A 56722-nucleotide genomic window follows, 5' to 3' on the forward strand; every position below is an offset into this window, starting at 1 on the left:
TCGACCGCGTACTCGTCCAGCTCGGAGAGCAGACCGTCCACGTCGTCCCGGTCGACGGTCAGGTCATCGGCGAAGTGCCGGTCGCCAGTGGCGTCGGGCACGTACTTCACAGTGACAACGATCCTCAAGCTCACGCCGGCTCTCCTACTGCAATCGTCATTTCTCGGCTGCCTGCTTGCAGACAGCCTAGGCGCCACAAGCGGCCGATCCCGGTCGGGGCGGCCCGCGCTCCGACCGAAATATTACTCGTCAGTACACCCAGTTCGTGCCCGCTAAGCAAGCGCTTTGAACTGTGACCTTTGCAACGCAGCGTAATCGGAACTCGACACCCTCGCAGCGGGAGGGCGCGCCGACCGCAGCAGATGGTCGATCAGTCGCGAAGCCCGTTGAACCGCCCCTGGTGATAGAGCAGCGGGCGGCCCGGGCCGGCGGGATCGCCGTGGACGACCTCGGCCAGCACGATGCGGTGGTTCCCGGCGGGCACCCGTCCGATCACCCGGCAGACCAGCCAGGCGAGGACGTCGTCGAGCACGGGGACACCTTCGGGACCCTCGCGCCAGGCGGTGGGCGCGCCGAAGCGGTCGGCTCCGCTGCGGGCGAAGGTGGCGGCCAAGTCCTGCTGGTGCTCGCCGAGTATGTGGACACCGACATGGTCGCTCTCGGCCACGGCCGGCCAGCTGGAGGAGCCGGTACCGATGCTGAAGGAGAGCAGCGGGGGCTCTGCGGAGACCGAGGTGAGGGAGGTGGCGGTGAAGCCGACCGGGCCGCCGTCGCCGTGGGCGGTGATCACGGCGACTCCTGCCGCGTGCCGCCGGAAGACGGAACGGAGCAGGTCGGGGGAGGCGAGCTGAGGGGTGGCGAGGTCGGGCGTGGCCGTCATGGAGTTGTGGTCCTTCTGCGGGAGGTGACGAGCGGGTTCCGTGGCTGCTCAACAGCCCGGACAGCGCGCGCTCGCGGTGTAGGCGAGGTCGACGTGCATCCGCCCGAAGAGAAGGAGTTCCGAAGGCATACGGTCAGGCTGACGATACGTGGTGCGCACAGTCAAGTACGTCCCGGCATGTGGGAGATGCCTCACCGTCGGCGCGAGGGGTGTCAAACCGCCTTCCCCAGCGCGGCGATCACGTCTGCCTTGCGGGGCTGTCCGGTGGCGCGCCGCACCACCCGCCCGGCGGCGTCGAGGACCAGCACGGTCGGGGTCTTGAGGATGCCGAGTGCGCGGACGAGGTCCAGGTTGTCCTCGGCGTCGATCTCGACGTGGGTGACGCCGGGCACGATGCCGGCCACCTCGCCGAGGATCCGCCGGGTCGCCCGGCAGGGGGCGCAGAAGGCGCTGGAGAACTGGACGAGCGTGGCCCGTTCGCCGAGTTCCCCGCCCAGCTCGGCAGCGCCCAGCCGCTCTTCGTCATCGCGTCCGCGCACCCGTACTCTCCCGCTCTCCCGCTCCGCCACCACCCGGCCATCAGCTGCTCCAGCGTTCACAAGACCGCAGGGATTCCCGCCTCCATGATGTGCGGGGCTCACGCAAGGGCCCGAAACGGGGCTGACGCAAGGGCCCATACGGGGCTGACGTGACGAGGATCTCCCCCTACTCGGGCACGAGGACTGGCTACGCGTCCGTTCTTCGGGCACGATCTGCGACAAGCCGTAAACCTACGGCTGCGTAACTTTCCGCCGGGATTCCCTTCCCTGGCAGAGAAGGAAGGGTCCACCCCGTCCATGGCAGAGCTTGTCTACCGTCCCGTCGTCGGTCTCGCCCAGACGTTGTTCAAGGTGTGGGACCTCAAGATCGACTGCAAGGGTTCGGAGAACATCCCGCGCTCGGGCGGCGCCGTGCTGGTGAGCAATCACATCAGCTACCTGGACTTCGTCTTCGACGGTCTGGCGGCACTCCCGCAGAAGCGCCTCGTCCGCTTCATGGCGAAGGAATCCGTCTTCCGGCACCGGATCTCCGGTCCGCTGATGCGCGGGATGAAGCACATCCCGGTGGACCGCAAGCAGGGCGAGGCGGCGTACGCGCACGCTCTGGACTCGCTCCGGTCGGGCGAGGTCGTCGGGGTCTTCCCGGAGGCCACGATCTCGCAGTCGTTCACGCTGAAGAGCTTCAAGTCGGGTGCCGCGCGCCTGGCCCAGGAGGCGGGCGTGCCGCTGATCCCGATGGCGGTGTGGGGCACGCAGCGGCTGTGGACCAAGGGTCACCCGCGCAACTTCAAGCGCAGCCACATCCCGATCACCATCCGGGTGGGTGAGGCGATCGAGGCCTCCCGTGACAAGTACGCGGGCGCGATCACGCGGCAGCTGCGCGAGCGTGTGCAGGAGCTGCTGGAGGCCGCGCAGCGCGCCTACCCGGTGCGCCCCAAGGACGCGGACGACACCTGGTGGATGCCGGCCCACCTCGGCGGCACGGCCCCGACCCCGGAGCAGGTCCGCGAGGCCGAGGCCCGCTGAGCCGTCAGCTGCCGCGCATCAGGGGGTGCGCGCCGGGTCGGGCGCGTGGACGGTGATACGCGCTCCCGGGCTGAACTTCTCCAGCAGCTCGGCGAGTTCGGCCGCAGCGGTCTCCACCTCGGCGACGGGCATCGGCGCCAGACTCTCCAGCAGGAAGATCGCGGAGACGGACTCCTCGGTGAGCCGGGTGCGCGGTCCCTGGCGCCAGTTCCAGCGGCGGCACGTCACCCCGGCCTCGTCGCACCACACGATCTCTCCGGCGTCGGGGTGTTCGGCGACCTCCGCGCCTCCGGCGACGGTCAGGAAGTCCTCGTCGCCGGTGGCCCGCACCAGGCGCATGCCGCCCTGGACCCGGTCGAGGTCCTCGCCGCCGACAGGGATCAGATGGGCGACACTGATGGCGTTGTAGAGGTCGACGAGCAGATTGATCCGGGGCAGTCCCGCCTCCGTCAGGGCCCTCTTGGCGAGGGCCTCCGCGGAGTTGCGCGTGCGTGAGGGCTTGGAGCCGAACGCCGTGTAGACGTCGCGCCAGGCGGCCATGTGCAGGTCCTCGTGCGGCGCGCGGCCGTCGAGACGTACGGCCAGACGACGGGCCGCGTCGTCGAGGAGCGCCGAACTGCCGTCGGTGCTGGGTCCGTTGACGAGTCCGTATGCCTCGATGGCGACGTGGGTGAAGCCGGGCGCGAGGGCGCGGACTTCGTCGGAAACGGTCAGCGTGAGGGTCATGGTCCGCCTTGCTTCAGAGTGCGGTGGGGAGCGTCTTCCACAGGTACGGCCGGTCGGGTGCGGCCTTCAGGGCACCGACGACGGCCGGGTGTGGTTCAGCATACAGGACCGGGTAGTCCATCTCACTGGACTTCGGGTCGGGGATGAAGGCCAGCCGCTCACCGTCGAGCGAGAACTGCGCGTCGACGCCCGGCTTGTTGCCGCGCGGGTCCTGCCGGTGCCAGGCTCCGTTGAAGCGAACGGCGACCAGTCCGTGCACCACGTCGAATTTCTGGTAGCAGAGCGCGGTCGGAATGTCCTCGGCCCGCAGCAGCGCGGCCAGGGCGTGGGCCTTGGCGTAGCAGATGCCGGTGCCCTGCTCCAGGACGTCGGAGGCCCGCCAGGTGACGCGCAGGTCGCCGGAGTCCTGTGAGTGCGGGATGGCGTCCCGCACGAACTCGAACGCCAGCCGCGCATAGGCATACGAGTCCTCCGCGGCCTGGGCGAGCCTGGCGGCGGTCTGCCTCACAAGCGGATGATGGTGGTCGATGACCTCGTCGGCGGCCAGATATGCGGACAGGTCGGCGGTTTCCTGGATCAGCTCCATGCCCGCAGAGCATAGAAACGCGATCACCCGAAGGTCAATGACTTTTCAGGTGACCGCATATCTATGCAAGACCGGGCCGGCTGCTCAGCGAGCCATCTCCTCCTTGACGGCCGCGACGAACGCGTCCACGTCGTCCTCGGTCGTGTCGAAGGCGCACATCCAGCGCACGACGCCGGCCGCCTCGTCCCAGAAGTAGAAGCGGAACTTCTTCTGCAGCCGCTCGCTCACGTCGTGCGGGAGCCTGGCGAACACGCCGTTGGCCTGCACCGGGTAGAGGATCTCGACGCCGTGCACGGCCCGGACGCCCTGCGCCAGCCGCTGGGCCATCTCGTTGGCGTGGCGGGCGTTGCGCAGCCAGAGGTCCTTGGCGAGCAGCGCCTCCAGCTGCACCGACACGAAGCGCATCTTGGAGGCGAGCTGCATGGACAGCTTGCGCAGGTGCTTCATGTGGCTGACGGCGTCCTGGTTGATGACGACGACGGCCTCGCCGAACAGCGCTCCGTTCTTCGTCCCGCCCAGGGAGAGGATGTCGACGCCGACCGCGTTGGTGAACGTACGCATCGGCACGTTCAGGGAGGCGGCCGCGTTGGCTATGCGGGAGCCGTCGAGATGCACCTTCATGCCGTGCTCATGGGCGTGGTCGCAGATGGCGCGGATCTCGTCGGAGGTGTAGAGGGTGCCGAGCTCCGTGCTCTGGGTGATCGAGACGACCTGCGGCATCGCGCGGTGCTCGTCCTCCCAGCCCCAGGCCTGCCGGTCGATCAGCTCGGGAGTGAGCTTGCCGTCGGGCGTGGGCACGGTCAGCAGCTTCAGGCCGCCCATGCGCTCGGGGGCGCCGCCCTCGTCGACGTTGATGTGTGCGCTCTCGGCGCAGATCACCGCGCCCCAGCGGTCGGTGACCGCCTGGAGCGCGACGACATTGGCGCCGGTGCCGTTGAAGACCGGGAACGCCTCGGCCGTGGCCCCGAAGTGGCTGCGCACGATCCGCTGGAGGTTCTCGGTGTAGTCGTCCTCGCCGTACGCGACCTGGTGCCCGCCGTTGGCCAGGGCCAGGGCGGCGAGCACCTCCGGGTGGGCCCCGGCGTAGTTGTCACTGGCAAAACCGCGGACTTCCGGGTCGTGGTGGCGACGCGCGTCGGTCTTCGGAGGGTTCACGGCTTCTCGGTCAGCCACAGACGTTGTCCGTTCACTTCTGCGGCGGGCTTCGCCCAGACGCCGGCGATTTCCTCGGCGAGGTCCTTGACGTCCGTGAAGCCCGCGAACTTCGCATGGGGGCGCTCGGCGCGCATGGCGTCGTGCACCAGTGCCTTCACGACCAGGATCGTAGCCGCGGACGTCGGCCCGTCGGCGCCCCCGGAGATCCCCGCCTTGCGGAAGTAGTCGGCCAGGGCCAGGGTCCATGCCTCGGCGGCGGCCTTGGCGGCGGCGTAGGCGGCGTTGCCCGCAGTGGGGTTGCTCGCGCCGGCCGCGCTGATCAGGACGTACCGGCCCTGCTCGCTGCGCTGGAGCGCCTCGGAGAAGGCAAGGGAGGTGTGCTGCACGGTACGGATGAGCAGCAGCTCCAGGAAGTCCCAGTCGTCCAGGCTCGTCTTCACGAACGTCTCGCTGCCGCGCCAGCCGCCGACGAGGTGGACCAGGCCGTCGACGCGGCCGAAGTCCTTCTCGATGTGCGTGGCCCAGTCCCGGGTGGAGTCCAGGTCCAGCAGGTCGACCGGCTCGCCGGTGACGGTGGCGCCGCCCGAGGCGTAGCGGGCCGCGTCCACGGCCTCCGCGAGCCGTTCGGGATCGTTGTCGGCGGCGACGACGGTCGCGCCCGCCTCGGCGAGCCGCACGAGCGCCGCGCGCCCGGCGGGTCCGCCCGCACCGGCGACCGCGATCACCGCACCGCTGAGAACCCCATTCCCCGCCATGTTCCTCGCCTCCTGAGCAGTGTTCCTGGCGATGCGGTCGCTCACGCGGCGACCCGCTCGGCGCTCTCCGCGGTGATGCCCCTGGTGGAGGCGATCACGTTCTTCAGCTTCTTGGAGAGGGCCTCATAGAACATGCTCAGGGGAAACTCGTCCGGAAGCACGTCATCGACGAGCTTTCGCGGCGGCTGGGACAGATCGAGGGCGTCCGGGCCCTTGGCCCAGCGGGAACCGGGGTGCGGGGCGAGGAAGGCGGAAACCAGCTCGTAGCCGGCGAACCAGTGGACGAGCTTGGGCCGGTCGATGCCGTCGCGGTAGAGCTTCTCGATCTCGGCGCACAGCTGGTTGGTGACCTGCGGGGCGCGCTGCCAGTCGATGTGCAGCTTGTTGTCGGTCCAGCGGACGACGTCGTGCTTGTGCAGGTAGGCGAAGAGCAGCTGGCCGCCGAGGCCGTCGTAGTTGCGGACGCGATCGCCGGTGACCGGGAAGCGGAACATACGGTCGAACAGCACCGCGTACTGCACGTCACGGGCCTGCGGGACGCCGTCGGCCTCCAGCTTCACGGCCTCCTTGAAGGCGGTGAGGTCGCAGCGCAGCTCTTCGAGGCCGTACATCCAGAACGGCTGGCGCTGCTTGATCATGAACGGATCGAAGGGCAGGTCGCCATGGCTGTGGGTGCGGTCGTGGACCATGTCCCACAGCACGAACGCCTCCTCGCAGCGCTTCTGGTCGTGCACCATCGCGGCGATGTCCTCGGGCAGCTCCATGCCCAGGATGTCGACGGCGGCGTCGGTGACGCGACGGAAGCGGGCGGCCTCACGGTCGCAGAAGATGCCACCCCAGGTGAAACGTTCCGGCGCCTCACGCACGGCAATGGTCTCGGGGAAGAGAACGGCGGAGTTGGTGTCGTAGCCCGCCGTGAAGTCCTCGAACGTGATCCCGCAGAACAGCGGGTTGTCGTAGCGCGTGCGCTCCAGTTCGGCCAGCCACTCGGGCCAGACCATGCGCAGCACGACCGCCTCGAGGTTGCGGTCGGGGTTGCCGTTCTGCGTGTACATCGGGAAGACGACCAGGTGCTGCAGGCCGTCCTCGCGGTGGGCGGCGGGCTGGAAGGCCAGGAGCGAGTCCAGGAAGTCGGGCACCTCGAAGCCGCCCTCGGCCCAGCGGCGCAGATCCTTGACGAGGGCCTCGTGGTAGTCGCTGTCGTGCGGGAGCAGCGGGGACAGCTCCTCGACGGCGTCGACGACCCGCTGGACTGCGAGCTCGGCGTCCGCGCGGTCGGGGGAGCCCTCGGCCTCGAAGTCGATCGACCCGTCCTTGGCCTGCCATGGGCGGATCTGCTCCACGGCATCCTTGAGCACGGGCCACGCAGGGTGCGTCACCACCCTGTTCGCGGGAGGTATCTGCCCCTCCGAGCCCAGCTGCACAAGAATTTCCGTCATTTCCCATCCTCCACGGAAGAACCTAGCGTCAGCAGACCGTATACGTACGGCCTTCCTCCCAGCAAGTGAAGCCTCGGGAAATTATCCTGCGTAACCTTGCCGTCACCGCACTTTTTTCTGCCCGAGACTCCGGGCGGCGCCTACCCCTGCCACGCGTGATCACACACCCCGGCAGGCGGCACCGGGGCGGTCAATCCGCGTGGGACTCGCCCACGCCAGGGTGACCGCGGGCCGTGGTCGCGCCGTGCCCGCCGCGGCCGTCACCCATTCGGCCGTGTACGCGCGGGTCCATCGCGCGGCGCGGCCATTAGGCTGCGGCTCTGCCCGCACGGCCGTCCGCCCCGGCCGTGCGCGCGGCCGAGCCGCCGTCGACGGAAGCGAGTTGAACCTTGAACTTCCTTACCATCGGTCACCGCGGAGTCATGGGCGTCGAGCCCGAGAACACCCTCCGTTCCTTCGTCGCCGCCCAGCAGGCCGGCCTCGACGTCATCGAACTCGATCTGCACCTGAGCAAGGACGGCGCCCTCGTCGTCATGCACGACACCGACGTGGACCGTACGACCGACGGCACCGGGCCGATCGCCGAGAAGACCCTCGCCGAGCTGCGCGCCCTGGACGCGGGCCACGGCGAGCGGATCCCGGTGTTCGAGGAGGTCCTGGACGCCGTGAAGACACCGCTCCAGGCCGAGATCAAGGACGTGGCGGCGGCCCGGGCGCTGGCCGAGGTCATGCACCGGCGGGACCTGGTCGCCCGGGTGGAGGTGTCCTCGTTCCACGACGAGGCGATCGCCGAGATCGCCCGTCTGGTGCCCGGCGTACGGACCGCGCTGATCGGCAGCCGCTACGGCGCGGACATCGTGGACCGTGCCGTCGAGGCCGGCGCCGCCACCGTCTGTCTCAACATCCGCCGCCTCACCCTGGAGATCGTGGAGCACGCCCGGAAGGCGGACCTGAGGATCATCGGCTGGGTGGTGAACACCCAGGACCACCTGCGTCTCGCACGGGCTCTCGGGCTGGACGGCGCGACCACCGACTACCCCGAGATCAAACGCACCGGCCGCTTCACGGCGTGACGATCAGGCGAGCTCCTTGACCAGCAGCTCGAACTGCAGGTCGTCGCGCTGCGGGATACCGAAGCGCTCATCGCCGTACGGGAACGGGGTCATCCGGCCCGTACGGCGGTAGCCGCGCCGCTCGTACCAGGCGATGAGGTCGTCGCGCACGGAGATCACGGTCATGTGCATCTGCGTGGCGCCCCAGATCTCGCGGACCGTGCGCTCCGCCTCCGCCATGACGACCTTGCCGAGGCCGGCGCCCTGGAGCGCGGGGCTGACCGCGAACATTCCGAAGTAGGCGTGGGCGCCGCGGTGTTCGAGCTGGCAGCAGGCGACGATCCGCCCGTCGCGTTCCACGGTCAGCAACCGGCTGTCGGGCGACTTGATGACGGCCAGCACGCCCTCCGGGTCGGTCCGCTGTCCCTCGAGGAGGTCCGCCTCGGTGGTCCACCCGGCCCGGCTGGCGTCCCCGCGGTACGCCGACTCGATCAGCGCGACGAGGGTGTCCGCGTCGGCATCGGTGGCCTCACGGAAGGTCAGTCCGGTGACGGCGGTGTCCATGGGGCGGTACTCCGTTCGGCGGCGACGCTGGGCACCGACGAGGGTAACCCCGCCGGCCCCGAGCCTTTAGGCTCCGGGTGCATGGTGCACGTACTGAGCGGGCGTGTTCTGCTCCGCCCCACCGACCCCGAGCGTTCCCGTGCCTTCTACGGCGAGCAGTTGGGCCTCGCCGTGTACCGAGAATTCGGTACGGGGCCGCAGCGCGGGACCGTCTACTTCCTCGGCGGCGGCTTCCTGGAGCTCTCCGGACGGTCCGAGGTGCCGCCGTCCCCGGCCCTGCGGCTGTGGCTCCAGGTCGAGGACGTCGGCGCGGCGCACGAGGAGCTGCGGTCCGGAGGCGTCGAGATCGTGCGGCCCCCGGTGAAGGAGCCGTGGGGGCTGATCGAGATGTGGATCGCGGATCCGGACGGAACGCAGATCGTCCTGGTGGAGGTACCCGCGGACCACCCGATCCGGTACCGCCCGGGAATCTGAGGGTCAGCCGGGCGTGCCACCGGATGGCAGCGGTGGTGGCCCGCGGCTAGCGTCGGGAAGGTACTTCCGCGTCGGCAGGGAGGCCGGGACGGCATGAAACTCGACAAGCCGGTGGCCGGTGGGCCCTGCTGGGCCGAGGTCGGGGCGCCTGATCTGGAGGAAGCCGAGCGGTTCTACGGCGAGATCTTCGGGTGGCGCACGGAGACCGACCCCCGGGAGGAGATGGGCGGGTACACCATCGCGTACCTGGGGGACCTCCCGGTCGCCGCCCTCGTCCCGCTGGGCGAGGGCGGACAGCCCGTCCTCTGGTACGTCACATTCGCCGTGTCCGACGCCGACGCCACCGTGGAGAAGGTGAAGTCGGAGGGCGGCTCGGTGGTGCTCGAACCCGGGGAGGTCCCCGGCATGGGCCGGTTCGCCTCCGTCACCGATTCGCAGGGCGCCGGCTTCCATCTGTGGCAGGAGCGGGGCTTCGCGGGCGCGGGCCTGCTCAACGCCCCCGGTTCGCTGGGCTGGGTGGAGCTGCTGACGCGCTCCCCGGAGCGGGCCGAGAGTTTCTACACGACCGTGTTCGGCTGGAGCGTCACCTCCTCGGAGCACTACACACAGTGGGGCATCGAGGGCGCCGACTTCGGCGGCATGGTGACGATGGGCGAACACTTCCCGCACGAGGTGCCGCCGCACTGGCTGCCGTACTTCGCGGCGCAGGACGTGGACGCGACCTCCGCCGCGGCGGTCGAGGCGGGCGGCAGTGTCCTGATGGAGCCGACCTCGGTCCCCGAGGGACCGCGGATCGCGCTGCTCCGGGATCCGCAGGGCGCGCTGTTCGGCGTGTACCGGGCGGGCGACCAGAGGTGATCCGCCGACCGTCCGGGCCTGCTGTCAGGCCGGCGGTGTCACCGTGACCTGGTCGATGACGGAGGCGTAGGCCGAGCGTCGTGGGTGGCCGCGGCACCCAGAACACGGGACCCGTGACCTGCTGTGCTCCGTCCAATGCTCCCCGTGTACACCCTTGCGCTCGCGTGCGCGCCGCGCGGCCCGGGCATTTCTTGACCGACCGTCGAACCGAGCGGCGAGCGGGGGGTGGGCGTGCACGGACCGGCTTCGCCCGGATGGCTGCTGGTGGCGCTCTGCGCGGCCACCGGCGCCTACTGTCTGCTGCGGATGCGCAGCAGTGTCGAGGAGCAGCGCCGTGCCGCGGGCGGCGAGGCACTCATGGGCTTCGGCATGGCCGCGATGGCCGTGCCCGCGACCGTGTTCACACCGCCCCACTGGGCCTGGCCCGGCTATATGGCCGTCTTCGGCTCGGCCGGGGTGCACTCCCTGTGGTCGGCCCGGGCGGGCCCGCATCACCTGCACCATCTCGTCGGCGCCTCGGCGATGGTCTACATGGCGGTGGTGATGGCCTCCTCCCCCGGCGGGCACAGCGGTCACGGCGGCACCGGCGTTCCGCTGCTGACCGGCGTGCTGCTCCTGTACTTCGTGGGGTACGTGCTGCTGTCGGGCGTCCGCCTGGTGCCCGTCGCGGCCAGGAGCGGTGCCCTCGGCTGGGGCGACCGTCCGGAGCTGGCGCGGGTCTGCCGGCTGTCCATGGCGATCGGAATGGTCACCATGCTGCTGACGCTCTGACCGGCGATCCGGCGCCCCGCACCGTACGCGATCGTTGCCTGCGTCACTTTCGCCGCGACGGGCCGTGCCCCGGGCGGCGCGGCGCTCTTAGGCTGCTCTCATGATGGTCCTCGCGGCACTGTTGCTGCTCGGCGCCCTGACCGCCGTCGTCGCTCCCCGGCTGCTCGCCCGGGCCGGCTGGCCGGACCGCGAGCCCGTGCTCGCCCTGTGGGTGTGGCAGTGCGTGGTGGCGGCCGTCCTGCTGTGCTGTGTGCTGTCGATGACGCTCAGCGCGGCGGCCTCGTGGCAGGCGGTGGCCGGGCATGTGTTCGCACCGGCGCCGCAGGCCGTCCTGGAGGCCTATGCGATCGGCCGGACGGCGAGCCCCTGGGCTGCGGCGACCGCGGTGACCCTCGCCTGCGGCGGAGTGTGGACCGGGGCGATGCTGGTCCGCGAGGTCGTACGGACCCGTGCCCGGCGTCGGCTGCGGCGGGCGGAACTCCTCGTGCGTGCCCCGCAGTTGCCCGGCGAGGAGTCCGGGAGCAGGCTCGTCGTCCTGGAGGGAGCGCGGCCCGACGCCTGGTGGCTGCCGGGTACGGCGCCCCGGCTGGTGATCACCACGGCCGCGCTGCGCCGTCTGAAGGGCCGGCAGCTGGACGCCCTTGTCGCCCACGAGGAGGGGCACGCCCAGGCCCGGCACGACTGGCTGCTGCACTGCTCGGCCGCGCTGGCGGTCGGATTCCCGCAGGTTCCGGTGTTCGCCGCGTTCCGCGCCGAGATGCACCGTCTGGTCGAACTCGCCGCCGACGACATGGCCTCCCGCCGCTTCGGCCGGCTGACGACGGCGCTCGCACTCGTGGAGGTCAACGAGGACCGGGGGGTGTTCGGCCCCGGCGCGGACCCGCTCGCCGATGTGCCGCAGCGGGTGCACCGGCTGCTCACTCCCCCGGACCGGTTCACGGCGGCCCGCCGGCTGGGGCTGACGGCGGCGGCCGCGATGGTGCCGGTGGTGCCGGTGATGGTGGCGTTCATACCGGGGCTGCGGGCACTCGGGTAGTCGGGGATTGGCATCCCACCCCACCGCTCGGCGAGGATCGCAGCATGCACACCCCGTCCGTCGACTCCCCGGCCCGCCCTCGGGAACACCGCGCCGCCACCCGCTGCGCGGGCCTCCTGGCCGTGTGCTCCGTGCTGCTGCTCTCCCTGGTCGTCGTCCGGTGGCACCCCCTGATCACCGTGGACGGCGACATCTCCGGCACCACCCACCGCTGGGCGGTCGACGAGCCCGGCACCACACACGTGTTCCGCATCCTGACGGACTGGGTCTGGGACCCATGGACGATGCGCGCCCTGTGCGCGGTGGTCGTGGTGTGGCTGGTGTGGCGGCGTGCGGCATGGCGGACGGCCTTGTGGCTGGCGGCCACGTGTGCGCTGGGCACACTGCTGCAACAGTCCCTGAAGGCCGTGGTCGACCGCCCCCGCCCCGTCTGGACCGACCCCGTCGACTCCGCCCAGTACGCGGCCTACCCCTCGGGCCACGCGCTGACCGCGACGGTCGTGTGCGGCCTCCTCCTGTGGCTGCTGCACCGGCACGGCGCCGGTCGCGCCGTGTGGCGTACCGCCCTGGCCGTGTCGGCGCTCTCCGTCGTCGGTGTCGGTCTGACCCGGGTGTGGCTGGGCGTCCACTGGCCCTCGGACGTGATCGGCGGCTGGCTTCTCGGAGCGCTGCTGGTGGCCCTGGCGGTGGCGGCGCACCACGTCCTGCTCCGCAGCAATGGGTTGCCGGACTGACGGGGGCCGGCGCGGCGAGGCCCAGCAGCACTACCGGTACGGACCGGTGCACCGCCGATACAGTCCGGTGGCTGCACGACGCGCTGTATGACCGCCATATGACGCCGGCCGCGTGGAGCCCGTATCCCGACGCCGCCGACGTGCTGCGCGCGCTGCACGAGCGCGGGATCGGGGTGGGTGTGGTGAGCAACATCGGCTGGGATCTGCGGCCCGTGTTCCGCGCACATGGCCTCGACCCATACGTCGGCACCTATGTCCTGTCGTACGAACTCGGCGTCCAGAAGCCTGACCCACGGCTGTTCGCGACCGCCTGCGAGGCGCTCGGCGCCGACCCGGGGCAGACGCTGATGGTGGGCGACGACCGGCGGGCCGACGGGGGTGCGGCGGCGCTGGGGTGCGGGGTGCACTTCGTGGACCATCTGCCCGCGTCCCGGCGGCCGGACCAGCTGAGGCCGGTGCTGGACCTGGTGGCGGACGGCAGGATGAAGAAGTAGCCCCGGCCACCCATCGGGTGGGGCGCCGGCCGCCCTGGACGATCCCCCGCGCCGCCCAGGGCAGACGGCAGCCCTGACCAGGCCCTCCTCGGGCCCGGCCAGATGCGTTGAGTATAGTTGGCTGGCAGCCAGTCAACGCAGGAGTTACAGCATGTCCCCGCGCAGCGCCCAGGTCAATGAAGAGCTGCGAAGGCGTTCCCGGGAGCGGCTCCTGCAGGCGGCGCTCGAGCTGGTCGGCGAGCACGGGTACGAGGCGACGACGCTCGGCGACATCGCGGACAGATCTGGCTCGGCACGGGGCCTGGTGTCGTACTACTTCCCCGGCAAGCGCCAGCTCGTTCAGTCCTCCGTGCACCGGCTGATGCACCGCACGCTGGAGGAGGCGCTGGAGCGCGAGCCGCGCACCGAGGACGGCCGCGAGCGGCTGGCGCGGGCCATCGACGCGATCCTGGGCCTGGCCCGGGACCGGCCGGTGCTGATGCGCCAGCACATGGCCGGGCTGCTGGACACCGAGGGCTTTGTGCAGTGCCCCGAGCAGAAACGGCTGTCCGAGCTGCTGCGGGACACCGTCGCCCGCTACGGCTCGAGGGACGTCGACGCCGACTACCCGATGCTGCGCGCGCTGCTCATGGGCGCGGTCTTCGCGGCCCTGGTGCCGGGGGTTCCGATGCCGCTGCCGGTGCTGCGGGCCGAGCTGTTCGCACGCTACGGGCTCGACCGGGAGCTCGGGGTCCCGCCGGACGCCGAGGCGTCCGGCGGGACGTGTGACTCGGATCTGTCACGGTTCTTCGCGACCGGCCGGCAGTCTGCCGGCCGGTCGGAGGAGAAGGCGGCCGGTCAGTAGTCGAAGAAGTAGTCCGGCTGCGTCTGGACGTTGAGCTCCCGCAGGCGGACCCATCTGGCCGGATCCGTGCGCCGGTCGCTCAGCTTCAGGACGTCGAAGCCCTTGGCGATGTCGTTCGAGTAGATGTGGCCGTTGTAGTAGTACGCCGACCAGGGACCGGCCGTTGTCAGCCGCTCGGTGTTCACCGGGCCGCGCTCGAAGTAGGCGATCTCCTTCGGGTGGGAGGAGTCGGTGAAGTCCCAGACGGAGACGCCACCCTGGTACCAGGCCTGGACCATGATGTCCCTGCCCGGGACCGGGATCAGCGAGCCGTTGTGGGCCACACAGACCTCGGTGTCCGCCTGGTGACGGGGGATCTTGAAGTAGCTGCGGAAGACGAGCTTGCGCTTGTCGCCCTTGCCGACGATGTCGTAGACGCCGTCGGCGCCGCGGTCGGGGCCGATCTCCGCGTTGCAGGTGGCCGCGCCGCCGCCGCCCAGTTCGTCGGTGAAGACGACCTTGTTCGCCTTCTGGTTGAAGGTCGCCGAGTGCCAGAACGCGAAGTTGACGTTGTCCTGGACCTGGTCGATGACCTTCGGGTGCTCGGGGTCCCTGATGGAGAAGAGGATGCCGTCACCCATGCAGGCGCCCGCCGCCAGGTCCCTGGAGGGCAGGACGGTGATGTCGTGGCAGCCGGTGGTCTTGGAGACGCCGGGGTTTGTGGGCGCACCGGGGTTGCCGCCGCCGTCGGGTCCTTCGCCGGGGAAGAGCACCGGGAAGCCCACGACCGCGGCCTGCTCGGGAGCCTTGCGCGGCACCTTGATGACGGAGATGCCGTCGTGCGGCGGCTGGCAGTCGGGGTAGGCGGCGTTCGGCGAGTACGAGGAGACGTAGATGTAGACGTTCCCGCGCTCGGGCACCAGCGAGTGGGTGTGCGAGCCGCAGGCGGTCTCGACGGCGGCGACGTACTTCGGGTTCGCCTTGTCGCTGATGTCGAAGACCTTCATGCCCTCCCACGAGGACTTCTCGGTCACCGGCTGTGTGGTGCTGTTGCAACTGCTGTCGCTGCGCGAGGAGTCGGTGGACAGGAACAGCAGGTCGCCGGAGACGGAGATGTCGTTCTGCGAGCCGGGGCACAGGACCTGGGCCACGGTCTTCGGCGCCCTCGGGTTGCTGATGTCGAAGATGCGGAAGCCGTCGTAGTTGCCGGAGAAGGCGTACTTGCCCTGGAAGGCCAGGTCCGAGTTGGTGCCGGGCAGGGCGTCCTTGGGGACGTTGACGAGGTGTTCGATGTTGGCGGAGTGGACGATCTCGTCCTGGCCGGGGATCTCGCCGTCGGCGATGGCTGTCCTGACCTCGGCCCGGGTCCGCTCGTCCACCTTCTGGCCCGCGATCGGCGCGTCCCCGGGGTCGGGGGTCGCGGCGGCCGGTCCGGCCGTCAGGAGCGCGGCCAGGAGTCCCGCTGCCGTCGCGGCAACTCCCAGTCGTCTGCGCCGCATTCGGGGGTTGTGTAACAGGATCACTGTTTCCTCCCTTGTTCCGTTCGCGTGGGAACGGTTCACGCACCCCCGAAGTATCGTCTTCATCATGCACATATCAACAGAGGGCAACGAAGATGTCGCGAGTGGTCCTGATCAGTCACGTGTGCACACGCTCTTACGCGGGGCGCCTCTTGCCGCGACCGCGCTGGCCGCACTGGCCGGGTTCGGCCTCGCCGGCTGCGACTCCGGATCCGATGCGCATCCGCCCGCGGCGAGCGGTCCGTCGGTGCTCGTGCCCGGCAAGCCGGGCGAGGCGAACCAGACCCTGTCCGCCGCGGACGCCGCGAAGCAGCGCGTCGACGACGACACCCCCAACTCCGCGGACGTCACCTACGCGCGGATGATGATCCAGCACCATGCCCAGGCCCTGGCGCTCACCGAACTCGCCCCGGACCGCGCCGAGTCGGCCAAGGTCAAGCGGCTCGCCGAACGGATCGCCGCCGCCCAGGGACCGGAGATCGCCGCCATGCGGAGCTGGCTGAAGTCCTACGGCGAGGACGAGAACGGCGGCGGACACGCGCACGGCACGATGCCCGGCATGGCGACCGAGGCCCAGCTCAAGAAGTTGCGCGGGGCGCAGGGCACCGCGTTCGACCAGCTCTTCCTCACCCTGATGATCGCCCATCACGAGGGCGCGATCACCATGGCCTCGGACGTGAAGGCGGGAGGCAACAACATCCGCATCGAGGAGATGGCCGACGACGTGATCGCCCAGCAGACCAGCGAGATCACGCGGATGCGCACGATGCGGTAGCGGATTCCGGCCCGCCCCGTCCTGTGCATGCCACGCCCTGTCAGCGAGGCACCCGCGGTGCGATGCTGGAGGCGTGAGCGATCTCCTCTGATCCCGTGGATAAGGAGTTCCGCCGTGCTGCGTGTCGCCGTCGTAGGCTCCGGGCCGAGCGGGTGCTACACCGCCCAGAGCCTCGTGCAGCTGAACCCCGAGGTGGGCGTCGACGTCCTGGACCGGCTGCCGTGCCCGTACGGTCTGGTGCGGTACGGCGTGGCGCCGGACCACGAGAAGATCAAGTCGCTGCAGGGAAACCTGCGGACCGTGCTGGAACACGAACGGGTGCGGTTCCTCGGTGGCGTGCAGGTCGGGGCCGGCGGGGTGCCGGCCGCACGGCTGCGCGAGCTGTACCACGCCGTCGTGTACTGCGTGGGCGCCGCGACCGACCGGCACCTCGGGATTCCCGGCGAGGAACTGCCGGGCAGCTGGTCGGCGACCGAGTTCGTGTCCTGGTACAGCGCCCATCCGGACGCCACCGCCGACGGCTTCGTGCTCGGCGCCCGGTCGGCCGTGGTCATCGGCGTCGGGAACGTGGCGGTGGACGTGACACGGATGCTGGCGCGCGGCACGGCGGAGCTGAGCCCCACCGACATGCCGCAGGCGGCCCTGACCGCGCTGTCGGCGAGCCGGGTGACCGACATCCAGATGGTGGGCCGGCGCGGCCCCTCCCAGGCCCGGTTCACCACCAAGGAACTGCGCGAGCTGGGCGCGCTGCCGGAGACCGACGTGACCGTCGACCCGGCGGAACTGTCGCTCGATCCCGCCTATCTGGACCCCTCGGCCCTGCCCGCCCCGCAGCGCCGCAACGTGGAGGTGCTGCGCGGCTGGACCCGGTCCGGGCCGGCCGGCGCACCGCGACGTATCCGGCTGCGCTTCTTCCTGCGGCCCGTGGCGATCCTGCCCGAGGGCGGACGGGTGGGTGCGGTGCGCTTCGAACGGACGGAGCCGGACGGGCACGGCGGCGTGACGGGCACGGGACGCTACGAGGACGTCGAGGCGCAGCTCGTCCTGCGTTCGGTGGGCTATCGCGGAGTGCCGCTGGAGGGGCTGCCGTTCGACGCGGAGAGCGGCACGGTGCCCCATCTGGCGGGGCGGGTGCTGCGCGAAGGCGTGGTGGCGCCGGGCGAGTACGTGGCCGGCTGGATCAAACGGGGCCCGACCGGCGTCATCGGCACCAACCGGCCGTGCGCCAAGGAGACGGTGACCTCACTGCTCGAGGATGCCGACATGCTCGTACTCAAGGAGATTCCCGAAGATCCACTCGCGGGGCTGCGTGCCGAGGGGATCGAGCCGGTGCAGTGGTCGGGCTGGCAGGGGATCGAGCGTGCGGAGGCGGAGCTCGGGGCCTCGCTCGGGCGGGGTGTGGTGAAGCTGCCCGACTGGGACTCGCTCCTTGCGGCCGCGCGGAGATGGGCCTCCTGACGAGCGCGGGGATTCGATGCGCCGGGCCGCGACGACGGGGAGGCTGGTCACCCGAGTCATGGGGAGGGCGTCATGAACCGCCGGGCCCGCATCGGGCCCGCATCCACGCAAACCCGTCGGCCGAGTTCGTCACGTGAGCGCCCGCTGCGCCCGTAACGCGGGTCATTCCCCAAGGGCGTGCTGCGGCAGGGTGTTCGCCAGCTCGCCCTGGTAGGCCGTGTACGCGGTCCGCAGTTCCGTGCCCGGCCAGTCGTCGGGGAGGAGTTCGTGCGGCAGGACGGGGTCGGCGAGCAGATGCCGTACGACGGCCGCGAAGGCGGTGAGCCGGTCGGCCGGACGGTCCGTCCGCGCGATGTGCCCGAGCAGTGACCGGGCCGTGGCGGACCAGGCCCCCAGCGGCCACAGGCTCGCGGCCAGCGCCCGCCCCGCGCGGTCGGGGCGGGCGGTGTAGTGCTGGGCCACCTCGTCCAGGCCGCCCGGCAGCGAGCGCCGCAGATTGGCGGGGCGCAGCCAGACGCCCTCGCGGAGTTCGGCGAGGCGACAGGCGGTCAGCCGGGTGCGCAGGTCGGCGCGTTCGGCGGGTCCGCGGCCCGTCGCCGTGATCACGACCATCTCCCAGTCGCCGTCCCACGCGCGCGTGCGGGGGTGCACGGCATCGTCCTGGCGGCGCTGCCGCGCGAGCAGTCGGTCGCTGAGGCGGTAGACGGAGTCCGTGCGCCGCAGATCGCCGGCGGCCACCATCCGGCTGAGCGCGGCCCGCAGGGTGGAGCCGCCGACGCCGAAGGGCTCCACCGCCCGGACGAGGTCCTTCACGGCGAGCCCCGGCGGATGCGCCCCGAGGAGCAGGCTCAGCACGACCGACCGCGCCGACAAAGGCCGCAGGTCGACGTCGCCGGGGTGCACTGACGCGTTCGTCCGCATGGTCACGTACTGTACGTCCGTCACCTGCGTGTTGCACTATTGCTGCAATCGCAGCGAGAGTGCAACATGACCGTATGGTCACTTCACCCGCGCACGAACGGTCCACCACCCACGACGTCACCAACCAGGCCCCTCCCCTGGCCCCGTACGACGCCTGCGAGGACACGGCCCTGCTCGAAGGGCTGCGCCGGGAGGGCGCCGGATGGGCCGAGGAGAACATCCGGCGGCTCGGCTTCAGGGCCGGCAGCACCGAGGCACAGGACTGGGGCGACCAGGCCAATCGCCACGAGCCGGTGCTGCGGACGCACGACCGGTACGGCAACCGCGTCGACGAGGTCGAGTTCCATCCGAGCTGGCACCATCTGATGCGGGTCGCGGTCGCCGAGGGGCTGGCGGGCGCGCCCTGGGCGGACGACCGGCCCGGTGCGCATGTCGTGCGTACCGCGGGCGGGCTGGTGTGGGGACACACCGAGGCCGGCCACGGCTGTCCCACGTCGATGACGTACGCGGCCGTCCCCGCCCTGCGCCGGCAGCCGGAGCTGGCGAAGGTCTACGAACCCCTGCTGACGGGCCGGGAGTACGACCCCGTCCTGAGGGTGCCGACCGAGAAGCGCGGCCTGCTGGCGGGCATGGGGATGACCGAGAAGCAGGGCGGTTCCGACGTCCGCACCAACACCACCGCGGCCACACCGACCGCCGAGCCCGGCGTCTACACGCTGCGCGGGCACAAGTGGTTCACCTCGGCGCCGATGTGCGACGTGTTCCTCGTCCTGGCCCAGGCGCCGGGCGGTCTGTCCTGCTTCCTGGTGCCGCGTGTCCTGCCCGACGGCAGCCGCAACACCTTCCGCATCCAGCGGCTCAAGGACAAGCTGGGCAACCGGTCCAACGCCTCCTCGGAGCCCGAGTTCGACGGGACCGTCGCCTGGCTGGTCGGCCCGGAGGGACAGGGCGTCAAGACGATCATCGAAATGGTCAACTGCACACGGCTGGACTGTGTGATGTCGTCGGCGACGCTGATGCGCAAGACGCTGATCGAGGCGGGACACCACGCCCGCCATCGCAGCGCGTTCGGCGCACGGCTGCTGGAACAGCCGCTGATGCGCAACGTCCTGGCCGATCTCGCGCTGGAGTCGGAGGCCGCGACCACGCTCACCCTGCGGCTGGCCGGAGCGGCCGACCGTGCGGTGCGCGGGGACGCCGGGGAGTCGGCGTTCCGCCGGATCGCCACGGCCGTCGGCAAGTACTGGGTGACCAAGCGGGGTCCGGCCTTCACCGCGGAGGCCCTGGAGTGCCTCGGCGGCAACGGCTACGTCGAGGAGTCGGGCATGCCCCGCCACTACCGCGAGGCACCCCTGCTGTCGATCTGGGAGGGGTCGGGGAACGTCAACGCCCTCGATGTGCTGCGGGCACTGAGCCGCGAGTCCGGTGCCAGGGACGCGCTGTTCGCCGAACTCGCCCTGGCGCAGGGCGCGGACGCCCGGCTGGACGCGGCGGTGACACGGCTCAAGGGCCGGCTGTCCGAAGCGTCCGAGACCGGGGCGCGCCGGCTCGTGGAGCAGATGGCCCTGACCCTGCAGGCCTCCCTCCTGGTCCGGCATGCCCCGGCTCCGGTCGCCGACGCCTTCTGCGCGACCCGGCTCGGCGGCGACTGGGGACACGCATTCGGCACGCTGCCCGACGGCGCGGACCTCGACGCGATCCTGGAACGCGCGCTGCCCGGCGGGGTTTGAGTCTTCGCCGGACGCTCTTCGGCCGGATAGCACACCGTCATCCCCTGATTCCGCTTCGTTGTCAGTGCCGTGGTGCAGACTCACGATCAGGTGGGACTTCGCCTGGGGAGGACAAGGTGCTGACGGGGATCGACGAGGTCGACTGGGCTTCACTGCGTCATGCGTACGGCAGTGCGGAGGACGTGCCCGGACTGCTGAGGGGACTCGCCTCGACGGACCCGGCCGAGCGAGAGGTCGCGCTCGACGGGATGTACGGCGCGGTCCACCACCAGGGAGATGTGTACGACGCGACGATCGCCTGCGTTCCGTTTCTGTTCGCGCTGGCGGGGAGCGAGGAGGTGCCGGACCGGGGCGGGCTAGTGGAGCTCCTGGTCAGCATCGGCGGGGAGGGCGAGGACCAGGAGGCGGGCGGGGGTGCGGAGGCAAGCAGGGGTGCGGAGGCGAGCACAGGTGCAGGCCGGGGCATGAGCCGATCCGGGAGCCTGCGCGGGCCCTGCGCTTCGGCGCACGCGGCGGTCCGGGCGGGCGGGGAGGTCTTCGTCCGGCTGATCGGGGACGGGGACGCGGGCGTGCGCCGGGCGGCACCGGCGGCGCTCGTGCGGTTTCTCGACGAACCGGCGCGTGTGCTGGGGCTGTTACGGGAGCGCTTCGTCGTGGAGCGGGACGACCGGGTCCTGCTCGCCCTCGCCGAGAGCCTCGGGTTCTTCGTCCGGCGCCACCCCGGGCACGCTGCCGGGGCACTCGACCTGCTGACCGCCCAGAGTTCGCCACCGTACGGTCCCGGGCTGCGGCTCGCCGCGCTCGGCCAGCTCGCGCACTGCGCGCCCGACCGGCTCCCGTCCGACCTGGTGTCCGTCGCGGTCGGGCTGCTCAAGGAACGGTCCCGGCTGCGGCCGGCCGGGCACGACGAGAGCGGACCCCCCGAAACGGACACACTGGTGGGCCGTCTGCGGCGCCTGCGCCCCTCGGACGAGGAGGGCTCGCAGTTGCTGCGCACCCTGCACACCGCGCTCGGCGGCCGGGTGGACGAGCGGATCGCTCTGCTGCGGGGGCAGTTGACCAGTCCGGACCCGGCCGACCGCTGCAACGCCGTGTGGATGTCCACCGGTCTGTTCCGCGAGTGGCGCGCCGACTACAGCGAGCCGGTGGCGGTGATCGGCGCGCAGCTGGGCGCGGAGGAGGACCGGCTGCGCGAAGCCGCGGTGTACGTGCTGACGGATCTGTTCGAGCTGGCGGCGCCCGCGGCCGACGACCTGGCCGCGCTGGTGGCCTCGCGTCCGGACCTGTGGGTACGGCGGTGGGAGCGCGGGGCACCGACACTGGGCGACCCCCTCAAGGCGCTGGCCCGCAGCGGGGATCCACGAGCGGTTGCCGTGCTTGCGGAGGTCCTGGCCGGGCCGGTCGTGCCCGACGACTTGGGACACGTGATCGTCCACCTGGGCCCGGCAGCGGCCCCCGTCGCCCCGGCGTTGCGCCGCGGGCTCGGCTCCGTCGATCCCGGCTGCCCCGAGAAGTACGGCCGTGCGGTACCGCTGCTGGCGGCGCTCACGGCACTGGGTGACGGGCAGGCGGTACCGGAGGTGCTGCGGGTGCTGCGCGGGGCGCTGGAGGCATCCGGGCCGGGGAACTCGCTGGTGGGGAGTTCGATCCGGGCCGTCGATGCGTTCGGGCCGGCCGCGCGGGAGGCGATACCCGTGCTCCGGGGATTGCTGGACTCCGAGCACGCGGCGGCGGCCGCGGGGGCGCTGTGGTCGGTCGAGGGGGATGCGTCCGCCGTACTGCCGGTCCTGCTCCGGGAGTCGGCGGCGGACGACCCTCGTCGACGCGGGCCGGCCGCAGAGGGACTGGCCCGGCTGGGCCCCTCGGCCCGAACGGCACTGCCCGCACTGCTCCGCACGACCGGGTCCGGACAGGTGTGGGAACGCGTGTCGGCCGGGTGCGCGGTGTGCCGGATCGGCGGAGAGGTGGAACCCGTCGAGCCGGTACTGCGCTCCGCCTGGGCGGAGAATCCGCACACGCGCGGCACGATCGCGGAGTGCCTGGCAGCTATGGGCACCTCCGCCTCGCCCCTTCGGGACCTGGCCGAGGCGGAACTGACCGCGCCCCGCCGCCACACCGCCCGACCCGGCGGCCACGGAAGCCACGGAAGCCACGACATCCCGAACGACGAGGAACTGGTGAGGTGGTGCCGGGAGGTGGTTTCGGAGGGTGGTTAGGACGGCCGCGGGGCGGCACCCGCGGTCGCCACGCAGGCGCGGGGGCGCACGTCGACGCCGGGACGCCGTCAAGCGCGCCCCGGGTGGTCAGGCCGCCGGGGGGGGCCTGACTCAGAGTCACGACGGGGCGGGCCAGGTAGGCGTCGCCGCGGCGCTGCACATCGATGCGCAGGCGCGCGGGGGCACACCTCAACGCCGGGACGCCGTCAGTGTGCCCGGGCAGACCGGCCGCCGGGGCCTGACTCAGAGTCACGGCCGGGGGGCAGGCTGAGCGGTCGCGCACGGCGCTGTACGTCGATCCCGGCGGGAGGCAGTGCGGCGGTCGGGCGGGCGAGAGGGCGGTGCGTAGAGGACGGGGGCGCCACACGCGGGCAGCGTGGCGCCGCCGTGCAGGGGCGGCAGGCAGGACTGCGGTCCGGCAGCGGGGCGGCCGGCACACGACCGTGAAGCCACGTCGGCAGCCCGGTGCCGGGAGCTTCGCGTCAGCCTGTCGTGCGGCCCCACAGGGGGCCGAAGCGGGCCCACTCCGTGTCCCAGTGGTCCATGCGGTGGCGCTCCAGCCGGGCGCGCAGTGCGCGGCCGCCGATGAACGGCACGGCCGCCGCGCTCAGGCCTGCCAGGCCGCCGATCAGGGAAGCCCGCAGACGGGCCTGGGACGCGGTGGCGGGGCGGGTCACCAGGCGGCCCTGCCGGTCCGTCCACACGGTGACCGGTGCGCCTGTGGCGCTTCCGGGGCGGACCCGGACCTGGCCCGTGTGCGAGGAGCCGTTCGCCGCCGTCCAGTGCACCTTGCCCCACACCCGGTCGCCGCTGGACGTGGCCCTGTGCGTGGAGGACGCCCCGGGTGCCGGTTCGGTGAGCCGGGCCACGACCGGACGCCACTCGACGCGCTCCCGGGCCAGCCCGTGCTCGACGGACCGGGTCGACGCCAGACCGGCGAGGACTCCGGCGAGGAGGGTCAGCACCCAGGCACCGAGCATCACCCAGGCCTCCACCGCGTCGGCGCGGCGCTTGAGCGGATTGCGCCGCCACCGCCACAGCCAGACCTTCGGACCACGGAACGCCATCGAAGGCATCCTCCTCATGAGCGCACGAACATGCCGGACCGCCTTCCCATACGGGAGACGCCCCCTTCATGCTCACGACGAGTCCCGAAACCCGGCGGTCCCCCGTGTCGAACAGACTCCCGCGCCGGGCCTCCACCGCCGCCCTGACCTGCGTCGAAGCCGTTTCCGGAGGTGACTGTCAGTGGCTGGGTGCAGACTGGCCCGTGTCTGAGACGAAGACGTCGCGGAGGTGATCGGCATGACCGAGGTACTGCTCGCCGTGGGCACACGCAAAGGCCTGTTCATCGGGCGCCGGCGCGGTGGCGCCTGGGAGTTCGACGAAAGTCCCTACTTCAACGCGCAGGCCGTGTACTCGGTCGCCATCGACACCCGCGGTGACATCCCGCGCCTGCTGGCCGGGGGCGACAGCGCGCACTGGGGTCCCTCGGTGTTCCACTCCGACGACCTGGGCCGCACCTGGACGGAACCGGGCCGGCCGGCCGTCAAGTTCCCCCCGGACACCGAGGCTTCGCTGGAGCGGGTGTGGCAGCTGCACCCGGCGGCGGCCGAGCCGGATGTGGTGTACGCGGGCACGGAGCCGGCCGCGCTGTACCGCTCCGAGGACCGCGGCGAGAGCTTCGAACTCGTCCGTCCCCTCTGGGAGCACCCCACCCGGTCCCAGTGGGTACCGGGCGGCGGCGGGGAGGGCCTGCACACCGTGATCACCGACAAACGGGATCCCCGGGCGATCACGGTGGCCGTCTCGACGGCAGGGGTGTTCCGCACGACGGACGGCGGCGCGAGCTGGTCGCCCTCCAACTCCGGTGTCTCCGCGGTCTTCCTGCCGGACCCGAACCCGGAGTTCGGCCAGTGCGTGCACAAGATCGCGCAGGACGCGGCCACCCCGGACCGACTGTACCTGCAGAACCACTGGGGTGTGTACCGCAGCGACGACGCGGGCGCGCACTGGATAGACATCGGCGAGGGCCTCCCGTCCACGTTCGGCTTCGCCGCCGCGGCCCATCCGCACCGCGGCGACACGGCGTACGTCTTCCCGATCAACGCCGATGCGGACCGCGTGCCCGCCGACCGGCGCTGCCGGGTCTTCCGCACGACCGACGCGGGCAAGACCTGGGAGCCGCACGCGGCGGGTCTGCCGCAGGAGGACCACTACGGCACGGTGCTGCGCGACGCGTTGTGCACGGACGACGCCGACCCGGCGGGCGTGTACTTCGGCAACCGCAACGGCGAGGTGTACGCATCGGCCGACGACGGCGAAAGCTGGCGGCAGTTGGCGTCCCATCTGCCGGACGTGCTGTGCGTGCGGGCCGTGGTGATCGGATGAGCCGGACCGCTCAGGCCCGGTTACCGTCCGGCCTTGGCCACTGGTTGATCTCCGAGCTGCCCGCGGCAGTAGGGTGACGCCCGTGGCACCACGACCGTTGCATGAAATCGTCGAACCGGGCTGGGCGAAGGCCCTGGAACCCGTCGCCGGACGGATCGCCGAGATGGGCGACTTCCTGCGCACGGAGATCGCCGCGGGACGCACCTATCTTCCGGCCGGACCCAACGTCCTCAGGGCCTTCCAGCAACCCTTCGACGAGGTACGGGTCCTGATCGTCGGACAGGACCCGTACCCCACGCCGGGGCACGCGGTGGGGCTGTCGTTCTCGGTCGCGCCCGAGGTGCGCCCGCTGCCCGGCAGCCTGATCAACATCTTCCGGGAGCTGAACACCGACCTCGGTCTGTCCCAGCCGTCGAGCGGTGATCTGACGCCCTGGACACAGCAGGGCGTCCTGCTGCTCAACAGGGCGCTGACCACGGCTCCACGCAAGCCGGCCGCGCACCGTGGCAAGGGCTGGGAGGAGGTCACCGAACAGGCGATACGGGCTCTCGCCGGGCGCGGCAAGCCGCTGGTCTCCATCCTGTGGGGCCGCGACGCCCGCAACCTCCGCCCGCTGCTCGGCAGCCTGCCCTCGGTGGAGTCCGCCCACCCCTCCCCGATGTCGGCCGACCGCGGCTTCTTCGGCTCCCGTCCCTTCAGCCGGGCCAACGACCTGCTGGTGCGTCAGGGAGGGCAACCGGTCGACTGGCGCCTGCCGTGAGCGGCGGCGGGGACGCGCCGGGTGCGGGCGCACCCGGATTTCTCGCCGTCGATTCGGGCGGCTCCGGGCTGCGGGCCGTCGTCGGGACCGTGGACCGTGGCGTGCTGGCCCGGCGGGAGTCCCGGGAACCGGTGCGCACCGGTGTGCGGGGCATCGACCCCGGGCACCTGATGGAGCAACTGGTGCCCATGGTGCGGGCCTTGACCGCCGAGTCGGGGACGGAGCGGCTGGAGGTGGCCGTCGTCGGCGCCGCGGGCCTGGCCACCCTGGGTGATGCGCTGCGCGCCGAACTCCCGGCCGCGCTCGCGCGGGACCTCGGCGTCCGCACCGTGGCCCTCGCCGCCGACGCGGTCACGGCCTACGCGGGCGCCCTCGGGCCCCGTCCCGGTGCCGTCGTCGCCGCCGGGACGGGACTGATCGCGATCGGCACCGATCTGACCCGCTGGCGCCGGGCCGACGGCTGGGGCCATCTGCTGGGTGACTGCGGCAGCGGGGCCTGGATCGGGCAGGCCGGACTGGAGGCGGCCCTACGGGCCTACGACGGGCGAGCCGGAGGTTCGACGCGGCTGCTCGCGGCTGCCGAGGATCAGTTCGGCCCGATGCCGGAACTGCCCGGCACGCTCTATCCGCGCCCGGACCGTGCCGCCGTACTCGCCTCCTTCGCGCCCCGGGTGGCCGGCTGTGCGGCCGACGACCCCGTCGCCGCGGGCATCCTGCGGACCGCGGCCCGGCACATGGCCGACTCCGCCGTCGCGGTCTGCCCCGCCGAGGGTGAGCCCCGCGTCGCCCTCACCGGAGGCCTGTTCAAGCTGGGTGCCCCTCTCCTCGTGCCGCTGGAGGAGGAGCTCGCGATGCGGCTGCCGCACGCGCGGCGCGTGCCCGCCGAGGGCGATCCGCTCGACGGCTCGGTACGGATCGCGACCGAACTGGCGGCCGGTACGCTCACCCTGCCCGGTGACGAAAAACTGCTGTTCACAGTGTCGACAAAGGTCGATTGACAACCCGATACGACACTTTTCCGACAAGTGCGCTTTCCCACCCGGACAGTTGTCATCCTTCAGTTGTCACCTGTCGCAGGAAATTCGGGCTGATCACTCCTGATCCGTCCGTAACTCATCAGACAAAACAGGACGGATACCGCTCAGCTGCACCCTCCCCGAACAGGGGAACCCCGGAAACCAGTAACATGCGGCGCCATGAGCTCCCCCACTGGGCCCGAGTCCGGCCTGCCAGTACGAATGCCGCGACCCCGCCAGCCCGGGCGGCACCGCCGACCCGAACCCCTGGCGGCTCCCGAGGGCGCCCCCGCGCTCGTCCTCGTGGTGCCGGGCACCCCCGGCATCGCCACACGCAGCCTCGCCGAGGAGGTCGTGAGCATCGCCCGCTCCGAGCTCCCCGGGCTGGACGCGCGCATCGGGTACCTCGACGGGGACGACACCGAGTTCCCGACCCTGCAGGCCGTGCTCACCCACGCCGCGGAGGAGCGCACCGCCCGCTACGAGCAGGCCAAGGCCGCCGGTCTGGACGTCAAGGAGCCCGAGGGCCCGGTCGCCGTCGTGGTCCCGCTGCTCGCCGGTCCGGACAACGCGCTGCTGCGCCGGATCCGCCAGGCCGTGATGGACAGCCGCGTCGCGGCGGACCTGACCGATGTGCTGGGCCCCCACCCGCTGCTCGCCGAAGCGCTGCACGTGCGTCTGTCGGAGGCCGGTCTGGCCCGCGCCGACCGTGCCCGCCTGTTCACCGTGGCGACCGCCGCGGACGGTATCGTCCTGGCTTCCGTGGGCGGCGAGGAGGCCGTGCAGGCCGCCGGGATCACCGGCATGCTGCTCGCCGCGCGCCTGGCCGTGCCGGTGATGGCGGCGGCCCTCGACCAGGAGGGCTCGATCGCCTCCGTCGCCGAGCAGCTGCGGTCCTCCGGTTCGCAGCAGCTGGCGCTGGCGCCGTACCTGATCGGACCGGAGATCGACCCGGCCCTGATCGCGGAGGCGGCCAGGGAGGCGGGCTGCTCCGCCGCCGAGGCGCTGGGCCCGTACCCGGCCATCGGCAAGCTGGCGCTGGCCAAGTACACGACCGCGCTGGGCATCGCCCCGCAGCAGCCGCAGGGTGCGCAGGTCCGCTGACACGCACGGCAACCCTCGTCAGCACACCGAAGGGCCCGCTCCGGTCGCAGGAGCGGGCCTTTTCGTGCACTTCTGCCCGGGTGCCTGCAAAGGCTCAGCCGAAGACGACGCAGGACACCGCGGGCACGTCCATGGAGCCCTCGTAGCGCGGCAGCCCCGTGTCCGGGTCGACGGCGAACCAGGTGATGTTGCCGGAGCGTTCGTTCGCGACGTACAGGAAGCCTCCCGAATCGGCGATGGCCCGTGGCCAGTGGCCGCCGCACGGCGCCGTTCCGAGCAGCCGCAGCCCGTCCCCCTCGACCGCGAACGTGGACAGCACGTCCTCGCCGCGGGTCGCGGTCCATACGAAGCGGCCGTCGGGCGAGGTGAGGATGCCGGACGGGTAGGCGTCGCCCGACGGGGCGCCGGGCAGCACGGGTGTCTCGGTCAGCGGCTTCAGCGCGCCGTCCTCCGCGTCCCAGCGGCACACGGTGAGGGTCGGGGTGAGTTCGTTGACCACGTAGGCGTACGGCCCGGTGGGATGGAAGGCGAGGTGGCGAGGTCCGGAACCGGGGCGCAGGGCGGTCTCGCGACGCAGTTCGAGGCGGCCGTCCGCGAGGGTGCACACCCGCACCGAGTCCGTGCCGAGATCGACGCTGACCACCCACCGACCGCTCGGGTCGGGCTGCACATGATGGGCGTGCGGTCCCTGCTGGCGGCGGGTGTGCGGGCCCGAGCCGGTGTGGGCCAGCACATGGGAGGCGGCGGCCGCGAGGGTGCCGTCCGTGCGGACGGGGACGGCGGTGACGCTCCCGGAGCCGTAGTTGGCGGTCAGGACATGCTCGGCGAACAGGCTGAGGTGGGTGGGCCCGCTGCCGTCGACCGGCACCGGCGGACCGACCGGTTCGAGCGTGTCGCCGTCCACCCGGTACGCGGCCACCGCACCGTCCGCCGTCTCGCTGACCGCGTAGAGCGTGCCGCCGTCGGCCGACAGGGCCAGGTAGGACGGATCGGGGAGGCCGTCGAGGCTGCTCAGGGGGATCAGCGCGCCGGTGGCGGCCACGGCCGCCGTCACGATCCCGGGACCTCCGGCCGCCGTGAACGACCCGATGAACGCCCGCCGCCGCCCGCCGCCGTCTGTCACCGCAGTCCCCTTCCGGTTCTGTGCCTGCTCGGGGTCGACGGTAGCAGTCGATCACCATCGGTCTAGACCAAAGTGGCCGAGGTTCGACCGGCCCGCAATGGACCGGCTCCGGCCGCCCGAGACCTGTCCTGGGCCGTCCTAGGCCCCGATGAGCGGCGAGCCGCCCGGGCCGCTCGGGGTGCGCAATGGTGCGGCCAGTTCCGCCAGGGCGCGTTCCAGGCCGTGCAGATGGGCCAGCGCGGGCTCGGCCACGGGCGGCTCGGCCGGGTGGACGCCGACGTGCTCGGCCGGGCCGCCGGTGAGCGCCTCCACCGCCGCCTCGACACGCCAGCAGGCGGCGGCCAGACGGGCGTCGTGGGAGGCCTCCGGGTCGGCGGCGACGGCGACCAGGCCGCGGATCTCCCGGGCGCAGTCGTCGAGCAGGGCCAGCACCCGGCGGGCGCGCCGCTTGCGCCCGAGCATCGGATTGAGGGGGTGCACCAGCGGGGCGACCGAGAGCCGTACCCGGCCGAGCAGCTGTTCCAGTTCGGCCACGCGCCGGGCCGGGTCCGCGCCGTCGGCCCCGGCGAGGCGCGCGGCGGCCTCGGCGGTGCAGACGTGGACGCAGCGCAGGGCCCGCTGGATCCAGGCGTCGGTCGTGGTGTGGGTGGTGACGGGCAGGATGAGGATCACGGCAAGGGCGGCGCCGAGCGCCCCCACACCGGTCTCGGCGAGGCGCAGGGCGAGCAGGGCGGGGTTCAGGACGCCGAGGAGGCCGTAGAGGAGCTCGGCCAGCAGCGTCACGCACAGCATCATCCAGGTGTAGGACACGGCAGCCGTGTAGAAGATGCCGAAGACGCAGCCCGCGAGGAGCACGGCGGTGGGGAGGGCGGCTCCGTCCAGCGGGACGGCGACGAGCAGGCCGAGGCCGATGCCGATCACCGTGCCGAGGATCCGGCGGAAGCCGCGGACCAGGGTCTCGCCGCGCGAGCTGGTATTGACGAAGATCCACCAGGTCGCGCCGACGGCCCAGTACCAGCGCTGTCCGGACACCAGTTGGCCCACGACCAGGGCGAAGCCCGCGCCGGCGGTCGCCTGGACGGCCTGGCGCGTGGTCACACGGGCGAGGCCGGTGCCGGCCGGCGGGGCGGGTACCGCGGCCGGAGGCAGGCGGCGCTCGTAGCACCACAGGCCGAAGCGCACCGCCGCGGCGGTGAGCACGGACAGCACGACGGCGGCGTACAGCTCCGGCAGTTGCCCGCTGGTCGCGTGCAGGAACTGCGCCACGAAGAAGGTCATGAACGCGAACACGCCGAGGCTGTGCCCGCGCGGGCCCCAGCGCCGTGCGTACACGCCCGCGCCGGTCACGGCGAGGAAGGTGAGATCGCGTGCGACGGGGTGGTCGTGCAGCTCGGCCGCAGCGGCGAGCACGGGCAGTCCGACGGCCGGCAGCAGGGCGGTGGTGACGATCTGGTCCCGGACCGTGGTGTCCGTGACGGTGAACAGGGCGAGCATCGCGGCGAGCCCACCGGTGACTGCGCCGACGAGGGAGTGTCCGGCCAGGCCGCAGACGATGACCGCCAGTCCGACGCCCAGGACCGCCCGTGCGGCGAAGCGCAGCCGCGCCCGCCCCGGGTCCGGAGCCACGAACGCCCTCTTCAGCACTGCTGTCCTCCCCTGCGCACACGGGCATGAAAAAGGCGCCGCGGGATCCGCAGCGCCATCGACACGTCCATCACAGCATCAAGGCCGCCCCTGGCTCAAGTGGCGCCTAGAATGCTGGACCATTGGCACGGACATAACGGTCCCGGCACGTCCGCCGACGAGCCAACGGACCAGGCACGAGGAGACCGGACCATGGCCGTGGACGAGCTCGACACCCGCATCCTGCGGCTGCTGCTGGAGCAGCCGCGTACGAGCGTGCGGGAGTACGCCCGCGTCCTCGGCGTGGCACGCGGCACACTGCAGGCCCGTCTCGACCGGCTGGAGCGGGACGGTGTGATCACCGGCACGGGGCCGTCGCTGTCCCCCGCCGCACTGGGCCATCCCGTGCTCGCCTTCGTGCACATCGAGGTCACCCAAGGCCATCTCGACGAAGTGGGGGACGAGCTGGCGGCCGTACCGGAGATCGTCGAGGCGTTCTCGATCACGGGCGGCGGGGATCTGCTGACGCGGGTCGTGGCGCGGGACAACGCCCACCTCGAGGACGTGATCCAGAAGCTGATCAGCCTGCCCGGTGTGGTCCGGACCCGCACCGAGGTGGCGCTGCGAGAGCGCGTCCCGCACCGGCTGCTGCCGCTGGTGGAGTCGGTCGGGCGCGCCGCCCGGAAATGACCTTTGACATCCTGAGGCCATGAGCAGCCTCGGCGACACTTCGGTCCTCTTCGATCTCGACGGAACGCTCGTGGACAGCGAGCCGAACTACTACGAGGCGAACCGGCGGACCCTCGCCGAGCACGGCGTCCCGGACTTCACCTGGGCGCAGCACGAGCGGTTCGTCGGGATCAGCACCCTGGACACGGTCGCCCTGCTGAAGGAGCGATACGGGCTGCGGCCCTCCGTGCGGGAACTCCTCGCGACCACGAACCGCCGTTATCTGGAGCTCGCCCGGACCTCCACGCACGCCTACCCCGAGATGCGGACGTTCGTGGAGCTGCTGGCCGGTGAGGGCGTCCTGATGGCCGTGGCCTCGGGTTCGTCGCGCGAGGCCATCGAGGCGATCCTGGCCGGCACGGGCCTCGGCGCATATCTGCCGACCGTCGTCTCCGCGGACCAGGTCGCACGCGGGAAGCCCGCGCCCGACGTCTTCCTGGAGGCGGCCCGCCGGCTCGGCACGGCTCCGGCCGACTGCGTGGTCCTGGAGGACGCCGCGCCCGGCGCCGCCGCCGCTCACGCGGCCGGAATGCGCTGTATCGCCATCCCGTACATCGCCGCGCAGTCCGGCGCCCCCGAGTTCGCCACCGCGGACCTGCTGCTGCGTGGCGGCCAGACGGAGTTCACGGCGCGGGCCGCCTGGGAGTGGCTGGTGCGCTCGGCTTCCACGACTGCGCGGTGAGGCCTCAGGGGCCCGGTGTCCTGGCCGGCCGGATGTTCTGGCTGAGACGGAACCGGATGTTCTGCCTGGGACGGAAGTCGTTCTCCGGTTCGCGGTCGGCGTTGATGCGGGCCAGGCGGCGCACACACGGCACCACCCCTCTCCGGACGGACCCTTCTGCAGACCGAAGCGCTCGCCGTGGCGCTCGCCGTGGCCGCGCCCGGGCTGTCGCACAGGGGAACCGGCCGGGCCGACGCCGCCGGCACGGTGGTACCTCCGTCCGCCGGGACCGTACGGCCCTTCGCCCTCCAGGATGTGACGCTCGGTCAGGGTCTGTTCGCCGACAAGCGGCGGCGGCTGATGCCCGACCGAGGAAGCGGCGACGTTCGCGCCCTGAGAGACCGGCCGACGGGGCGGGCTACGACCGGCGCCGTGGCCTGCCCCGCCGCGCGCCCTTCGAACCTCCCGAAGCACCGCCCCGGGAGGCCTTGCCCTGCGCGGGCTTGCGCCCGCCGCTCTTCTCGGGGCGCTTGCGCTCCTGCTGAGCGGCGGCCGGGGGCTTGGCGCGTCCCCGGGTGCTGTTGACCGTGCGGCCGCGGACGATCCCGATGAAGTCCTCGACCAGGTCGGTGGTCGCCTCCTCCGGCCAGGACAGGGCGACCCCCGACTGCGGGGCGTCCACGACCGGGCGATAGGTCAGGTCCCTGCGATGATGCAGCCGGGCCAGCGACTGGGGGACGACTACAAGGCCGATGCCCGCCGCCACCAACTCGACGGCGTCCGCTGTCGTGACGGGGCGCTCGAACGCGGGAAGGCCCGGCGGGCCCTCCCAGTCGAGGACGTCGTCGAGGGGGTGCAGCACGATCTCGTCGTCGAGATCCTCGACGGACACCTCGTCGGCCGCCGTCACCACGTGGTCCTTGGGGACCACGACCACCGTCGTCTCGGTGTAGAGCGGGATCGCGCTGAAGACCGTACGGTCCACCGGCAGCCGTACGAGCGCCGCGTCCGCGTCCTTGCCGCTCAGCACCTCCGATGCCTCCGCGGCCGGCACCTGGAGAAGCGTCAGGGGCACGTCGGGCCGGCGCTCGTTCCAGATCCGCACCCACTTGCCTGGGGTCACGCCGGGGACGTACGCGAGCCGGAACGCGGGAGGTGCTTCCGAGCCTGTCACCAGGCCAGGCTACCCGGCATGGTCGGACGTCCCGTCCGCGGTCGTTAGGCTTGACGCCATGAAGTCGCACCAGACCGCCCAGACGATGAAGCCCGCGACCGCGGCGAAGAAGCTGGGCGTGTACCTCCCGGCCACCCCCGCGGAATTCCAGGCGGGCGTCGTCTCGCGCGCCGAGCTCAGCGAGCTGCAGGCCAATCCGCCCGAGTGGCTCCTGGAGCTGCGGCGCACCGGCCCGCACCCCCGTCCGGTGGTCGCGGCGAAGCTGGGCGTCTCCATCGCGGGTCTGGCGCGCGGCGGCGTGAACGAGGCGTTGACCACCGAGCAGATCGAGGCGCTGAAGCACGACAGTCCCGAGTGGCTGGAGAAGGAGCGCGCCACCCAGGCCGAGGTCCGCAAGGAAGCGGCGCGCATCAAGAAGAGGAACGCCGAGCGCGAGGGTTCCTGACCCAGGAAAAATCCCCATGCACCGGGTCGAACGCTTCTGCGATCATCCCGGAATGGCTCAGACTCTCGAACCGCTGGTCGTCCGGCACACCCACCGGCTCCCCTCCCCCTCGGGACCCGCCGGGTCGGGCGACATCGCGGCGCGGCAGTTCGACGCCGCGCTGATGTCCGTGGGCTTCAAGCTCTCCGCGGGCCTGCTGGAGCGCCTGTCGGGACTGTCCGAGGGCACGGTCGTCGGCACCGCCGTACGCACGCTCGCCACCGTCCGTGAGATCGTCGGCGACCACGTCCGGCACAACGTCTACTTCGTCGACTTCCCGGCCAATGTGCCGGACACCTTCGACTTCTGGATGCGGTGCATCGCCGAGGCCCTCGCCGACGACTCCTCGCGCGCCCGGACCCTCGACCAGCTGCGCGGCGGAGTGGTGGATCTGCTCACCCTCCCGTCCTACGGCAACTACCGGCACACGTATGCCGAGATGCTCACGGCCCATGAGGAGCTGATCGCCGCTGCGGGCGACCGCATGACGGTCCTGCACCTGGGCGGCGCCCTGGACGACGAGACCGGCGCGCTGTACCTGAAGCTGGCGGGCAGTGCCACTCCGCTGGGCGAGGGCGGTCTGCGCGACCTGGAGATCCTGGCCGGGCGGTGCGTGGACGGCCCCCAGCCGGAGGCGATCCCGGTCCGCGAGAACCGTGCCGTCATCAACCGGGCCCGTCTTGCGGCGGGCGCGGATCTTCTGCTGGACACCGTCACCGACGTGCTGCGGCTCGCGTGCGCGGTCTCCGGCGGTGACGTGACCCTTCAGGAGCCGACCCGGTTCCGCTCCCTGCCCCGCCCGGTCCGCCGTGCCCTGCTTGCGGGACTCGACTCGGTCGTCGCTGCGGCCCCCGCCAAGCTGGCCGACGTCACGGCGCACCGCGAGGCGTTCAAGCGGCTCGGTGAGCGCCTCCATCCGCACGAGTACCCGCGCTGGCCGCACGCCGCGGACGTGTTCGCCGTGGCGCGGGGGGAGAAGGAGGCGCGGTCCATCGACAGCCGGGTCGAGGAGCTGCTCGACCGGGGCGACGTCACCGGAGCGGCGATGCTGCTGAAGTCCGCGCCCGGAAAGCTGTTCCGTTCGCTGGACCGGCTGCTGCGCTCGGCCGTCGGCCAGGACGAGCGGGATGCCGTCATCGGCGCCGTCGAGCAGGTGGCGCCGCTGGTCTCGGGCCGGGTGGCGCTGTCGCTCCGCGAGCACCTGCACAACCGCGGCGAGGACAGCCTGCCCGGGAAGCCCGGTGCCCGCCGTGTGTTCGTCAACCGTACGGGCCGCGCCTGGGTCACCGGCGACGCCCGCCCGCCCGTGCAGCCGGCGGACCGCGAGCGTCTGATCGCCGCGCTCGACGCGGACATGCGACGCCGGCTCCCGGACCCGGGCCGGCTGCTGGTCGACCCGGACGTCCTCGACGTCGCGCTCCCGCTCAGCGGCAAGGCGACCGCATCCGGTCTCGGCGTGCTGCCGCGCGGCTCCGTCTCCCCGGTCGACGGCGAACTGCTGCGGTTCTTCGTGTACTGGAAGCAGACCGAACGCACCACCGACTACGACCTGTCGGCCCTGCTGCTGGACGCCCGGTACAAGACGATCACCTGGCTGTCCTACACCACCCTGACCGACCGGGAGGGCGAGCACTCCGGCGACATCACCGAAGCGCCCGACGGCGCCTCGGAGTTCATCAACCTGCGCCTGGGCGCGGCTCGCGGCACGTTCATCGTCCCGCAGGTCAACATCTTCTCCGGGGAGGGGTTCGAGGAGGTCGAGGAGTCGTTCTTCGGGTTCATGCTGCGCGACGCCGAGCAGCAGGGCCGCCCGTTCGAGCCGCGCACCGTGCGGATGAAGTCGGAGCTGCGCGGTCCCGGCCGGGTCGCGCTGCCGCTGGCGTTCCGGCGGGGGCGCGACGGCCGGTGGCACGCCAAGTGGCTGCACCTGTATCTGAAGGGCACTCCGTCGGCCAACCGGGTCGAGGAGAACCGGGTGTCGGTCGCAACGCTGCTGCGCGGGATCGTCGAGCGCGAGCAGCTCACGGTCCGTTATCTCGTCGACCTGATGTGCGGCGGGACGGCGACGACCGTGACGGAGTGGGACGGCAGGACGGTGCCGGACGGACCCGTCACCTACATCGGTCTGCAGCGCCCCGACGGTCTCCACCCGGACTCCCGGGTCATCACTCCCGAAAATCTGCGCGACCTGATCCCGGGCTGACTGCTAGCGTGGGACGCGGCGAGGCCATGAACGGGCTTCCTTCTCACAACTTCCTGGAACTAGCCCCTTCGCTTTCCTCGCCCTCGACTTCGCACCGGGCGGCGCCGGCGGTCATCCCGCCGACGCCGCCCGTGCCACGTCCAGGGCCTGTTCGGCGTAGCCGCGGCCGAAGAGCACGGCATGGACCAGCAGCGGGAAGAGCTGGTGCAGACCGGTCCGGTCCCGCCAGCCGTCGGCGAGCGGGGCGGCCTGCTGGTAGCCGTCCAGCACCGCCTCCAGGTGCGGGCAGCCGAACAGACGGAGCATCGCCAGGTCGGTCTCGCGATGCCCGCCGTGCGCCGCCGGGTCGATCAGCCACGCGTGTCCGTCAGCACCCCACAGCACATTGCCGTTCCACAGGTCCCCGTGCAGCCGGGCCGGCGCTTCGGCCGGACCCGCCAGCTCGGGCAGCCGCTCGCAGACGCGCTCGACGAGAGCCGCCTCGGCCGGGCGGACCGTGCCGTCGTCGACCGCCTGATGCAGGTACGGCAGCACGCGGTGCTCGGCGTACCAGCCCGGCCAGTCGGTGCCGGGGACATTGCGCATCGGGGCGCGCCCGATGTACGCGTCATTCGGGCCGTCGGGCGGTGGGGCGCCGAAGGCGGGCGCCCCGGCGGCGTGCAGAGCGGCCAGGTCGCGGCCGAACTGCACCGCCGCGCGGGCGTCGGGGCGGCCCTCCGGGACATGGTCGGTGACCAGCCACCGCGCGTCGCAGCCGCGCACTGCCGGGATCCGGACCGCACCCGCGTCGGCCAGCCAGCGCAGCCCCGCCGCCTCCGCACGCACGGATCCGGGGGCGTCACCGGACTTGACGATCACGGCCCGGCCGTCGTCGAGGGTGAGCTGGGCGAGCGCCCCGGACAACCGCCGCTCGCCGGCCACGCGGAGCCCGGTGAGCCGTGCTGCCGCCGCCCCCGGGCTCTCGCCGGAGCCTTGTCGCATCGTTCGGACCTCCGTACGTCCGTGCCGCCCATGGCGTCCGTGGCCTTCGGCAATGGACCGTAGCAGCCGCACGTTCGGGTCCGATCGTCGCGCACATCGCGGCGGCTGAACGGCCGGACGCCGAGGGCCGCTCCGTCCGCGGCGCGCGCTGAACCCCAGGTCACATCCCGCCACAACGAAGGTCACAATTACGTATCGGACATTCGGGGCTTCAACCTTCACACGAGGTACACAAGTTGGCTAGGTTGACGGCAGGCTGTTCGACTCCCTCCGGCGGACCAGCGCCGGGTCGCGCAGCCTCCGCCGAGTCCGGCGCGCCGCAAGGCGGCCCGGAGCCGGGGACCCAACCGAAACATGGGGTGAATCGGCCCAACTGCCCTTCGGGGCAAGGGCCGTAGGGCACACCTTCCGGATTCGTCCGCCCGAACCCGACAGCTAACTCGGTAGGCGGAGCACGGAAGGAGTACGTCCCCCATGGCGCCGGAACGAACATCGCGCCCCAAAGGTCTCGGCCTGCCCGGCATGCGCAACTCCGCCCTCGCGACGGCGGCGCTCACCTCGGTGGCCCTGTTCTCCCAGACGGCCGACGCCGCGGCCGGGGACGACGGACCGAGCCGCGACGAGGTCCAGCAGCGGGTCAACACGCTCTACGACCAGGCCGAGACCGCGACCGGGAACTACAACGCGACCCGTGCAATGTCGACGGGTACGCGCCGCGCCGTGGGGACGGCCGCCAAGGGGTCCGGGGGTTCCGACCCCGCCCTCGACGAAGTGGCCAAGCAGTGGTTCGACGTGGCGCGCTCACGCTTCGGCCCGACCGTCCCGGCGGTGCTGCCGCCCGACCGGACGCCTACGCCCGCACCGCCGTCCCGTTCCGCTGAACGGCAGGCTGTCCTGACCGAGTTGACGGCCGAGCGGGCTCCCGCCGACGCGCGCGAGCTGCCCGCAGGCGCGGCTTCCAGGCCCGTACTGGAGTTGACCGCGGGCCCCTCGTCCGCCTCCGCTTCCCTTCCCGCGCTCCCTGCCGCACCGGAGGCGGGAGGGCGAGCGCCCCTGGCTCTGCCCGCAGCGACGGCCGGGGATCAGCGGGCGTCGCTGCGGACCTCCAAGGAGCAGAGCCTCCTCAAGCTCGCCGCGGCCCGTGAGCTGCTGTCCGGGCACGCCGCGCAGCAGACGGCACCGGTCGCCGCGCTCGAGGCCGCACCGGCGGACGGCACTTGGCTGGGTACGCCGGAGCCGGCTCGCCCCGCCGCCGCGGAGGAGGCATGGCCGCAGCAGGCGGCGAACGTGGCGCTGCCGCAGCACCAGCCGACCGATCCTGGAGCATGGACCCAACAGCAGGTCGCCGAGACCGCAGCCTGGCCCCAACAGCAGCTGTCCGAGCCCGGAGCACAGACCCAACAGCAGGCCACCGAGACAGTGGGTTGGCCCCAGCTGCAGGCCACCGAGACCGCAGCCTGGCCCCAACAGCAGGCCACCGAGACCGCGACATGGGCCCAGCAGCAGGCCACCGAGACCGCAGCCTGGCCCCAGCAGCAGGCCGAAACCATGGCATGGCCGCAACAGCAACCGGCCGCCGATGGGGCATGGCCGCAACAGCAACCGGCCGACAGCGGGGCGTGGCCCCTGCAGACCGGGGAGGCGGCCTGGCAGCAACAGCAGCCGTTCCCCGGGCCGGCCGCGACCACGGACGGCCCCGGCACTCCCGCGGGCGCCGTCGGCACCGTGAGCGCTGCGGACCCGGTCAACGGCCCGAAGGCCGAGCGGGCCCTCGACTTCGCCCGCGCCCAGACCGGCAGGCCGTGTGTCATGGGCGCGACCGGCCCGGACTCGTACGACTGCGCCAGCCTCACCCAGGCCGCCTGGAAGGCCGCCGGCGTCGCACTCCCGCGCAGCGCGCCCGACCAGGCCAACGCCGGCACGGTGATCCCCCTCAGCAGTGTCCAGCCCGGCGACCTGCTGTTCTTCCACGACGACCTGACGCACGTGGGCCTCTACACGGGCAACGGCCTGATGATCCACGCGCCGGGCCCGGGACGGTACATACGCGAGGAGTCGGTCCACAGCGTCGGAGAGTCGGCGATCCGCGGAGCGGTGCGGCTCGCCTGAGATCCGGTGGTCCGGTGTGAAGGAGCGGCCAGGAGTGCGGGCCGCCGGTCCCCCGTGCCGGCGGCCCGCTGTTCCCCCCGCCGCGACCGCCGTGACGCCCATGTGCTGGAGTGAGTCCGAGAACGTCCATGGTGCCCGGGGTCGCTCGGGTCACAAGTCTGGGCCGGACAGAGGCCGAACCGGTATGGGGAGAACTGCGTACGCGGTCGGCCGGACGAGCGGAGCGGGACAGGTGGCACAGGGGCTGCACAGAGCCTACGAACGCATGGTCACGGTGGCCGTGGCGGCACTCCACGAGCGTGACCCCGCGCACCTGTGGCCCCTGGTGTCCGCCGCGCTGCCGGAGGTGTGCGGCGGCGAGGCCCTGATCTACAAACTGGACGACTGGAGTGAAAGGGGCGGCACGGTCGGTGTGTCGCCCGGCGCCGCCTCGGAGTTCGGCAGGCTGGGGGAAGAGTCCCTGGGCCTGCTGCGGGCCGGGTTCCCCTTCGCGCGGCACTACGCGGCCGGGGACGACAGAGCGCCGGTGACGGCACGTCATGCCGCCGGGCCGGGGTGGTCCGCGAGTCCGACGGCACGTCTGATCGACGAGGTCATCGACGCGGATCATGTGCTGGCCGTCCCGCTGCCGCAGTCGAGCGCCCCGATCACCGGCTGTCTCGTCTACCGCTCCGGCGAGGACTTCACGGACGACCACCTCCGGATCGCCCAGCAGGTACAGCCGTTGCTGGCGGCCGTCGAGCAGCAGCGGCTGCTCCTGGAGCGCTGGCAGCGGGTCGCCGGGCCCGCTGCCACTCAGGATGCCGCCCTCACGTCCCGGGAGAAGACCGTACTGCTCCTGCTCACCGACGCGCTGACCGCTGCCGCCATAGGCCGTCGCCTCGGGATTTCCGACCGTACGGTCCACAAGCACATCGAGAAGATCTACCGCAAACTCGGCACCCGCGACCGCATCAGCACGGTACTGCGCGCCCAGCAGCTCGGGTTGGTCCCGACGCCGTCGCCTCCGCGCTGACACACCCCCGCCATCGCGTTTCCCGTCTCAGCCGGGGCCGGGCCCCGCACTGCCCTGAAGGCGTTGCAGGTCGGAGGCGCGGACCTGGATGACCACGATGGCGATCAGCGCGGCGAGCACGGTGAAGATCGCCGCCATGACGAAGGCGGCCGAGGCTCCGGCGGTGAGGACCTCGTCGGACCAGGGCGGGGGAAGCTGCCCGGTGCGTTCGAACCGTATGCGCTCGACCGGGTCGGCCTGCGCCAGGAAGTCCGACACCTGTTTCTCCGCCTCGTTGTTGCTGGCCGTGCCGAACATCGTGACCAGGATGGACAGTCCGAGCGAACCGCCGACCTGCTGGGTGGCGTTGAGGAGTCCGGAGGCGGCGCCGGTCTCCTGGACGGACACGTTGGAGAGCGCCATGAGGGTGAGCGAGACGAACTCCATGCCCATGCCCAGGCTGAACACGAGCATCGGGCCGAGCACACTGCCCGCGTAGGTGGAGTGGACGTCGGTCAGGGTCAGCCAGGCCAGACCCGCCGAGGCGAGGACCGCGCCCACCACCATGAACGGTTTGGGGCCGAACCTGGGCAGGAACCGGGAGGCGAGCCCGGCGCCGATGGCGATGACCGCGCTGACCGGCAGGAAGGCGAGCCCGGCCTGCAGCGGGCTGAAGTCCAGCACGTTCTGCACGAAGAGCGTGAGGAAGAAGAACATGCCGAAGATCGCTGCGGCGAGGCACAGCATGATTCCGTACGTGCCCGCGCGATTGCGGTCGGCGAACATGTGCAGCGGTGTGATCGGCTGTCTGGAACGCCGTTCGATCAGGATGAACACCGCGAGAACGACGGCGGCCGCGCCGAAGGAGGCGAGCGTGAGGGTGTCACGCCAGCCGTCCTGCGCGGCCCTGATGAACCCGTACACCAGCAGCACCATGCCCACCGTGGAGGTCAGGGCACCGGCGATGTCGAAGTGACCGGGATGGCGTGCGGACTCCTTGATCCAGCGGGGCGTGGCGAGGGCGATGAGCAGTCCGATCGGGACGTTGACGAAGAGCACCCACCGCCAGTTCAGCCACTCCACGAGGATGCCGCCGGCGAGCAGGCCTATCGCGCCGCCGCCCGCCGAGACGGCGGCGAAGACCCCGAACGCCCGGTTGCGCTCCGGGCCTTCACGGAAGGTCGTGCTGATCAGGGCGAGGGCCGTCGGGGAGGCGATGGCGCCGCCGACCCCCTGGAGGGCACGTGCGCCGAGGAGTTGGGCCTCGTTCTGGGCGAGCCCGCCGAGCAGGGAGGCGAGCACGAAGAGCAGCACACCGAAGATGAAGACACGCCGTCTGCCGAGGATGTCGCCGGTCCGGCCGCCGAGCAGCAGCAGCCCGCCGAAGGTGAGCGTGTAGGCATTGATCACCCAGGACAGGCTGGTGGTGGAGAAGTCGAGGGCGCTCTGGATGTGCGGGAGAGCGATGTTCACGATGGTGATGTCCAGCACCACCATCAGCTGACACGAGGCGATGACCAGCAGCGCCATCACGCTTCCGCCACCGCCGCCTTCCCGGGCGGTGGTCTGCTCTGCGGAGGCCGGCTGGGGGCTGCTGCTCATGGCATGTCGCGCTCTCGGGGGTTCCACGAACCCTCGCGAGTTGTCAGTGAACGGTTCCGTCCACTGCGGTTCACCCGTTCGACGGTACGCCCGCGTCCGGGGCGGCACCAGTCGGGGTGTGTCCCGCCCGTCAGGCCGCCGCGACCGCGCCCCGCTCTCCCCCGTCACGGTGGATCGGCGTTCCCGAGCCGGTCAGCGGGACGCCCGTCCCGCCGCGCCGGGCCGCGACGATCTCGGCCGCGATGGACAGGGCGGTCTCCTCGGGCGTCCGGGCACCGAGGTCGAGGCCGATGGGCGACCGCAGCCGGGCCAGTTCCCGTGCGCCGAGACCGGCCTCCCGCAGTCGCCGCTCGCGGTCGGTGTGGGTACGGCGCGAGCCCATCGCCCCGACGAACGCGACCGGCATCCGCAGGGCCGCCGTCAGCAGGGGTACGTCGAACTTGGCGTCGTGCGTGAGCACGCACAGGACCGTGCGGCCGTCGGTCTCGGTGCGCCGCAGATAGCGGTGCGGCCAGTCGACGGCGATGTCGTCGGCCTCGGGGAAGCGGGCCCGTGTGGCGAAGACGGGGCGGGCGTCGCACACGGTCACGTGGTAGCCGAGGAACTTGCCCACGCGCACCAGCGCCGCGGCGAAGTCGATGGCACCGAAGACGATCATGCGCGGGGCCGGCACGCTCGACTCGACGAGCAGGGTGAGGCCGCCGGGGCAGTGCGATCCGTCCTCCGACAGGTCGACCGTGCCGGTGCGCCCGGTGTCCAGCAGGGCCCGGGCCTCGGCGGCCGCGGTCCGGTCCAGCTCGGCCGGACCGCCGAAACCACCTTCGTACGCCTCGTCGTGCGAGCCGTCGGGCCGCACGAGCAGAGTCCTGCCGAGCAGTCCGGCAGGTCCCCGGACCACCCGGGCGACGGCCGCGGGCTCGCCCCGGACGGCGGCCGACAGCGCCGACCGGAACACCGCCCGGACGGGTGCCTGCGCGCCGACCGGAGTGACCAGGACGTCGATGACCCCGCCGCAGGTCAGACCGACGGCGAAGGCGTCCGCGTCGCTGTATCCGAACCGTTCGAGCACGGTGCGGCCGTCCTGGAGCGCGGCGACGCACAGGTCGTACACCGCGCCTTCCACACAGCCGCCGGAGACCGAGCCGACGACGGTGCCGTCGCGGTCGACGGCGAGGGCGGCGCCGGGGCCTCGCGGTGCGCTGCCGCCGACGGCCGTGACGGTGGCCACGGCGTAGTCCCGGCCCTCCTCGGTCCAGCGGTGCAACTCCTCGGCGATGTCAAGCATGCGGGCCCGCCGTCAGGACCCGGTCCGGCCGGATGGGCAGCTGCCGGTGGCGGACGCCGGTCGCGTGCCAGACCGCGTTGGCGATCGCCGCCGCGGCTCCCACGATGCCGATCTCTCCGATGCCCTTGATCCCGACCGGGTCGTCCGCGTCCGTGGCCTCGTCCAGCCAGTCCGCCTCGATGTGCGGTACGTCGGCGTGCGTGGCGACGTGGTAGCCGGCGAGGTCGGCGCCGTAGTGGCCGCCCGTGACCTGGTCCCGTACGGCCTCCTCGTGCAGGGCCATGGAGATGCCCCAGGTCATTCCGCCCACGAGCTGGCCGCGCGCCGTGAGCGGGTTGACGATCCGGCCCGCCGCGAAGATGCCGAGCATACGGCGCACCCGCACCTCGCCGGTGGTGACGTCGACGGCGACCTCGGCGAACTGCGCTCCGAACGCATGCCGTTCCTTCTGCGCGAGGGCGGCGACGGCCTGCGTGGTGTCGGACCGTACGGTGATCCCCTCCGGCGGTACGGCGGCTTCCGCGACGAGCCGCTCCCGCAGCTCACCGGCGGCCGCCATGACCGCCCAGCCCCAGGTGCGGGTGCCCATCGAGCCGCCGGCGAGGAACGCGGGTCCGAAGTCGCTGTCCCCGATCCGCACCCGGACGCGTTCCGGTTCCGTCCGCAGCGCGTCGGCAGCGATCAGGGTGAGCGCGGTGCGCGCCCCGGTGCCGATGTCCGACGCGGCGATCCGCACGGTGAACGTGCCGTCCGCCTCCGCCGTCACGGCCGCCGTGGACGGTGCGGCTCCCGCGGGGAAGGAGGCCGCCGCCGTGCCGGTGCCCAGCAGCCAGCGCCCTTCGCGGCGCAGCCCGGGACGCGGATCCCGCTCCGCCCAGCCGAACCTGCGGGCGCCCTCGCGGAAACAGGCCGGCAAGTGGTGGTCGCTGAACGGCAGTCCGGACACGGGACCCCGTTCGGGCTCGTTGCGTACGCGCAGCTCGATGGGATCGATGCCGGCTTTCTCGGCGAGTTCGTCGAGCGCCGCCTCCAGGGCGAACGACCCCGGTGCCTCGCCGGGCGCGCGCATCCACGTCGGGGTCGGCACATCCAGCCGTACGACGTGGTTGGCGGTGCGATGGGCGTCGGCGTCGTACAGCGCGCGGGCGACCGCGGCGCCCGGTTCGACGAAGTCGTACACGGTCGAGGTGAGGTTCAGACAGTCGTGCTCCAGGGCGCGCAGCCTCCCGTCGGCGTCGGCGCCGAGCCTGACCCGCTGCGTGGTGGGGCTGCGGTAGCCGGCGAGCGAGAACATCTGACGGCGGGTCATCACGACCCGGACCGGGCGCTGGAGGGCGGTCGCGGCCATCACCGCGGCCACCTGGTGGGCGCGGACGCCCTTGCTTCCGAAGCCGCCGCCGACGTGTTCGGAGCGCACCCGCACGGAGGCCGGATCGAGCGAGAACAGCTTCACGAGTCCGTCCGCGACCCAGGTGCTGCCCTGGTTGGAGTCGAACACGTCGAGCCTTCCGCCGTCCCAGCGGGCCGTCGCGGCATGCGGCTCCATCGGGTTGTGGTGCTCCTCCGGGGTGGTGTACTCGACGTCCACGACGGCCGCGGACGCGGCGAGTTCCGCCTCCAGGTCGCCCTTCTCCGTCACCGCCGGCACATGGCCGTCCACCGGGTGCGCGTCCGGGCGCTCGCCGGGGAACGCGATGTCGTGCGGCTCCTTCTCGTAGTCCACCACCAGCGCCTCGGCGGCTTCCCTGGCCTGCTCGGACGTCTCGGCGACGACGAGGGCCACCGGCCAGCCCAGGTGGGGCACCCGGTCGTGCTGGAACAGCACCGCGGTCGGATCCGGCGGAACTCCCAGCACACCGACATGGCCGCTGTCGACACGCGGGGCGTTCTCATGGTGCAGGACGGTGAGCACGCCCGGCATGGCGAGCACCGCGGCCGTATGGACCGAGCGGATGCGGCCGCAGGCGATCGTGGACAACACCAGCCAGCCGTGCGCCAGTTCGGCGAAGGGGATCTCTCCTGCGTAGCGGGCCGCGCCGGTGACCTTGTCGCGGCCCTCCACCCGGGTGTGCGCGGTGCCGACGGAGCTCCTGTGCGCCGTGGGTGCGGTCATCGGGCGGTCTCCTCGGCGAGTTCGGTCAGCACGGCCACCACGAGGTTGCGCATCAGGGTGACCTTGTAGGCGTTGTGGGGCAGCGGCTTCGCGGCCGCCAGTTCGGCGTCCGCGGCGGCGGCGAAGGTCACGGTGTCGGCCGGGGCCCCGGTCAGCACCCCCTCCGCCGTCCGGGCCCGCCAGGGCCGGGACGCGACCGCCCCGAAGGCCAGGCGTACCTCGCGCACGAGGCCGTCCCGGACGTCGAGCGCGGCGGCGATCGAGCCGATGGCGAAGGCGTACGAGGCGCGCTCGCGCACCTTCCGGTAGCGGGAGCGGGCGGCGACCGGGGCGGGGGGCAGGGTGACGCCGGTGATCAGCGCCCCCGCCGGCAGGGCGGTCTCCAGGTGCGGGGTGTCCCCCACCGGCAGATAGAAGTCGGCGAGCGGCAACTCGCCGGGTCCGTCGGCTGTTTCGTAGGAAACGACCGCGTCGAAGGCGGTCAGCGCCACGGCCATGTCCGAGGGGTGGGTGGCCACGCAGTGCTCGGACACGCCGAGGATCGCGTGGTTGTGGTGTTCGCCCTCGACGGCGGGGCAACCGCTGCCGGGGACGCGCTTGTTGCAGGGCTTGGTCACATCGGCGAAGTAGCCGCAGCGGGTGCGCTGGAGCAGGTTTCCGCCGACGGTGGCCATGTTGCGCAGCTGCCCGGACGCCCCGGCCAGCACGGCCTGGGTCAACGCCGGGTAGCGGCGGCGGACTTCGGGGTGCACGGCGAGGTCGCTGTTGGTGACGGTCGCCCCGACGCTCAGGCCGCCGTCCCTGGTCGGCTCGATCCGGTCGAGGGGAAGTTCTCGTACGTCGACGAGCCGTGCGGGCCGCTCGACACCGGTCTTCATCAGGTCGACGAGGTTGGTGCCGCCGCCGAGGAAGCGGGCGTCCGGATCGGCGCCGAGCACCGCGACCGCGCCGGAGACGTCGTGGACGCGCTGGTATCCGAACTCCTTCACGCGGCTTCCTCCGTGGTCCGGGCGGTCTCGGCCGCGGCCGCGCGGGCCACGGCCTCGACGATCGACACATACGCTCCGCAGCGGCACAGATTGCCGCTCATCCGCTCGCGGATCTCCTCGGCGGTCAGTGGCGGTGGTCCCGCTTCGGGGTGGACATCGTCGGTGACGGCGCTCGGCCAGCCGGCCGCGTGCTCCTCTATGACCGCCACGGCCGAACAGATCTGGCCCGGCGTGCAGTAGCCGCACTGGTAGCCGTCCAGATCGAGGAACGCCTGCTGAACGGGGTGCAGCCGGTCGCCCTCGGCCATGCCTTCGATGGTGGTGATCTCACGTCCTTCGGCGGCCACCGCGAGTTGCAGACAGGAGACGGCCCGGCGTCCGTCGAGCAGGACGGTGCAGGCCCCGCACTGCCCCTGGTCGCAGCCCTTCTTGGTGCCGGTCAGATCGAGGCGCTCGCGCAGGGCGTCGAGCAGGGTGGTGCGGTGGTCGGCGGTCAGGGTGTACTTCTCGCCGTTGATGTTCAAGGTGATGGCGCTGTGCGTCGACGAGCGGGCTGGGGCCATGGTCAGCCTTCTTTCGCGTTTCCGGAGCATGTCGAGGGGCGAGAGACAGGGAGATGGCGCGGTGCGTAGCGATGCGGATCCGTCCGCCGCTATCGTGTGCGTTACCGGACAGCTGTCCGCCTACCTGGGAAACGTACCGGACAGCTGTCCGGTTAGCAAGGACGGGATTCGGTCACGAGCCCGCGAGGAGATACGAGTGCAGCAGAACAAGGACGCACCTCTGCGCTCGGACGCGCAGCGCAACCGCGAGCGCATCCTCGACGTGGCGGTGGCCGAACTGACGCGCTGCGCGGACGCCCCGCTCAGCGCGATCGCCAAGAAGGCGGGGGTCGGGCAGGGCACGTTCTACCGCAACTTCCCGAGCCGTGAGGCGCTCGTCCTGGAGATCTACCGCCATGAGATGCAGCAGGTCGCCGACACCGCGGCCGAGTTGCTCAGGACCCGGGAGCCCGACCAGGCCCTGCGCGAGTGGATGGACCGTCTCGCCCGGTTCGCGATGACGAAGGCCGGCCTGGCGGACGCGATCCGCCAGGCCACCAGCGCACCGGGCTCCCCGGCGAAACCGGGACACGCCCCGGTGACCTCCGCCGCCGAACTCCTGCTCCGCGCGGGCGAGGAGGCCGGCACGATCCGCCCGGGAGTGACCGCGGACGACTTCCTCCTCGCGATCGCCGGACTGTGGCAGATCGATCCCGGCTCGGACTGGCAACCGCGCGCCGCTCGACTCCTGGACCTCGTGATGGACGGCCTGCGCGCGGGAGCGCCCGGGCGGTGAGACCGCGCCGCAGAACCGCGCCGCAGAACCGGGCCTCAGACGCCGCGGTCCGTGAAGACGCCACCCGCGGTGAAGGCGCACTTCGCGAAGCGTTCTCCCATACGGCGGTGGGTGACGGCATCCGGGTGGAGGTCGTCGGGCAGCGGCAGCTCGGCACAGTCGGCCTCGCCGTAGAGTTCGCGGCCGTCGAGGTGGTGCAGGTGCGGATCCTCGGCCGACCGCTGCTCCACGATCCGGGCGAGCTCGTCCCGGATGACGCGCAGGGTCAGCTTCCCGCCCGTCCGTTCCGCGGGATCGCCCAGGGCCACGAACCGGAGCCGGCCGTCGACGATGTTCGTGAGGTCCGGGGCGCTGGGGCCGGGCGTGTCCTCGTGGATGGGGCACAGGATGGGCGAGACGACCAGCAGCGGTGCGGTCGGGTGGCCCTCGCGGACGGTGTCCAGGAAGCCGTGGACGGCCGGGGCGAAGGCGCGCAGGCGCATCAGGTCGGTGTTGACGAGGTTGATGCCGATCTTGACGCTGATCAGGTCGGCCGGGGTGTCCCGCAGGGTGCGGGCGGTGAACGGGTCGAGCAGGGCGCTGCCGCTCAGGCCCAGGTTGAGCAGTTCCACGCCGCCGAGTGAGGCGGCGAGCGCGGGCCAGGTGCTCGTCGGACCGGCGGCGTCGGAGCCTTGGCTGATCGAACTGCCGTGGTGCAGCCACACCCTGCGGCCCCGATCCGGAGCGGGCGCGACGGGGGCGTCGGTGCGCAGGGCGAGGATCTCGGTGGTCTCGTCGTGGGGCAGCCAGATCTCGACGTCCTTGTCCCGGGCGGAAAGGCCGGTGAAGCGCAGGGTGCCGGGTTGCCCGGGCCGGTGGTCGACGGCTCCGGTGGTCATGTCGATGGTCAGGGTGTTGCCGTCCGTGACACCGGCCCGGCCGGCCGGGAGCCCGTCCACGAGCAGGTCGTACACACCGTCCGGGCGGGGCGGGGCGCCGACGTAGACCCGCTTGGTGGGCAGCGTGTCCAGTTCGACGGCGGTGGCCCGGGTGCGGAAGGCGAGCCGTACGCCCGAGGGCTGGGACTCGGCCATCGCCAGCCGGCCGTCGGCGCACTGGGCGCGGGCCCATGCGGGCAGCCGGTGCGGCAGCACCCCGTGCTCGGTGCGCTCCACTTCGAGGGCGCCCCGCAGCAGGTCCGCGGTGACGGGCGTGGTGATCCAGTTGTCCTTGGTGTGCAGGGCGGTGTGCATGATCCTCAACTTGTTGATCAACGTGGCGGGACGTGCGCCGCGGGCCAGTTCCGCAGCAGGGCGTCGAGGGCGTCCAGGATCCGTGACCAGGTCTCCTGGGTGTCCGGTGCGCTGTGGCTGAACCCTCCTCCGAGCTCCAGGCTGACGTAGCCGTGGAAGACGCTGCCGAGCAGCCGGACGGCGTGGGTCTGGTCCGGCTCGGTCAGGTCGTAGCCGCGCAGGATCGCCCGCGTCATCTGCGCGTGTCTGCCGCCGGCGCTGGTGGCCGCGGCCTCGGGGTCGAGCCTCAGCTGGGCCGCCGCGTAGCGGCCGGGGTGCTCCCGGGCGTAGTCGCGGTAGACGTTCGCCAGGGCGGTCAGGGCGTCCTTGCCGGCCCGCCCGGCCAGGGCGTCGGCGGCCCGGTCGGCGAGTTCCTCCAGAGCGAGCAGGGCGATCCGGGTCTTGAGGTCCTGGGAGTTCTTCACATGGGAGTACAGACTCGCGACCCTGACGTCGAACCGCCTGGCGAGCGCCGAGACGGTCACCTGGTCGAAGCCGACCTCGTCGGCCAGTTCCGCGCCCGCCCGTGCCAGGCGTTCCGCGGACAGACCTGCGCGCACCATGACGTCCCCCTTCCTGGACAGAGTCGATTATGCATTTGCCTAAAACCTTTAGGCAAATGAGCAAGTCGATCTGCCTTTAAGGGAGACGATCAGGCCGACAGGGACAGCACGTGCGTCTGCCAGGCGTCCAGGGCCACGAACAGCCCCTGGTCGGCCAGTTCGTCGCCCTCACGGTCGTACGTCCGTCCCGAGAGGAGGTCGGTCAGCCGGTGGGCGCGGCCTCGGAGGTCGTCCCACCCGAGGGGCAGCCGCGCCTGCGCGGGGCGGTCGGAGTCGTTCACGACGACCAGATGACGGGCGTCCGGGTGCGTCCAGGTCCACGCCAGCAGATGGCGGTGGGTGTCGTTGTCCGGCCATCCCGTCGGGGTCAGCGGCCGCCACTCACCGCGGCGCACGGTGGCCGCGGCCTTGAGGAGACCGCCGTAGAACGCGCGCAGTGACTCGTCGACCGGTTCCGGCGGCCTGCGGGCGAGGAACACCGGCGGGCGCACCCGGCGGCCCTCGAACTGGCCCTCGTGCCAGAGCGTCGCGCCGGGCAGGGTCGCGACGGCCACGGCGGCCGCCCGTCCCCGTGCACCGGGCAGGGTGGCGGCGGCCCGCGGTTCGTCGTGGTTCTCCAGGAAGCGGACGAGACCGCGCTGATGGGCGAGGTCGGCCCGCAGATGGGTGCGGAGGGAACCGGCGTCCTCGTGGAGCAGGCGGTCGTAGAGCCGCTTGTCGTAGCAGTGGTCGAAGCCCTGCTGCTGAAGGGCCCATTCGAGGTCCCAGTACGCCTCCGCGACGAACAGGAGGTCCGGGTGACGCTCGCGCACCCGCGGGATCACGGCCGGCCAGAAGTCCTCCGCGGGCTGCCTGCCCGCCCGGTCGCCCCAGGTCTTCGCGAAGACGTCGTTCATCAGCAGCATCGCCATGTCGCAGCGCACTCCGTCCGCCTGGTCACCGATGGACAGGAGCGTGTCGACCGCCGCCGTGCGCAGTTCGTCGCTGAAGGCGTTGAGCTGGACGACGTCCGGCCAGGCGGGGAAGTACGGGTCGCGGCCCCGGGCGAAGATCCCTCCGCCGGACGCGATGTAGGCCTCGGGCGCGCGGGCCAGGTCCTCACGGGTTCCCCCGATCAGACAGCCGGGGCGTTCGGTGAGCCAGGGGTGGTCGGGGGCCACGTGGTTGGGGACGTAGTCGAGGATCAGCCGCAGTCCGCGCGCCGCCAGCGCGGCGCGGGCCGCGGCCAGTCCCTCCGGTCCGCCGAGGGAGGCGTCGACGGCGTAGTCCCGTACGCAGTACGGGGAACCGGTGAGGTCCGCCTCGGTGACGTCGGGCAGGGCCTCGCGGAACGATCTCAAGAGGCCCTCGTCGCGCAGCGCGATCCGCAGTCCGGCCGGGCTGCGTTCCCAGACGCCCATCAACCACACCGTGTCGATGCCCGGCCGTGCGATCTCGTCCCAGACCTCGCCGGGCACCTCGCCCAGGGTGACCGGCCTGCCGTACCGGTCGCTCAACTCCCGCAGCCAGACGGCGGTGTTGATCTCGTAGATCACCGTCATGACAGGGGCTCTTCGCGCAGGGCGCCCCAGTCCCCGGAGCCGACCAGGTGGAACAGGGTCGCGGTGACGGCGGCCAGGCCGGTCCAGCCGGTCTGGTGCGAGGCGCCGAGACCGGCGCCGTTGTCGCCGTGGAAGTACTCGTAGAACAGGATGAGGTCACGCCAGTGCGGGTCCTTGGCGAACTTGGGCTGCGCGCCGTGCACCGGACGGTGGCCTCCCTCGTCGCGCAGGAAGGTCGAGGTGAGCCGGCCGGAGATCTCGCGGGCGACCTCGTAGAGGGTCAGCTGCCGGCCGGAGCCGGTCGGGCACTCCACGGTGAAGTCGTCGCCGTGGTAGGCGTGCAGATTGAGCAGGGCGCGGATCAGCAGGATGTTGACCGGGAACCAGACCGGGCCGCGCCAGTTGGAGTTGCCGCCGAACATGCCCGAGTCGGACTCGGCGGGCAGATAGCCGACGCCGTACGTCTGGCCGTTCACCTCGAAGGTGTACGGGTGCTCGGCGTGGTGGCGGGAGAGCGAGCGGATGCCGTGCGGGCCGAGGAACTCGTCCTCGTCGAGCATACGGGCCAGGATGCGCCGCAGCCGGTCCTCACCGAACAGGGCGAACAGATGCCGTCCGCGTACGCCGGGGCCCATGGTGTGCTGGGAGGCGACGACCGTCTGCACCGCCGGATGACGCTCGATGAACTCCCGTGCCCCTGCCACCAGTTCGGGGAAGCGGCGGTCGGCCCAGCCGCCGACCACACTCGTGGCGGCTAGCGGGATCAGCCCCACCAGGGAGCGCACCTTCAGCGGGGTCGCGGTGCCGTCGGGCAGCCGCAGGACGTCGTAGAAGAAGCCGTCCTCGTCGTCCCACAGGCTTTCGTTGCCCTTGCCGATGCGGTTGGTGGCGACCGCGATCCACGCGAAGTGCTCGAACAGCGTCTGCGCCTGCTCCAGGTACACCGGGTTGTCGACGGCCAGTTCGATGGCGATCTCCAGCAGGTTCTGGCAGTACAGCGCCATCCAGGCGGTGCCGTCGGCCTGGTCGAGATGGCCTCCGGTGGGCAGGGGTGCGCTGCGGTCGAAGACCCCGATGTTGTCGAGACCCAGGAAGCCGCCCTGGAAGACGTTGTTGCCGTCCACGTCCTTGCGGTTGAGCCACCAGGTGAAGTTCTTCATCAGCTTCTGGAAGGAGTTCTCCAGGAAGGCACGGTCACCGCGCCCGGTGCGGTGTTTCTCCAGTTCGTAGATGAAGAAGGTCGCCCAGGCGTGCACGGGCGGGTTGACGTCGCCGAAGTTCCATTCGTACGCGGGAATCTGGCCGTTGGGGTGCAGATACAGACGGCGCAGCAGCAGGTCCAGCTGGCCCTTGGCGAAGCCGAGGTCGACCATGGCGAGCGCGAGGGTGTGGAAGGCGAGGTCCCAGGCGGCGTACCACGGGTACTCCCAGGTGTCCGGCATCGACATGATCTCGTCGTTGACCATGTGGTACCAGGTGCTGTTGCGGACCCGGGGGTCGGCGCCGAGCGGATCGACGCCGTGCTCGGCCAGCCAGCGTTCGACGTCCAGGAAGTAGTACTGCTTGCTCCACAGCATCCCGGCCAGCGCCTGCCGGATCAGCCGCCGCTCGTCCTCGCTCGTGCCGTCGGGGTGGACGCCCTCGTAGAAGGCGTCGGCCTCGGCCCGGCGCGTGTCCATCGTCGCGTCGAACTCCCGCCAGGGATCGGCGAGTTCGGCGTCGGTCAGACGCAGACGGAGCGTGGCGCTCTGCCCGCCGGGGATGGTCAGCACATGGTGGACGGACGCCTTGGTTCCGGTGAGGTCCGGGTTGACGGCGCCCGTCTCACCATGGACGACGCAGCGGTCGATGCCGTCCTTGACGTAGCGCGTGGCATTCGGACTGCCGAAGATCCGCTCGTTGTTGGTCTCGTTCTCCGTGAAGAGCACGGGTGCGTCCGTGTCGAAGTACAGTCGGCGCGTGCCCAGTTCCTCGTGGTCGGCCCGGACGGCCCCCTCCGTCTGCCGCAGGTTCGGCACGGCCGTGCCGCCGGCCCAGGACCAGGTGTGCCGGAACCAGAGGGTGGGCAGCAGGTGGAGCGTGGCCTCGTCGGGACCACGGTTGTGCGCGGTGATCTCGACCAGCAGGTCCTCCGGCCCCGCCTTGGCGTACTCGACGAACACGTCGAAGTAGCGGTCCTCGTCGAAGACGCCGGTGTCGAGCAGCTCGTACTCGAACTCCTTGCGGCCCCGCTCCCTCCTGGCCCGGTTGGTGGCCACGAGGTCGGCGTAGGGGAACTCCCCCTGCGGGTACTTGTACAGGTACTTCATGTACGAGTGGGTGGGCGTGCTGTCGAGATGGAAGTAGTAGTCCTTGACGTCCTCGCCGTGATTGCCCTCGGCGTTGGTCAGCCCGAACATCCGTTCCTTGAGGATGGGGTCGCGGCCATTCCACAGGGCCAGGGCGAAGCACAGCCCCTGCTTGTCGTCGCTGACGCCGGCGATGCCGTCCTCGCCCCAGCGGTAGGCGCGGGAACGGGCCTGGTCGTGGGTGAAGTACGACCAGGCGTCACCGTCCGGGCTGTAGTCCTCCCGGACCGTTCCCCACTGCCGTTCGCTCAGATACGGGCCCCAGCGCCGCCAGGGCGCCACGCCCTCGTCGGCCTCCGCCAGCCGCCGTCGCTCGGCGTCCGGTGCGCCACCGCCACTCGCCATCGCCCGTCCTCCTCGCATCCCGGCACATGCGTCCAGATTCGGACGACTCGGACCGGGCCGCAATGGCAGCGGCGGGCGCGGATGCGGGCGGCACCATTGCGGTGTATGGGCCGCCCGCGGGCGCGTCAGGAGATCTCGACGAGCAGGTCGCCGCCCTCCACCTGCTGGATCTTGTTGATCGCCAGCCGGGACACCCGGCCCGCCTTCGGCGCGGTGATCGCGGCCTCCATCTTCATCGCCTCGATCGTGGCCACCGTGGCCCCGGCGGCCACCTCGTCGTCCTCGGCGACGGCGAGGGTCACCACTCCGGCGAACGGCGCTGCGACATGGCCCGGGTTGGAACGGTCGGCCTTCTCGGTCACCGGCACGTCGGAGGACGCGGCGACGTCCCGTACCTGGATCGGCCGCAACTGGCCGTTCAGGGTGGACATCACGGTGCGCATCCCGCGTTCGTCGGCCTCGCCCACCGCCTCCAGCGCGATGAGCAGCCGGACGCCGGTGTCGAGGTCGACGGAGTACTCCTTGCCGGGCTGGAGACCGTAGAAGAAGTCCTTGCTGTCCAGCACGCTGGTGTCGCCGAAGGTCTGCCGGTGTGTCTCGAACTCCCGGGTCGGCCCCGGGAACAGCAGCCGGTTGAGCGTGGCGCGCCGGTCCTTCTCCAGCCCCGTACGGTCCTCCTCGGTCAGCTCCTGCGCGGGCTTGCCGTCGGCCCGGCCCTCCAGCGCCCTGCTGCGGAACGGCTCCGGCCAGCCGCCGGGAGGGGTGCCGAGTTCACCGCGCAGGAAACCGATGACGGAGTCGGGGATGTCGAACCTGTCCGGCGTCGCCTCGAACTCCTGGGGCGACGCCCCCGCGCCGACCAGGTGCAGAGCGAGATCGCCGACCACCTTGGACGAGGGGGTGACCTTCACCAGGCGGCCGAGGATCCGGTCGGCGGCGGCGTACATCGCCTCGATGTCCTCGAACCGGTCGCCGAGGCCCAGCGCCACCGCCTGGGTGCGCAGGTTGGAGAGCTGGCCGCCGGGGATCTCGTGGTCGTAGACGCGTCCGGTCGGCGAGGCCAGGCCCGCCTCGAACGGAGCGTAGATCCTGCGGACGCTCTCCCAGTACGGCTCCAGGTCACCGACGGCCCTCAGGTCGAGGCCGGTGGGACGCGCGGAGTGGTCGGTCGCGGCCACGATCGCCGACAGCGACGGCTGCGAGGTGGTGCCCGCCATGGAGGCCACCGCGCCGTCCACGGCGTCCGCGCCGGCCTGGATCGCGGCCAGGTAGGTGGCGAGCTGGCCGCCGGCCGTGTCATGGGTGTGCAGGTGCACCGGCAGATCGAACTCGCGGCGCAGCGCCGACACGAGGGTCGCCGCGGCCGGGGCGCGCAGCAGTCCCGCCATGTCCTTGACGGCCAGGACATGGGCGCCCGCCTCGACGATCTGCTCGGCCAGGCGGAGGTAGTAGTCGAGGGTGTACAGCTTCTCGGCCGGGTCGGACAGGTCGGACGTGTAGCACAGGGCGACCTCGGCGACGGCCGTCCCCGTCGCCCGTACGGCGTCGATGGCGGGCCGCATCTGGCTGACGTCGTTCAGCGCGTCGAAGATCCGGAAGATGTCGATGCCGGTGTCGGCGGCCTCCTGCACGAAGGCGTCGGTCACCTCGGTCGGGTACGGCGTGTAGCCCACGGTGTTGCGGCCGCGCAGCAGCATCTGCAGGCAGATGTTCGGCACCGCGGCACGCAGTGCGGCCAGCCGCTCCCAGGGGTCCTCGGCGAGGAAGCGCAGGGCGACGTCGTAGGTGGCACCGCCCCAGCACTCCAGGGACAGCAGCTGGGGCAGGGTCCGCGCCACCACGGGGGCGACGGCGAGCATGTCCTTGGTGCGGACCCTCGTGGCGAGCAGCGACTGGTGCGCGTCCCGGAACGTGGTGTCGGTGACGCCGATGGTCGGTGACTCGCGCAGCCGGCGGGCGAAGCCCTCCGGGCCGAGCTCGACGAGCTTCTGCCTGGAGCCCGCCTGGGGTTCGGCGGCGGTCAGCGGAGGCAGTTTGGTGGAAGGGTCGACCAGGTGGGGACGCTCGCCGTGGGGCTTGTTCACGGTCACATCGGCGAGGTAGGTGAGCAGCTTGGTGCCGCGGTCGGCGGAGTGGCGTGCGGTCAGCAGGTGCGGGCGCTGCTCGATGAACGACGTGGTGACCCGGCCCGCCTGGAAGTCCGGGTCGTCGAGGACGGCCTGGAGGAAGGGGATGTTCGTGGCCACGCCGCGGATGCGGAACTCGGCGACCGCGCGCCGGGCCCGGTTGACGGCGGTCGTGAAGTCCCGGCCCCGGCAGGTGAGTTTGACCAGCATCGAGTCGAAGTGCGCGCTGATCTCCGTACCGGCGTGGGTGGTGCCGCCGTCGAGACGGACGCCCGAACCGCCGGGCGAGCGGTAGGCGCTGATCCTGCCGGTGTCCGGGCGGAAGCCGTTGGCCGGGTCCTCGGTGGTGATCCGGCACTGGAGCGCGGCGCCGCGCAGCGTGACGGTGTCCTGCGACAGCCCGAGGTCGGCCAGCGTCTCGCCGGCGGCGATGCGCAGCTGGGCCTGCACGAGGTCGACGTCGGTGACCTCCTCGGTCACCGTGTGCTCGACCTGGATGCGGGGATTCATCTCGATGAAGACGTGGTTGCCGTCGCGGTCGAGCAGGAACTCCACGGTGCCGGCGTTGCGGTAGCCGATCTCCCGGGCGAACTTCACGGCGTCGGCGCAGATCCGCTCGCGCAGCGCCGGGTCGAGGTTGGGCGCGGGCGCCAGCTCGATCACCTTCTGGTGGCGGCGCTGCACCGAGCAGTCACGCTCGAAGAGGTGAATGACGTTGCCGTGCCCGTCGGCGAGGATCTGCACCTCGATGTGACGGGGCTCGACGACCGCCTTCTCCAGGAAGACCGTGGCGTCGCCGAACGCGGACGCCGCCTCGCGCGCGGCCGCCTCGATGGCCTCGCGCAGCAGCGCGGGGTCCTCGACACGGCGCATGCCCCGCCCGCCGCCGCCCGCGACCGCCTTGACGAACACGGGAAAGCCGATCCCCTCCGCGGCACGGACCAGTTCGTCCACGTCCGTGGAGGGCTCCGAAGAGCCCAGGACCGGCACGCCGGCCGCGCGGGCGGCGGCGACGGCGCGCGCCTTGTTGCCCGTCAGTTCGAGGATCTGCGCGCTCGGTCCGACGAACGTGATGCCGGCCTCCTCGCAGGCCCGTGCCAGCTCGGGGTTCTCGGACAGGAACCCGTAGCCGGGGTAGACGGCGTCGGCGCCGGCCAGCCGGGCCGCCCGCATGACCTCGTCCACGGAGAGGTAGGCCCGTACCGGGTGGCCCGGCTCACCGATCTCATAGGCCTCGTCGGCCTTCAGGCGGTGCAGTGAGTTGCGGTCCTCGTGGGGGAAGACGGCGACGGTCCTCGCTCCCACCTCATAACCGGC

The 56722-nt window shown here is 71.9% G+C and carries 48 protein-coding genes, 2 pseudogenes and 1 riboswitch (1 of these 51 cut by a window edge); of the genes and pseudogenes, 24 read left to right on the forward strand and 26 right to left on the reverse strand.

Annotated features, from left to right (window positions below; translation table 11 throughout):
• The 3 genes and pseudogenes from F7R91_RS18655 to F7R91_RS18665 form a co-directional block, all read right to left on the reverse strand.
• A pseudogene (locus tag F7R91_RS18655) lies at nucleotides 1-134 on the reverse strand (electron transfer flavoprotein subunit beta); the annotation flags it as partial.
• Nucleotides 135-370: 236 nt separating this feature from the next.
• Nucleotides 371-880, reverse strand: a complete 510-nt coding sequence (locus F7R91_RS18660) for a flavin reductase family protein (RefSeq protein WP_150950189.1) — start codon at nucleotides 878-880, stop codon at nucleotides 371-373.
• A 212-nt stretch (nucleotides 881-1092) separates the two neighbouring features.
• A complete protein-coding gene (locus F7R91_RS18665) occupies nucleotides 1093-1557 on the reverse strand; it encodes a TlpA family protein disulfide reductase (protein WP_408056043.1) in 465 nt (154 codons plus the stop codon).
• Between the two features lie 159 nt (nucleotides 1558-1716).
• Here F7R91_RS18665 and F7R91_RS18670 point away from each other — a divergent pair, with 159 nt between their 5' ends.
• On the forward strand, nucleotides 1717-2445 hold the full coding sequence (locus F7R91_RS18670; RefSeq protein ID WP_150950191.1) for a lysophospholipid acyltransferase family protein: 729 nt from the start codon (nucleotides 1717-1719) through the stop codon (nucleotides 2443-2445).
• Nucleotides 2446-2463: 18 nt separating this feature from the next.
• Here F7R91_RS18670 and F7R91_RS18675 read toward each other — a convergent pair whose 3' ends face one another.
• The 5 genes from F7R91_RS18675 to F7R91_RS18695 form a co-directional block, all read right to left on the reverse strand.
• Complete coding sequence (locus F7R91_RS18675) at nucleotides 2464-3171, reverse strand: B3/B4 domain-containing protein (protein ID WP_150950192.1); 708 nt, start codon at nucleotides 3169-3171, stop codon at nucleotides 2464-2466.
• A 13-nt stretch (nucleotides 3172-3184) separates the two neighbouring features.
• On the reverse strand, nucleotides 3185-3757 hold the full coding sequence (locus tag F7R91_RS18680) for a transglutaminase domain-containing protein (RefSeq protein WP_150950193.1): 573 nt from the start codon (nucleotides 3755-3757) through the stop codon (nucleotides 3185-3187).
• A gap of 84 nt (nucleotides 3758-3841) precedes the next feature.
• Nucleotides 3842-4912 carry a threonine aldolase family protein gene (locus F7R91_RS18685; protein WP_150950194.1) on the reverse strand — a complete coding sequence of 357 codons (1071 nt, stop codon included), beginning with the start codon at nucleotides 4910-4912 and terminating at the stop codon, nucleotides 3842-3844.
• Complete coding sequence (locus F7R91_RS18690) at nucleotides 4909-5667, reverse strand: SDR family oxidoreductase (RefSeq protein WP_150950195.1); 759 nt, start codon at nucleotides 5665-5667, stop codon at nucleotides 4909-4911. The genes F7R91_RS18685 and F7R91_RS18690 overlap by 4 nt, the downstream gene beginning before the upstream one ends.
• 41 nt (nucleotides 5668-5708) lie before the next feature.
• On the reverse strand, nucleotides 5709-7106 hold the full coding sequence (locus F7R91_RS18695) for a DUF6421 family protein (protein ID WP_150950196.1): 1398 nt from the start codon (nucleotides 7104-7106) through the stop codon (nucleotides 5709-5711).
• Nucleotides 7107-7495: 389 nt separating this feature from the next.
• On the opposite strand from F7R91_RS18695, the gene F7R91_RS18700 reads away from it, so the two are divergent.
• Nucleotides 7496-8179, forward strand: coding sequence for a glycerophosphodiester phosphodiesterase (locus F7R91_RS18700; RefSeq protein ID WP_150950197.1), 684 nt, complete (start codon nucleotides 7496-7498; stop codon nucleotides 8177-8179).
• Nucleotides 8180-8182: 3 nt separating this feature from the next.
• On the opposite strand, the gene F7R91_RS18705 is transcribed toward F7R91_RS18700, so the two are convergent.
• Nucleotides 8183-8722: a GNAT family N-acetyltransferase gene (locus F7R91_RS18705; RefSeq protein WP_150950198.1), complete on the reverse strand. Its 540-nt coding sequence runs from the start codon at nucleotides 8720-8722 to the stop codon at nucleotides 8183-8185.
• Between the two features lie 81 nt (nucleotides 8723-8803).
• Here F7R91_RS18705 and F7R91_RS18710 point away from each other — a divergent pair, with 81 nt between their 5' ends.
• The 7 genes and pseudogenes from F7R91_RS18710 to F7R91_RS18740 all read left to right on the forward strand — a co-directional run bounded on the left by F7R91_RS18710 (nucleotide 8804) and on the right by F7R91_RS18740 (nucleotide 13933).
• Complete coding sequence (locus F7R91_RS18710; protein ID WP_150950199.1) at nucleotides 8804-9196, forward strand: VOC family protein; 393 nt, start codon at nucleotides 8804-8806, stop codon at nucleotides 9194-9196.
• A 93-nt stretch (nucleotides 9197-9289) separates the two neighbouring features.
• The gene (locus tag F7R91_RS18715) at nucleotides 9290-10054 is read left to right on the forward strand and encodes a VOC family protein (RefSeq protein WP_150950200.1); all 765 of its coding nucleotides are present in this window, start codon (nucleotides 9290-9292) and stop codon (nucleotides 10052-10054) included.
• Nucleotides 10055-10285: 231 nt separating this feature from the next.
• A complete protein-coding gene (locus F7R91_RS18720) occupies nucleotides 10286-10825 on the forward strand; it encodes a DUF5134 domain-containing protein (RefSeq protein WP_150950201.1) in 540 nt (179 codons plus the stop codon).
• A gap of 100 nt (nucleotides 10826-10925) precedes the next feature.
• On the forward strand, nucleotides 10926-11861 hold the full coding sequence (locus F7R91_RS18725; protein ID WP_150950202.1) for a M56 family metallopeptidase: 936 nt from the start codon (nucleotides 10926-10928) through the stop codon (nucleotides 11859-11861).
• Nucleotides 11862-12145: 284 nt separating this feature from the next.
• Nucleotides 12146-12499: pseudogene (locus F7R91_RS44255) on the forward strand (phosphatase PAP2 family protein); the annotation flags it as partial.
• Nucleotides 12415-13089: an HAD-IA family hydrolase gene (locus F7R91_RS44260; protein ID WP_408056046.1), complete on the forward strand. Its 675-nt coding sequence runs from the start codon at nucleotides 12415-12417 to the stop codon at nucleotides 13087-13089. The pseudogene F7R91_RS44255 and the gene F7R91_RS44260, both read left to right, overlap by 85 nt.
• 151 nt (nucleotides 13090-13240) lie before the next feature.
• Nucleotides 13241-13933 (forward strand): TetR/AcrR family transcriptional regulator, encoded by a 693-nt coding sequence (locus F7R91_RS18740; protein WP_150950204.1) that lies wholly within the window; start codon nucleotides 13241-13243, stop codon nucleotides 13931-13933.
• On the opposite strand, the gene F7R91_RS18745 is transcribed toward F7R91_RS18740, so the two are convergent.
• Nucleotides 13927-15435 carry an LVIVD repeat-containing protein gene (locus tag F7R91_RS18745; protein ID WP_150950205.1) on the reverse strand — a complete coding sequence of 503 codons (1509 nt, stop codon included), beginning with the start codon at nucleotides 15433-15435 and terminating at the stop codon, nucleotides 13927-13929. The two genes, F7R91_RS18740 and F7R91_RS18745, sit on opposite strands and share 7 nt — an antisense overlap.
• A gap of 121 nt (nucleotides 15436-15556) precedes the next feature.
• Here F7R91_RS18745 and F7R91_RS18750 point away from each other — a divergent pair, with 121 nt between their 5' ends.
• A complete protein-coding gene (locus F7R91_RS18750) occupies nucleotides 15557-16207 on the forward strand; it encodes a DUF305 domain-containing protein (RefSeq protein ID WP_408056044.1) in 651 nt (216 codons plus the stop codon).
• 114 nt (nucleotides 16208-16321) lie between these two features.
• Entirely contained in the window at nucleotides 16322-17665 is a 1344-nt protein-coding gene (locus F7R91_RS18755) for an FAD-dependent oxidoreductase (RefSeq protein ID WP_150950207.1), read from the forward strand.
• Between the two features lie 162 nt (nucleotides 17666-17827).
• On the opposite strand, the gene F7R91_RS18760 is transcribed toward F7R91_RS18755, so the two are convergent.
• Nucleotides 17828-18586: a PaaX family transcriptional regulator C-terminal domain-containing protein gene (locus F7R91_RS18760; protein WP_150950208.1), complete on the reverse strand. Its 759-nt coding sequence runs from the start codon at nucleotides 18584-18586 to the stop codon at nucleotides 17828-17830.
• Between the two features lie 74 nt (nucleotides 18587-18660).
• On the opposite strand from F7R91_RS18760, the gene F7R91_RS18765 reads away from it, so the two are divergent.
• Both F7R91_RS18765 and F7R91_RS18770 read left to right on the forward strand, forming a co-directional pair.
• Nucleotides 18661-20316, forward strand: a complete 1656-nt coding sequence (locus F7R91_RS18765) for an acyl-CoA dehydrogenase family protein (RefSeq protein WP_150950209.1) — start codon at nucleotides 18661-18663, stop codon at nucleotides 20314-20316.
• Between the two features lie 116 nt (nucleotides 20317-20432).
• A complete protein-coding gene (locus F7R91_RS18770) occupies nucleotides 20433-22532 on the forward strand; it encodes a HEAT repeat domain-containing protein (protein WP_150950210.1) in 2100 nt (699 codons plus the stop codon).
• A 482-nt stretch (nucleotides 22533-23014) separates the two neighbouring features.
• Here F7R91_RS18770 and F7R91_RS18775 read toward each other — a convergent pair whose 3' ends face one another.
• Nucleotides 23015-23599 (reverse strand): Rv1733c family protein, encoded by a 585-nt coding sequence (locus F7R91_RS18775; RefSeq protein WP_150950211.1) that lies wholly within the window; start codon nucleotides 23597-23599, stop codon nucleotides 23015-23017.
• Nucleotides 23600-23837: 238 nt separating this feature from the next.
• Between F7R91_RS18775 and F7R91_RS18780 the strand changes: the two genes are divergently transcribed.
• The 4 genes from F7R91_RS18780 to F7R91_RS18795 all read left to right on the forward strand — a co-directional run bounded on the left by F7R91_RS18780 (nucleotide 23838) and on the right by F7R91_RS18795 (nucleotide 27803).
• A complete protein-coding gene (locus F7R91_RS18780) occupies nucleotides 23838-24923 on the forward strand; it encodes a WD40/YVTN/BNR-like repeat-containing protein (RefSeq protein ID WP_150950212.1) in 1086 nt (361 codons plus the stop codon).
• A gap of 82 nt (nucleotides 24924-25005) precedes the next feature.
• On the forward strand, nucleotides 25006-25683 hold the full coding sequence (locus tag F7R91_RS18785; RefSeq protein ID WP_150950213.1) for a uracil-DNA glycosylase: 678 nt from the start codon (nucleotides 25006-25008) through the stop codon (nucleotides 25681-25683).
• The gene (locus F7R91_RS18790; protein ID WP_150950214.1) at nucleotides 25680-26681 is read left to right on the forward strand and encodes an N-acetylglucosamine kinase; all 1002 of its coding nucleotides are present in this window, start codon (nucleotides 25680-25682) and stop codon (nucleotides 26679-26681) included. Before F7R91_RS18785 ends, F7R91_RS18790 begins: the two co-directional genes overlap by 4 nt.
• Nucleotides 26682-26879: 198 nt before the next feature.
• Nucleotides 26880-27803 (forward strand): sirohydrochlorin chelatase, encoded by a 924-nt coding sequence (locus tag F7R91_RS18795; RefSeq protein WP_150950215.1) that lies wholly within the window; start codon nucleotides 26880-26882, stop codon nucleotides 27801-27803.
• A 94-nt stretch (nucleotides 27804-27897) separates the two neighbouring features.
• Here the strand turns inward: F7R91_RS18795 and F7R91_RS18800 are convergent, their stop codons facing one another.
• Entirely contained in the window at nucleotides 27898-28926 is a 1029-nt protein-coding gene (locus tag F7R91_RS18800; RefSeq protein WP_150950216.1) for a lactonase family protein, read from the reverse strand.
• 138 nt (nucleotides 28927-29064) lie between these two features.
• Nucleotides 29065-30570, reverse strand: a complete 1506-nt coding sequence (locus tag F7R91_RS18805; RefSeq protein WP_150950217.1) for an FUSC family protein — start codon at nucleotides 30568-30570, stop codon at nucleotides 29065-29067.
• A 192-nt stretch (nucleotides 30571-30762) separates the two neighbouring features.
• Between F7R91_RS18805 and F7R91_RS18810 the strand changes: the two genes are divergently transcribed.
• Together F7R91_RS18810 and F7R91_RS18815 are read left to right on the forward strand one after the other, a co-directional pair.
• Complete coding sequence (locus F7R91_RS18810; RefSeq protein ID WP_150950218.1) at nucleotides 30763-31239, forward strand: Lrp/AsnC family transcriptional regulator; 477 nt, start codon at nucleotides 30763-30765, stop codon at nucleotides 31237-31239.
• Between the two features lie 19 nt (nucleotides 31240-31258).
• Complete coding sequence (locus tag F7R91_RS18815) at nucleotides 31259-31960, forward strand: HAD family hydrolase (RefSeq protein WP_150950219.1); 702 nt, start codon at nucleotides 31259-31261, stop codon at nucleotides 31958-31960.
• Nucleotides 31961-32357: 397 nt separating this feature from the next.
• On the opposite strand, the gene F7R91_RS18825 is transcribed toward F7R91_RS18815, so the two are convergent.
• Nucleotides 32358-33113 (reverse strand): LysR substrate-binding domain-containing protein, encoded by a 756-nt coding sequence (locus F7R91_RS18825; protein WP_150950220.1) that lies wholly within the window; start codon nucleotides 33111-33113, stop codon nucleotides 32358-32360.
• Between the two features lie 58 nt (nucleotides 33114-33171).
• Here F7R91_RS18825 and F7R91_RS18830 point away from each other — a divergent pair, with 58 nt between their 5' ends.
• A complete protein-coding gene (locus tag F7R91_RS18830; RefSeq protein WP_150950221.1) occupies nucleotides 33172-33558 on the forward strand; it encodes a DUF5997 family protein in 387 nt (128 codons plus the stop codon).
• Between the two features lie 52 nt (nucleotides 33559-33610).
• Nucleotides 33611-35800, forward strand: coding sequence for a TerD family protein (locus tag F7R91_RS18835; RefSeq protein WP_150950222.1), 2190 nt, complete (start codon nucleotides 33611-33613; stop codon nucleotides 35798-35800).
• A gap of 111 nt (nucleotides 35801-35911) precedes the next feature.
• On the opposite strand, the gene F7R91_RS18840 is transcribed toward F7R91_RS18835, so the two are convergent.
• Nucleotides 35912-36781 (reverse strand): fructosamine kinase family protein, encoded by an 870-nt coding sequence (locus F7R91_RS18840; protein WP_150950223.1) that lies wholly within the window; start codon nucleotides 36779-36781, stop codon nucleotides 35912-35914.
• Nucleotides 36782-37072: 291 nt separating this feature from the next.
• Nucleotides 37073-37247: riboswitch (cyclic di-AMP (ydaO/yuaA leader) on the forward strand.
• Between the two features lie 8 nt (nucleotides 37248-37255).
• Here F7R91_RS18840 and F7R91_RS42765 point away from each other — a divergent pair.
• Entirely contained in the window at nucleotides 37256-38890 is a 1635-nt protein-coding gene (locus F7R91_RS42765) for an NlpC/P60 family protein (protein WP_225320688.1), read from the forward strand.
• A 265-nt stretch (nucleotides 38891-39155) separates the two neighbouring features.
• Nucleotides 39156-39905: a helix-turn-helix transcriptional regulator gene (locus F7R91_RS18850; protein WP_150950393.1), complete on the forward strand. Its 750-nt coding sequence runs from the start codon at nucleotides 39156-39158 to the stop codon at nucleotides 39903-39905.
• Nucleotides 39906-39932: 27 nt separating this feature from the next.
• Here F7R91_RS18850 and F7R91_RS18855 read toward each other — a convergent pair whose 3' ends face one another.
• From F7R91_RS18855 to F7R91_RS18875, 5 genes are all read right to left on the reverse strand, one after another.
• On the reverse strand, nucleotides 39933-41486 hold the full coding sequence (locus F7R91_RS18855) for an MFS transporter (RefSeq protein WP_191971546.1): 1554 nt from the start codon (nucleotides 41484-41486) through the stop codon (nucleotides 39933-39935).
• A gap of 130 nt (nucleotides 41487-41616) precedes the next feature.
• The gene (locus F7R91_RS18860; RefSeq protein WP_150950224.1) at nucleotides 41617-42771 is read right to left on the reverse strand and encodes an XdhC family protein; all 1155 of its coding nucleotides are present in this window, start codon (nucleotides 42769-42771) and stop codon (nucleotides 41617-41619) included.
• Complete coding sequence (locus tag F7R91_RS18865) at nucleotides 42764-44884, reverse strand: xanthine dehydrogenase family protein molybdopterin-binding subunit (RefSeq protein WP_150950225.1); 2121 nt, start codon at nucleotides 44882-44884, stop codon at nucleotides 42764-42766. The genes F7R91_RS18860 and F7R91_RS18865 overlap by 8 nt, the downstream gene beginning before the upstream one ends.
• A complete protein-coding gene (locus F7R91_RS18870) occupies nucleotides 44881-45873 on the reverse strand; it encodes an FAD binding domain-containing protein (protein WP_150950226.1) in 993 nt (330 codons plus the stop codon). The genes F7R91_RS18865 and F7R91_RS18870 overlap by 4 nt, the downstream gene beginning before the upstream one ends.
• On the reverse strand, nucleotides 45870-46436 hold the full coding sequence (locus F7R91_RS18875; RefSeq protein ID WP_150950227.1) for a (2Fe-2S)-binding protein: 567 nt from the start codon (nucleotides 46434-46436) through the stop codon (nucleotides 45870-45872). The genes F7R91_RS18870 and F7R91_RS18875 overlap by 4 nt, the downstream gene beginning before the upstream one ends.
• A 196-nt stretch (nucleotides 46437-46632) precedes the next feature.
• On the opposite strand from F7R91_RS18875, the gene F7R91_RS18880 reads away from it, so the two are divergent.
• Entirely contained in the window at nucleotides 46633-47211 is a 579-nt protein-coding gene (locus tag F7R91_RS18880) for a TetR/AcrR family transcriptional regulator (RefSeq protein ID WP_150950228.1), read from the forward strand.
• A gap of 35 nt (nucleotides 47212-47246) precedes the next feature.
• Here F7R91_RS18880 and F7R91_RS18885 read toward each other — a convergent pair whose 3' ends face one another.
• From F7R91_RS18885 to F7R91_RS18905, 5 genes are all read right to left on the reverse strand, one after another.
• A complete protein-coding gene (locus F7R91_RS18885) occupies nucleotides 47247-48443 on the reverse strand; it encodes a GDSL-type esterase/lipase family protein (RefSeq protein WP_225320689.1) in 1197 nt (398 codons plus the stop codon).
• A 17-nt stretch (nucleotides 48444-48460) separates the two neighbouring features.
• Nucleotides 48461-49045: a TetR/AcrR family transcriptional regulator gene (locus F7R91_RS18890; RefSeq protein ID WP_150950229.1), complete on the reverse strand. Its 585-nt coding sequence runs from the start codon at nucleotides 49043-49045 to the stop codon at nucleotides 48461-48463.
• An 89-nt stretch (nucleotides 49046-49134) separates the two neighbouring features.
• Nucleotides 49135-50586 (reverse strand): alpha-amylase family protein, encoded by a 1452-nt coding sequence (locus tag F7R91_RS18895; protein ID WP_150950230.1) that lies wholly within the window; start codon nucleotides 50584-50586, stop codon nucleotides 49135-49137.
• The gene (locus tag F7R91_RS18900) at nucleotides 50583-53279 is read right to left on the reverse strand and encodes an MGH1-like glycoside hydrolase domain-containing protein (RefSeq protein ID WP_150950231.1); all 2697 of its coding nucleotides are present in this window, start codon (nucleotides 53277-53279) and stop codon (nucleotides 50583-50585) included. The genes F7R91_RS18895 and F7R91_RS18900 overlap by 4 nt, the downstream gene beginning before the upstream one ends.
• Before the next feature lie 125 nt (nucleotides 53280-53404).
• Nucleotides 53405-56722: the 3' portion of a pyruvate carboxylase gene (locus tag F7R91_RS18905; protein ID WP_150950232.1), read on the reverse strand. It continues 57 nt past the right edge of the window; only the last 3318 of its 3375 coding nucleotides appear in the window; the start codon falls outside the window, past its right edge — the gene reads right to left on this strand; its stop codon occupies nucleotides 53405-53407.

It is taken from the genome of Streptomyces luteolifulvus (assembly GCF_008806595.1).
In the GTDB taxonomy this organism is placed as follows: Bacteria; Actinomycetota; Actinomycetes; order Streptomycetales; family Streptomycetaceae; genus Streptomyces; species Streptomyces luteolifulvus.

Excerpts from the sequence above, each read along its gene's own strand:
- F7R91_RS18900 (WP_150950231.1), bottom strand. The coding sequence starts at position 53,279 with ATGGCGAGTGGCGGTGGCGCACCGGACGCCGAGCGACGGCGGCTGGCG.
- F7R91_RS18675 (WP_150950192.1), bottom strand. The coding sequence starts at position 3,171 with ATGACCCTCACGCTGACCGTTTCCGACGAAGTCCGCGCCCTCGCGCCC.
- F7R91_RS18890 (WP_150950229.1), bottom strand. The coding sequence starts at position 49,045 with ATGGTGCGCGCAGGTCTGTCCGCGGAACGCCTGGCACGGGCGGGCGCG.
- F7R91_RS18715 (WP_150950200.1), top strand. The coding sequence starts at position 9,290 with ATGAAACTCGACAAGCCGGTGGCCGGTGGGCCCTGCTGGGCCGAGGTC.
- F7R91_RS42765 (WP_225320688.1), top strand. The coding sequence starts at position 37,256 with ATGGCGCCGGAACGAACATCGCGCCCCAAAGGTCTCGGCCTGCCCGGC.
- F7R91_RS18835 (WP_150950222.1), top strand. The coding sequence starts at position 33,611 with ATGGCTCAGACTCTCGAACCGCTGGTCGTCCGGCACACCCACCGGCTC.
- F7R91_RS18725 (WP_150950202.1), top strand. The coding sequence starts at position 10,926 with ATGATGGTCCTCGCGGCACTGTTGCTGCTCGGCGCCCTGACCGCCGTC.
- F7R91_RS18810 (WP_150950218.1), top strand. The coding sequence starts at position 30,763 with ATGGCCGTGGACGAGCTCGACACCCGCATCCTGCGGCTGCTGCTGGAG.
- F7R91_RS18690 (WP_150950195.1), bottom strand. The coding sequence starts at position 5,667 with ATGGCGGGGAATGGGGTTCTCAGCGGTGCGGTGATCGCGGTCGCCGGT.
- F7R91_RS18670 (WP_150950191.1), top strand. The coding sequence starts at position 1,717 with ATGGCAGAGCTTGTCTACCGTCCCGTCGTCGGTCTCGCCCAGACGTTG.
- F7R91_RS18830 (WP_150950221.1), top strand. The coding sequence starts at position 33,172 with ATGAAGTCGCACCAGACCGCCCAGACGATGAAGCCCGCGACCGCGGCG.
- F7R91_RS18665 (WP_408056043.1), bottom strand. The coding sequence starts at position 1,557 with ATGGGCCCTTGCGTCAGCCCCGTTTCGGGCCCTTGCGTGAGCCCCGCA.
- F7R91_RS18760 (WP_150950208.1), bottom strand. The coding sequence starts at position 18,586 with ATGCGGACGAACGCGTCAGTGCACCCCGGCGACGTCGACCTGCGGCCT.
- F7R91_RS18780 (WP_150950212.1), top strand. The coding sequence starts at position 23,838 with ATGACCGAGGTACTGCTCGCCGTGGGCACACGCAAAGGCCTGTTCATC.
- F7R91_RS18710 (WP_150950199.1), top strand. The coding sequence starts at position 8,804 with ATGGTGCACGTACTGAGCGGGCGTGTTCTGCTCCGCCCCACCGACCCC.
- F7R91_RS18765 (WP_150950209.1), top strand. The coding sequence starts at position 18,661 with ATGGTCACTTCACCCGCGCACGAACGGTCCACCACCCACGACGTCACC.
- F7R91_RS18695 (WP_150950196.1), bottom strand. The coding sequence starts at position 7,106 with ATGACGGAAATTCTTGTGCAGCTGGGCTCGGAGGGGCAGATACCTCCC.
- F7R91_RS18885 (WP_225320689.1), bottom strand. The coding sequence starts at position 48,443 with ATGCACACCGCCCTGCACACCAAGGACAACTGGATCACCACGCCCGTC.
- F7R91_RS18705 (WP_150950198.1), bottom strand. The coding sequence starts at position 8,722 with ATGGACACCGCCGTCACCGGACTGACCTTCCGTGAGGCCACCGATGCC.
- F7R91_RS18840 (WP_150950223.1), bottom strand. The coding sequence starts at position 36,781 with ATGCGACAAGGCTCCGGCGAGAGCCCGGGGGCGGCGGCAGCACGGCTC.
- F7R91_RS18775 (WP_150950211.1), bottom strand. The coding sequence starts at position 23,599 with ATGGCGTTCCGTGGTCCGAAGGTCTGGCTGTGGCGGTGGCGGCGCAAT.
- F7R91_RS18660 (WP_150950189.1), bottom strand. The coding sequence starts at position 880 with ATGACGGCCACGCCCGACCTCGCCACCCCTCAGCTCGCCTCCCCCGAC.
- F7R91_RS18895 (WP_150950230.1), bottom strand. The coding sequence starts at position 50,586 with ATGACGGTGATCTACGAGATCAACACCGCCGTCTGGCTGCGGGAGTTG.
- F7R91_RS18860 (WP_150950224.1), bottom strand. The coding sequence starts at position 42,771 with ATGCTTGACATCGCCGAGGAGTTGCACCGCTGGACCGAGGAGGGCCGG.
- F7R91_RS18795 (WP_150950215.1), top strand. The coding sequence starts at position 26,880 with ATGAGCTCCCCCACTGGGCCCGAGTCCGGCCTGCCAGTACGAATGCCG.
- F7R91_RS18865 (WP_150950225.1), bottom strand. The coding sequence starts at position 44,884 with ATGACCGCACCCACGGCGCACAGGAGCTCCGTCGGCACCGCGCACACC.
- F7R91_RS18815 (WP_150950219.1), top strand. The coding sequence starts at position 31,259 with ATGAGCAGCCTCGGCGACACTTCGGTCCTCTTCGATCTCGACGGAACG.
- F7R91_RS18850 (WP_150950393.1), top strand. The coding sequence starts at position 39,156 with ATGGTCACGGTGGCCGTGGCGGCACTCCACGAGCGTGACCCCGCGCAC.
- F7R91_RS18680 (WP_150950193.1), bottom strand. The coding sequence starts at position 3,757 with ATGGAGCTGATCCAGGAAACCGCCGACCTGTCCGCATATCTGGCCGCC.
- F7R91_RS18875 (WP_150950227.1), bottom strand. The coding sequence starts at position 46,436 with ATGGCCCCAGCCCGCTCGTCGACGCACAGCGCCATCACCTTGAACATC.
- F7R91_RS18740 (WP_150950204.1), top strand. The coding sequence starts at position 13,241 with ATGTCCCCGCGCAGCGCCCAGGTCAATGAAGAGCTGCGAAGGCGTTCC.
- F7R91_RS18855 (WP_191971546.1), bottom strand. The coding sequence starts at position 41,486 with ATGAGCAGCAGCCCCCAGCCGGCCTCCGCAGAGCAGACCACCGCCCGG.